Annotated in this window: 55 protein-coding genes, 1 tRNA gene and 1 pseudogene; 27 read left to right on the top strand and 30 right to left on the bottom strand. The window is 59.2% G+C overall.

Features of this window, described 5'->3' with window-relative positions; all coding sequences use genetic code 11:
- Positions 1–295 precede the first annotated feature (295 nt).
- The gene (locus P0O24_RS07180; protein ID WP_316969065.1) at positions 296–484 is read left to right on the top strand and encodes a DUF1328 family protein; all 189 of its coding nucleotides are present in this window, start codon (positions 296–298) and stop codon (positions 482–484) included.
- On the opposite strand, the gene P0O24_RS07175 is transcribed toward P0O24_RS07180, so the two are convergent.
- A complete protein-coding gene (locus P0O24_RS07175; protein WP_316969064.1) occupies positions 465–782 on the bottom strand; it encodes a hypothetical protein in 318 nt (105 codons plus the stop codon). The two genes, P0O24_RS07180 and P0O24_RS07175, sit on opposite strands and share 20 nt — an antisense overlap.
- A gap of 120 nt (positions 783–902) precedes the next feature.
- Here P0O24_RS07175 and P0O24_RS07170 point away from each other — a divergent pair, with 120 nt between their 5' ends.
- The 4 genes from P0O24_RS07170 to glgP all read left to right on the top strand — a co-directional run bounded on the left by P0O24_RS07170 (position 903) and on the right by glgP (position 4,891).
- Entirely contained in the window at positions 903–1,841 is a 939-nt protein-coding gene (locus P0O24_RS07170; RefSeq protein ID WP_316969063.1) for a 1-phosphofructokinase family hexose kinase, read from the top strand.
- A gap of 57 nt (positions 1,842–1,898) precedes the next feature.
- Complete coding sequence (locus P0O24_RS07165) at positions 1,899–2,930, top strand: DUF21 domain-containing protein (RefSeq protein WP_316969062.1); 1,032 nt, start codon at positions 1,899–1,901, stop codon at positions 2,928–2,930.
- A gap of 105 nt (positions 2,931–3,035) precedes the next feature.
- Entirely contained in the window at positions 3,036–3,179 is a 144-nt protein-coding gene (locus tag P0O24_RS07160) for a hypothetical protein (protein WP_316969061.1), read from the top strand.
- Positions 3,179–4,891 carry an alpha-glucan family phosphorylase gene (gene glgP, locus P0O24_RS07155; protein ID WP_316969060.1) on the top strand — a complete coding sequence of 571 codons (1,713 nt, stop codon included), beginning with the start codon at positions 3,179–3,181 and terminating at the stop codon, positions 4,889–4,891. Before P0O24_RS07160 ends, glgP begins: the two co-directional genes overlap by 1 nt.
- A gap of 29 nt (positions 4,892–4,920) precedes the next feature.
- On the opposite strand, the gene P0O24_RS07150 is transcribed toward glgP, so the two are convergent.
- The 4 genes from P0O24_RS07150 to P0O24_RS07135 form a co-directional block, all read right to left on the bottom strand.
- A complete protein-coding gene (locus P0O24_RS07150; protein ID WP_316969059.1) occupies positions 4,921–6,357 on the bottom strand; it encodes a dicarboxylate/amino acid:cation symporter in 1,437 nt (478 codons plus the stop codon).
- A 261-nt stretch (positions 6,358–6,618) separates the two neighbouring features.
- On the bottom strand, positions 6,619–6,984 hold the full coding sequence (locus P0O24_RS07145) for a hypothetical protein (RefSeq protein WP_316969058.1): 366 nt from the start codon (positions 6,982–6,984) through the stop codon (positions 6,619–6,621).
- Positions 6,932–7,120 carry a hypothetical protein gene (locus tag P0O24_RS07140; protein ID WP_316969057.1) on the bottom strand — a complete coding sequence of 63 codons (189 nt, stop codon included), beginning with the start codon at positions 7,118–7,120 and terminating at the stop codon, positions 6,932–6,934. The genes P0O24_RS07145 and P0O24_RS07140 overlap by 53 nt, the downstream gene beginning before the upstream one ends.
- A gap of 265 nt (positions 7,121–7,385) precedes the next feature.
- Positions 7,386–10,775: a S8 family serine peptidase gene (locus tag P0O24_RS07135; RefSeq protein WP_316969056.1), complete on the bottom strand. Its 3,390-nt coding sequence runs from the start codon at positions 10,773–10,775 to the stop codon at positions 7,386–7,388.
- Between the two features lie 110 nt (positions 10,776–10,885).
- Between P0O24_RS07135 and artA the strand changes: the two genes are divergently transcribed.
- The 4 genes from artA to P0O24_RS07115 are packed head-to-tail and all read left to right on the top strand — an operon-like array spanning position 10,886 to position 13,222.
- Positions 10,886–11,665: an archaeosortase A gene (gene artA / locus P0O24_RS07130; protein ID WP_316969055.1), complete on the top strand. Its 780-nt coding sequence runs from the start codon at positions 10,886–10,888 to the stop codon at positions 11,663–11,665.
- Positions 11,662–12,249, top strand: a complete 588-nt coding sequence (locus P0O24_RS07125) for a phosphatidylserine decarboxylase (protein WP_316969054.1) — start codon at positions 11,662–11,664, stop codon at positions 12,247–12,249. The genes artA and P0O24_RS07125 overlap by 4 nt, the downstream gene beginning before the upstream one ends.
- Positions 12,246–12,935, top strand: coding sequence for a CDP-diacylglycerol--serine O-phosphatidyltransferase (pssA, locus tag P0O24_RS07120; protein ID WP_316969053.1), 690 nt, complete (start codon positions 12,246–12,248; stop codon positions 12,933–12,935). Before P0O24_RS07125 ends, pssA begins: the two co-directional genes overlap by 4 nt.
- Complete coding sequence (locus P0O24_RS07115) at positions 12,893–13,222, top strand: dihydroneopterin aldolase family protein (RefSeq protein ID WP_316969052.1); 330 nt, start codon at positions 12,893–12,895, stop codon at positions 13,220–13,222. Before pssA ends, P0O24_RS07115 begins: the two co-directional genes overlap by 43 nt.
- Here P0O24_RS07115 and P0O24_RS07110 read toward each other — a convergent pair.
- Positions 13,195–14,556 (bottom strand): sodium:solute symporter family protein, encoded by a 1,362-nt coding sequence (locus P0O24_RS07110; RefSeq protein WP_316969051.1) that lies wholly within the window; start codon positions 14,554–14,556, stop codon positions 13,195–13,197. The two genes, P0O24_RS07115 and P0O24_RS07110, sit on opposite strands and share 28 nt — an antisense overlap.
- A 78-nt stretch (positions 14,557–14,634) precedes the next feature.
- On the opposite strand from P0O24_RS07110, the gene moaA reads away from it, so the two are divergent.
- Positions 14,635–15,543: a GTP 3',8-cyclase MoaA gene (gene moaA, locus P0O24_RS07105; protein ID WP_316969050.1), complete on the top strand. Its 909-nt coding sequence runs from the start codon at positions 14,635–14,637 to the stop codon at positions 15,541–15,543.
- On the opposite strand, the gene thiL is transcribed toward moaA, so the two are convergent.
- The gene (gene thiL / locus P0O24_RS07100) at positions 15,510–16,532 is read right to left on the bottom strand and encodes a thiamine-phosphate kinase (RefSeq protein WP_316969049.1); all 1,023 of its coding nucleotides are present in this window, start codon (positions 16,530–16,532) and stop codon (positions 15,510–15,512) included. The genes moaA and thiL overlap by 34 nt on opposite strands.
- A gap of 275 nt (positions 16,533–16,807) precedes the next feature.
- Positions 16,808–17,395 (bottom strand): pentapeptide repeat-containing protein, encoded by a 588-nt coding sequence (locus tag P0O24_RS12545; RefSeq protein ID WP_394356738.1) that lies wholly within the window; start codon positions 17,393–17,395, stop codon positions 16,808–16,810.
- A gap of 85 nt (positions 17,396–17,480) precedes the next feature.
- On the opposite strand from P0O24_RS12545, the gene P0O24_RS07090 reads away from it, so the two are divergent.
- From P0O24_RS07090 to P0O24_RS07055, 8 genes are all read left to right on the top strand, one after another.
- Complete coding sequence (locus tag P0O24_RS07090; RefSeq protein WP_316969047.1) at positions 17,481–17,825, top strand: rhodanese-like domain-containing protein; 345 nt, start codon at positions 17,481–17,483, stop codon at positions 17,823–17,825.
- 31 nt (positions 17,826–17,856) lie between these two features.
- On the top strand, positions 17,857–18,744 hold the full coding sequence (locus tag P0O24_RS07085; RefSeq protein WP_316969046.1) for a RimK family alpha-L-glutamate ligase: 888 nt from the start codon (positions 17,857–17,859) through the stop codon (positions 18,742–18,744).
- A 67-nt stretch (positions 18,745–18,811) separates the two neighbouring features.
- Positions 18,812–20,077 (top strand): adenylosuccinate synthase, encoded by a 1,266-nt coding sequence (locus P0O24_RS07080; RefSeq protein WP_394356741.1) that lies wholly within the window; start codon positions 18,812–18,814, stop codon positions 20,075–20,077.
- Positions 20,078–20,379: 302 nt separating this feature from the next.
- Positions 20,380–21,483, top strand: a complete 1,104-nt coding sequence (locus P0O24_RS07075) for a hypothetical protein (RefSeq protein ID WP_316969044.1) — start codon at positions 20,380–20,382, stop codon at positions 21,481–21,483.
- Positions 21,458–22,384, top strand: a complete 927-nt coding sequence (locus P0O24_RS07070) for a hypothetical protein (protein WP_316969043.1) — start codon at positions 21,458–21,460, stop codon at positions 22,382–22,384. The genes P0O24_RS07075 and P0O24_RS07070 overlap by 26 nt, the downstream gene beginning before the upstream one ends.
- Before the next feature lie 1,048 nt (positions 22,385–23,432).
- The gene (locus tag P0O24_RS07065) at positions 23,433–23,684 is read left to right on the top strand and encodes a type II toxin-antitoxin system HicB family antitoxin (RefSeq protein ID WP_316969042.1); all 252 of its coding nucleotides are present in this window, start codon (positions 23,433–23,435) and stop codon (positions 23,682–23,684) included.
- Positions 23,653–23,895 carry a type II toxin-antitoxin system HicA family toxin gene (locus tag P0O24_RS07060; RefSeq protein ID WP_316969041.1) on the top strand — a complete coding sequence of 81 codons (243 nt, stop codon included), beginning with the start codon at positions 23,653–23,655 and terminating at the stop codon, positions 23,893–23,895. Before P0O24_RS07065 ends, P0O24_RS07060 begins: the two co-directional genes overlap by 32 nt.
- A gap of 127 nt (positions 23,896–24,022) precedes the next feature.
- Positions 24,023–24,367, top strand: coding sequence for a hypothetical protein (locus tag P0O24_RS07055; protein ID WP_316969040.1), 345 nt, complete (start codon positions 24,023–24,025; stop codon positions 24,365–24,367).
- A gap of 175 nt (positions 24,368–24,542) precedes the next feature.
- Here the strand turns inward: P0O24_RS07055 and P0O24_RS12540 are convergent.
- Positions 24,543–24,880, bottom strand: a pseudogene (locus tag P0O24_RS12540) (type II toxin-antitoxin system PemK/MazF family toxin).
- The gene (locus tag P0O24_RS07050; RefSeq protein WP_316969039.1) at positions 24,865–25,059 is read right to left on the bottom strand and encodes a DUF2281 domain-containing protein; all 195 of its coding nucleotides are present in this window, start codon (positions 25,057–25,059) and stop codon (positions 24,865–24,867) included. Before P0O24_RS07050 ends, P0O24_RS12540 begins: the two are co-directional and overlap by 16 nt.
- A gap of 549 nt (positions 25,060–25,608) precedes the next feature.
- On the opposite strand from P0O24_RS07050, the gene P0O24_RS07045 reads away from it, so the two are divergent.
- Complete coding sequence (locus P0O24_RS07045) at positions 25,609–26,892, top strand: HEAT repeat domain-containing protein (RefSeq protein WP_316969038.1); 1,284 nt, start codon at positions 25,609–25,611, stop codon at positions 26,890–26,892.
- Between the two features lie 329 nt (positions 26,893–27,221).
- On the opposite strand, the gene P0O24_RS07040 is transcribed toward P0O24_RS07045, so the two are convergent.
- The 4 genes from P0O24_RS07040 to P0O24_RS07025 all read right to left on the bottom strand — a co-directional run bounded on the left by P0O24_RS07040 (position 27,222) and on the right by P0O24_RS07025 (position 30,645).
- Entirely contained in the window at positions 27,222–27,371 is a 150-nt protein-coding gene (locus P0O24_RS07040) for a hypothetical protein (protein ID WP_316969037.1), read from the bottom strand.
- An 84-nt stretch (positions 27,372–27,455) separates the two neighbouring features.
- Positions 27,456–27,650 (bottom strand): hypothetical protein, encoded by a 195-nt coding sequence (locus tag P0O24_RS07035; RefSeq protein ID WP_316969036.1) that lies wholly within the window; start codon positions 27,648–27,650, stop codon positions 27,456–27,458.
- 343 nt (positions 27,651–27,993) lie between these two features.
- On the bottom strand, positions 27,994–28,260 hold the full coding sequence (locus P0O24_RS07030) for a hypothetical protein (protein ID WP_316969035.1): 267 nt from the start codon (positions 28,258–28,260) through the stop codon (positions 27,994–27,996).
- A 162-nt stretch (positions 28,261–28,422) separates the two neighbouring features.
- Entirely contained in the window at positions 28,423–30,645 is a 2,223-nt protein-coding gene (locus P0O24_RS07025) for a DUF362 domain-containing protein (protein ID WP_316969034.1), read from the bottom strand.
- A 281-nt stretch (positions 30,646–30,926) separates the two neighbouring features.
- Here P0O24_RS07025 and P0O24_RS07020 point away from each other — a divergent pair, with 281 nt between their 5' ends.
- Complete coding sequence (locus tag P0O24_RS07020) at positions 30,927–31,082, top strand: hypothetical protein (protein ID WP_316969033.1); 156 nt, start codon at positions 30,927–30,929, stop codon at positions 31,080–31,082.
- 434 nt (positions 31,083–31,516) lie between these two features.
- Here P0O24_RS07020 and hisF read toward each other — a convergent pair whose 3' ends face one another.
- The 7 genes from hisF to P0O24_RS06985 all read right to left on the bottom strand — a co-directional run bounded on the left by hisF (position 31,517) and on the right by P0O24_RS06985 (position 35,862).
- Complete coding sequence (hisF, locus tag P0O24_RS07015) at positions 31,517–32,338, bottom strand: imidazole glycerol phosphate synthase subunit HisF (protein ID WP_316969032.1); 822 nt, start codon at positions 32,336–32,338, stop codon at positions 31,517–31,519.
- Positions 32,339–32,439: 101 nt separating this feature from the next.
- Positions 32,440–32,580, bottom strand: a complete 141-nt coding sequence (locus P0O24_RS07010; RefSeq protein ID WP_316969031.1) for a hypothetical protein — start codon at positions 32,578–32,580, stop codon at positions 32,440–32,442.
- 121 nt (positions 32,581–32,701) lie between these two features.
- Positions 32,702–32,787: transfer RNA gene (locus P0O24_RS07005), tRNA-Leu, on the bottom strand.
- Positions 32,788–32,851: 64 nt separating this feature from the next.
- Positions 32,852–33,775, bottom strand: coding sequence for an ornithine carbamoyltransferase (argF, locus tag P0O24_RS07000; protein ID WP_316969030.1), 924 nt, complete (start codon positions 33,773–33,775; stop codon positions 32,852–32,854).
- Positions 33,772–34,164 carry a molybdopterin dinucleotide binding domain-containing protein gene (locus tag P0O24_RS06995; RefSeq protein ID WP_316969029.1) on the bottom strand — a complete coding sequence of 131 codons (393 nt, stop codon included), beginning with the start codon at positions 34,162–34,164 and terminating at the stop codon, positions 33,772–33,774. The genes argF and P0O24_RS06995 overlap by 4 nt, the downstream gene beginning before the upstream one ends.
- Positions 34,165–35,385, bottom strand: coding sequence for a formylmethanofuran dehydrogenase subunit B (locus tag P0O24_RS06990; RefSeq protein WP_316969028.1), 1,221 nt, complete (start codon positions 35,383–35,385; stop codon positions 34,165–34,167).
- Between the two features lie 9 nt (positions 35,386–35,394).
- Positions 35,395–35,862, bottom strand: coding sequence for a (Fe-S)-binding protein (locus tag P0O24_RS06985; protein WP_316969027.1), 468 nt, complete (start codon positions 35,860–35,862; stop codon positions 35,395–35,397).
- A 143-nt stretch (positions 35,863–36,005) separates the two neighbouring features.
- Here P0O24_RS06985 and P0O24_RS06980 point away from each other — a divergent pair, with 143 nt between their 5' ends.
- The 3 genes from P0O24_RS06980 to yciH all read left to right on the top strand — a co-directional run bounded on the left by P0O24_RS06980 (position 36,006) and on the right by yciH (position 40,890).
- Positions 36,006–37,754, top strand: a complete 1,749-nt coding sequence (locus tag P0O24_RS06980) for a BatA and WFA domain-containing protein (RefSeq protein ID WP_316969026.1) — start codon at positions 36,006–36,008, stop codon at positions 37,752–37,754.
- Positions 37,754–40,141, top strand: coding sequence for a VWA domain-containing protein (locus P0O24_RS06975; protein WP_316969025.1), 2,388 nt, complete (start codon positions 37,754–37,756; stop codon positions 40,139–40,141). Before P0O24_RS06980 ends, P0O24_RS06975 begins: the two co-directional genes overlap by 1 nt.
- 431 nt (positions 40,142–40,572) lie before the next feature.
- The gene (yciH, locus tag P0O24_RS06970) at positions 40,573–40,890 is read left to right on the top strand and encodes a stress response translation initiation inhibitor YciH (protein ID WP_394356740.1); all 318 of its coding nucleotides are present in this window, start codon (positions 40,573–40,575) and stop codon (positions 40,888–40,890) included.
- A 108-nt stretch (positions 40,891–40,998) separates the two neighbouring features.
- Here yciH and P0O24_RS06965 read toward each other — a convergent pair whose 3' ends face one another.
- The 4 genes from P0O24_RS06965 to P0O24_RS06950 all read right to left on the bottom strand — a co-directional run bounded on the left by P0O24_RS06965 (position 40,999) and on the right by P0O24_RS06950 (position 42,320).
- A complete protein-coding gene (locus P0O24_RS06965; RefSeq protein ID WP_316969023.1) occupies positions 40,999–41,391 on the bottom strand; it encodes a helix-turn-helix transcriptional regulator in 393 nt (130 codons plus the stop codon).
- Positions 41,392–41,407: 16 nt separating this feature from the next.
- The gene (locus P0O24_RS06960) at positions 41,408–41,632 is read right to left on the bottom strand and encodes an LSM domain-containing protein (protein WP_394356737.1); all 225 of its coding nucleotides are present in this window, start codon (positions 41,630–41,632) and stop codon (positions 41,408–41,410) included.
- 127 nt (positions 41,633–41,759) lie between these two features.
- Complete coding sequence (locus P0O24_RS06955) at positions 41,760–41,990, bottom strand: NifU family protein (RefSeq protein ID WP_316969021.1); 231 nt, start codon at positions 41,988–41,990, stop codon at positions 41,760–41,762.
- A gap of 6 nt (positions 41,991–41,996) precedes the next feature.
- Complete coding sequence (locus P0O24_RS06950; protein WP_316969020.1) at positions 41,997–42,320, bottom strand: MJ1244 family protein; 324 nt, start codon at positions 42,318–42,320, stop codon at positions 41,997–41,999.
- Between the two features lie 113 nt (positions 42,321–42,433).
- On the opposite strand from P0O24_RS06950, the gene cobZ reads away from it, so the two are divergent.
- Genes cobZ through P0O24_RS06930 form a run of 4 tightly spaced genes read left to right on the top strand, consistent with a single transcriptional unit; the run spans position 42,434 to position 44,636 of the window.
- Positions 42,434–42,901, top strand: a complete 468-nt coding sequence (gene cobZ / locus P0O24_RS06945) for an alpha-ribazole phosphatase CobZ (protein WP_394356739.1) — start codon at positions 42,434–42,436, stop codon at positions 42,899–42,901.
- Positions 42,865–43,680 carry an adenosylcobinamide-GDP ribazoletransferase gene (gene cobS, locus P0O24_RS06940; protein WP_316969066.1) on the top strand — a complete coding sequence of 272 codons (816 nt, stop codon included), beginning with the start codon at positions 42,865–42,867 and terminating at the stop codon, positions 43,678–43,680. Before cobZ ends, cobS begins: the two co-directional genes overlap by 37 nt.
- Positions 43,650–44,270, top strand: a complete 621-nt coding sequence (locus P0O24_RS06935) for an NTP transferase domain-containing protein (RefSeq protein ID WP_316969018.1) — start codon at positions 43,650–43,652, stop codon at positions 44,268–44,270. The genes cobS and P0O24_RS06935 overlap by 31 nt, the downstream gene beginning before the upstream one ends.
- A gap of 15 nt (positions 44,271–44,285) precedes the next feature.
- Positions 44,286–44,636, top strand: coding sequence for a hypothetical protein (locus P0O24_RS06930; protein WP_316969017.1), 351 nt, complete (start codon positions 44,286–44,288; stop codon positions 44,634–44,636).
- A 115-nt stretch (positions 44,637–44,751) separates the two neighbouring features.
- Here P0O24_RS06930 and acsC read toward each other — a convergent pair whose 3' ends face one another.
- The 5 genes from acsC to P0O24_RS06905 all read right to left on the bottom strand — a co-directional run bounded on the left by acsC (position 44,752) and on the right by P0O24_RS06905 (position 48,832).
- A complete protein-coding gene (acsC, locus tag P0O24_RS06925) occupies positions 44,752–46,176 on the bottom strand; it encodes an acetyl-CoA decarbonylase/synthase complex subunit gamma (RefSeq protein WP_394356736.1) in 1,425 nt (474 codons plus the stop codon).
- 5 nt (positions 46,177–46,181) lie between these two features.
- Complete coding sequence (gene cdhD / locus P0O24_RS06920) at positions 46,182–47,534, bottom strand: CO dehydrogenase/acetyl-CoA synthase subunit delta (protein WP_316969015.1); 1,353 nt, start codon at positions 47,532–47,534, stop codon at positions 46,182–46,184.
- Between the two features lie 12 nt (positions 47,535–47,546).
- Positions 47,547–48,308 (bottom strand): ATP-binding protein, encoded by a 762-nt coding sequence (locus tag P0O24_RS06915; RefSeq protein WP_316969014.1) that lies wholly within the window; start codon positions 48,306–48,308, stop codon positions 47,547–47,549.
- Positions 48,309–48,320: 12 nt separating this feature from the next.
- Complete coding sequence (locus tag P0O24_RS06910; RefSeq protein ID WP_316969013.1) at positions 48,321–48,527, bottom strand: hypothetical protein; 207 nt, start codon at positions 48,525–48,527, stop codon at positions 48,321–48,323.
- Between the two features lie 116 nt (positions 48,528–48,643).
- Complete coding sequence (locus P0O24_RS06905) at positions 48,644–48,832, bottom strand: hypothetical protein (protein ID WP_316969012.1); 189 nt, start codon at positions 48,830–48,832, stop codon at positions 48,644–48,646.
- Positions 48,833–48,865 lie beyond the last annotated feature (33 nt).

Below are 48,865 nucleotides of genomic sequence, written 5' to 3'. Positions count from 1 at the left end.
GGAGATGAAACGTATCATTGCGGAGTCCTTTTGTAGTTTCGCTAAATGCAAAAGTTATGCAGGTTATTGGATAGAGAAATTTTTATTGAATAATATGCATTATAAAGATTTATGCGAATGACTATAATCTTTGGCATCATCGGAGGTCCTCCGCTTCGTCGAGGAGCGATAATGCCATCTGGTCGCAGCAGGGCTGATTCGATGGCTTAGGAAGCGGTTGATGCCATCACATTAAATCTGAATGCGCATATCTATTTATACGATAAAAACCACCTAAATTTAGTGAGTCTGATCGATGAACAACATCGGTAGGTGTAAAGAGATGGCAGACCTGCTCTATTTGGCTATAGTGTTCTTTGTAATAGCTCTTGTACTTGGAGTGTTGGGGGTACGTGGCGCCGGCATATCGATGAACATCGCAAAATGGCTGATAATCGTATTCCTCATCCTGGCGGTGTTATCCCTCATATTCGGGGGAATTTGAATCCGAGGTTCTGCATAACCCCCCATCCCAAAGGCATCGTGGATGAACTCGAGAGGCAAGCGCCCCTATGCCGGAGATCCCTGTCAGACCTCTCCACCCCCTCCGCCAGATCGGCGGCCTCGCCGCGGCCGATTTCTGCCAGAGTCTGGGATAGCCTCCTCCTCTTAGGCCAGTATTTGATGATCACCTCCGAGAATCTCATCCACTCCGACTCCTTGAGGTCCCTCACCCTCTCATGGGCGTCCACGGTTATTCTGATCGTCCTCGTCGCCACGGATCTATCCGTGTATATATGCATTTGATCCCACCGGCTCCGTGCGGCCCCCCACATCCCGGACCCCTCGATACCATCGCCACGTATTCAATCGCCCCCGATACCATCACCCTTAGATAGCCCCCGGCTTATCTCTCCATCAACATGAAAGAAATCGTATCCCTATCCATCAACCCGACGGTCGACAAGAGCTCCACCGTCGAGCAAGTGGTTGCAGAACGCAAGCTCCGCTGCACCGCCCCCGTCTTCGAGCCGGGGGGAGGCGGGGTGAACGTCTCCCGGGCGATAAAGAAGCTCGGCGGGGAGTCGACCCTCATCTACGCCGCCGGGGGGCTCTCCGGCGGCATGCTCCGGGGCCTCCTGGAGGACGAGGGGCTCGCCCCCCGGCTTGTCCCCATCGAAGGGATGACCCGGGAGAGCTTCGCCGTCCTGGAGGAGTCCACGGGCCGGCAGTTCCGCTTCGGGATGCCGGGGCCGATGCTGAAGGAGGAGGAGTGGGAGGGCGCCCTGGAGGAGGTCGCCGCCGCAGCACCCCAATCCGGCTTCATCGTCGCCAGCGGAAGCCTTCCTCCGGGGGTCCAGGCCGACTTCTATGCCCGGGTCGCGCGGGCCGGGAAGGAGGCGGGAGCGAAGGTGATCGTCGACACCTCCGGCGAGCCGTTGAAGAAGGCCCTGGAGGAAGGGGTCTACCTTTTAAAGCCGAACCTGCGGGAGTTTCGCGAGCTTCTGGATAGAGATCTCAGTGAGGAGGCCCAGATCGAGGCTGCGGCCCGGGAGGTGGTGGCCAGCGGCGGCTGCGAGCTTCTGGTCATCTCCCTCGGCTCGGCGGGGGCGCTCTTCGTCAGCCGGGACGCCGTCGCCCACATGAGGCCGCCGACGGTCAAGATCGTCAGCAAGGTGGGGGCAGGAGACAGCATGGTGGCGGGGGTCACCCTCAGCCTCGCAAGAGGCTGGCCTTCCAGGAACGCGGTACTCTTCGGCATCGCCTCAGGGGCCGCCGCCGTCATGACCCCAGGCTCGGAGCTCTGCAGAAGGGAGGACGCAGAACGGCTCTACGAGAAGCTCCGGGCCGACCAGAGCTGATCTCTCGCCACCCCGGCGAAAACCCAGAAGCGAGGAGAGCAGAGGTATTTACGGCTCATGGATGATCTTTTCATATGGATGGGGATCGCCGTCTGCATCAGCCAGTCGGCGGTCTTCTCAGGCCTCAATCTCGCCTTCTTCACCGTAAGCAAGATGGAGCTACAGATCGAGGTGGCGAAGAACAACAGGAACGCCATCCGGATCCTAGCCCTCCGGGAGGACTCAAACTTCCTCCTGGCGACGATCCTCTGGGGGAACGTGGCGGTCAACACCCTTCTGGCTCTCCTCTCCGGATCGGTCCTCGCCGGAGTCCTGGCCTTCTTCTTCTCGACGGTGATCATCACCATCTTCGGCGAGATCATACCCCAGGCCTACTTCTCGCGGCGTGCCCTGTGGATCGCGGCCTTCTTAAGCCCGCTTCTCCGTTTTTATCAGGTCCTACTCTATCCGGCGGCGAAACCGACTGGGCTTCTTCTGGACAGGTGGGTCGGCCCCGAGGCGATCACCTTCTACAGGGAAAGAGACATCCGGGAGCTCATAAAGCTCCATATGCAATCGTCGATGACGGAGATCGAGAAGGTGGAGGGTCAGGGTGCGCTGAACTTTTTGTCCCTCGACGACGTCCCTCTGGCCGATGAGGGAGAGCCCATCGACCCCGGCTCCATCGTGGAGCTCAGCTTTTCGGGCAACAGGCCCGTCTTCCCCGTGATAGAACCCGACGCCTCCGATGAGTTTCTCAGGAAGATAAACTTCTCGGGGAGGAAGTGGATCGTCATCGTCGACCCGGAGGGGGAGCCCAGGCTCGTCATGGACTCCGACGAGTTCATCCGGGACATCTTCTTAAACTTCGATCGGTTCAACCCCCATCTGCACTGCCACCGCCCCATAATAGAGAGGCGAGCCGACGCCAAGATCGGCGACATAATCTCCAGGCTCCGAGTCAGCCCCCACCACCTCCAGGACGACGTCATCGACGACGACGTCATCCTCCTCTGGGCCGAAGAAGAGAAGCGGGTCATCACCGGGGCCGACATCCTGGGCAGGCTCCTCCGGGGGATCGTCAGAAACCCGAAGACCGACGCTCCATGACCCGGTAGAGGGCGGGCCCCCAGCATCTCCGGACGATCCCCGGCTCGAAGGCCCCATATCTCCTCATCCCGACCCGTTCTCTATTTATCTTATTTGAGATGATAAATGATGAGAGAAGAGGAAAGGATCCTAGGAGAGGGGCGGAAGACGAAGGGGAGAAAGGAAGAGAGACGGAGGGATCCAAGGGGGATGACGACCGTGGAAGAACTGGCTGAGAGATATTTAGTCGGATATGACGGGTGGTTTTGATGGTACGGGATACTAACGACAATTCGTCGGTGGCCTACTTCTCCATGGAGATAGGCCTCGATGAAGGGATAAACACCTACAGCGGAGGCCTTGGGGTGCTGGCCGGTGACACCATAAGCTCCGCCGCCGACTTCAAGGTGCCGATGGCAGCAGTCACCCTCCTCTACCGGAAGGGGCACTTCCGTCAGGAGATCGGGGCCGACGGATGGCAACGGGAGGAGGCTGCGGACTGGCCGGTGGAAGAGCACCTCGAGGAGATGGACGAGAGGACCGCCGTCGAGGTTGAGGGGAGGCGAGTCCACCTGCGGGCCTGGAAGAGAGACGTGACGGGGATCGACGGCTTTGTCGTTCCCGTCTACTTCATCGACTCCGACCTTCCCGAGAACTCACATTGGGACAGGACCCTCACCCATTACCTCTACGGCGGGGACGACCACTACCGCCTCTCCCAGGAGGTGATCCTGGGGATCGGCGGCGTCAGGATCCTCCGGGAGCTCGGCTACGACGAGATCAAGAGCTTCCACATGAACGAGGGGCACGCAGCCCTCCTGACCCTGGAGATCCTCGACGAGACTGCGAGGGCGGCGGGGCGGCGAGAGATCACCGAAGAGGATAGGAAAGCGGTCCAGGAGAAGTGCGTCTTCACCACCCACACCCCCGTCCCCGCAGGCCACGATAAGTTCTCCATCGACCTCGCCCGAAAGGTCATCGGGGATAGGGACGACTTCTTCGGCCTCGAAGGGATCCTCTACCAGGGGGAGGTCCTCAACATGACATACTTGGGTCTGAAGATGAGCCGCTACATCAACGGCGTCGCCAAAAAACACGGCGAGGTCTCAAGGCTGATCTTCGCCGGATACTGCATCGACGCCATCACCAACGGGGTTCACGTCGGAAGGTGGGTCTCTGCCCCCTTCGCCGAGCTCTTCGACAGGCACATCCCCATGTGGCGGCGGGACAACTTCAGCCTCCGATACGCCCTCTCCATCCCCCACGGGGAGGTCTCGTCCGCCCATATGGAGGCGAAGAGGAGGCTTTTGGGATACGTCCGGGAGGAGGCGGGCGTCGAGATGGAGGAGGAGGTCCTCACCATCGGCTTTGCGCGGAGGGCGACCCCTTACAAGAGGGGAGACCTCATCTTCCGGGATGCCGACCGACTGGCGAGGATCTCCCAGGAGGCGGGGGAGGTCCAGCTGATATTTGCGGGGAAGGCCCACCCCCGGGATTTGGGCGGCAAAGAGCTGATAAGAAGGATCTTCCAGGCGAAAGAATCCCTCCGGGACGATATCAAGATCGCCTACCTCGAAGATTACAGCATGACCCTGGGGGGGATGATCACCTCCGGGGTCGACCTCTGGCTGAACACCCCCGAGCCGCCGATGGAGGCCTCGGGGACGAGCGGGATGAAGGCTGCCCTTAACGGCGTTCCCAGCTTCTCAGTCCTCGACGGCTGGTGGGTCGAGGGGCATATCGAGGGGCTCACCGGCTGGTCCATCGGCGACCCCGTTCGGGGGAGGGGAGAAGGGCGGGACAACTCCAGGGACGCCGCCTCCCTCTACAAGAAGCTGGAGGGGGTGATAATCCCTCTATTCTACCAGGACAAAGAGAGGTTTACGGACGTGATGATCCACTCCATCGCCATCAACGGCTCCTTCTTCAATACCCAGAGGATGATGCAGGAGTACGTCCTCAACGCCTACTACCTCAGGTGAACCGGGCAAACCCCCCGATCCATCCCCCGTCAGATCCGGGATTCTTCGGTCCGGTCAGCGAGGGGGAAGCTCTCCCCCTTACCCTCATCTCCCGCCAACCCCTCCAGACCCTCCTCGACGGCCATCAGGGTGTCCAGCCTCCCTCTCGCGAGCTTATCCATGACGGCGGAGGCGACGAGGTCACCGGCGACGTTCACCGAGGTCCTGCTCATGTCGAGGATCCTGTCTACGCCGATGATCAGCGCCACTCCGGCGGCCGGAACGCCGACGCTCTCCAGGATCGTCGCCAGGATGATGATCCCCACTCCGGGGGTGGAGGGGGTCCCTATCGACGCCCCTACGGCGATGATCATCACCAGAAGGAGCTGGGGGAGGGTCAGATCCACCCCGAAGACCTGGGCGAGAAATACCGTCGCCACCCCCTGATATAGGGCGGTCCCGTTCATGTTTATCGTCGCCCCCAGGGGTATGATGAACTGGCCGATGGCCGGCCTTATCGCGAGCTTCTCCTCGGCGACCTTGATCGATACCGGCATGGTGGCGGCGGAGCTGGAGGTGGAGAAGGCGATGAGGAGGGCGTCCTTGGAGTCCGCCATGAACCGGAAGGGGCTCCTGCGGAGGATTACTAATATTATGATTAAATATAAAACGAAGAGGAGGAGTAGGCCGATGAGGACCGTCGCCACATAGACCCCCATCCCCAGGAGGGTCTCGATCCCCATCTGGGCCGTGAACTTCGCCATGAGGCCGAAGACGGCGAGGGGGGCCAGGTGCATCGACCACTTGACGACGGTCATGCATATCTCCTGCAGCGACCCCAGAAGCTCCATGAAGGGGCCGGAGTTCCGCGGCGAGAGGGTGAGGACCGCTATCCCCACGATGATGGCGAAGAGGACGACCTGGAGCATCTGGCCGGAGGCCATGGCGTCGAGGGGGTTGGAGGGGAAGAGCCCTCCGATGATCCCCGGGATCTCGAAGAGCTCGGGAATATCGGCGATCTCCTGAGAGCCCTCGGGGGCCACCGCCATCGATACCACATCCTCTCCCTGGATGTACTGACCCGGGTTGATGAGGAGGGCGACGGTGATCCCTATGGCGATGGCGACGGCGGTGGTGACGATGAAGTAGAAGCCGGCGAGAACCCCCAGCCTCTTGACCATCTCCATCTCCTGATTGGCGGCGATGCCCAGGATGATGGAGGCGAAGACCAGGGGGACGACGATCATCTGCAACAGCCCGAGGAATATGTATCCGGGGAGGGATAGCCACTCGCTGATGGTGGCGGAGAGCCCGGGGTCGACGATCCCCGCCGTCGGCCCCATGACGATCCCGAGGCCCGTCCCCAGGATCATCCCGAGGAGGACCTTCAGCCACATCCTCCCCTTTATGAGGGACTGCAGCTCCAAGCTCAGCTTCTTTATCTGGGGCGGATGCCGAATCCTGGTGGATCTTCTTCTCCCGTCCATGATATACAATGGATAGGATAATTATGATATTTGTTCTTTGCCACCGACGAGAAAAGAGGAGGAGAGAAATTGGAGGATCGATGGGAGTTTCAGGAGGCGACCACAGGGGAGGCTGAGGGGCTCGTATCCCCGGGCGGGTGCCGGGGTCACCGGCGCCAAGGGACCCGTCCGCCGTTTATGGCAGGAGAAGAGCCGTCGGATGGGGCGGGCTGGAGTCGAGGTCCAGGAGGCGAAGGGTCCGGCGGGCCCGACCTTCCTGCCTCAGCCGAACATCCTCTGGGCGCTGGCGTTCATCCCCGCCCTCTCCTGGCCCTCGACCCAGGTGGAGGCGAGGATGGCGAGCCCCAGGAGAAACTCGCAGAGGTAGACCTTCAATTTATCTGGGTCTCTTATATTTCGGGCCCGCTCCTGGAAGAGCGCCATCGCCTCCCTCTGATCCTTAGCCCGGGGCCAGATATCCTCCATATCCTCCCGGGCCTTCAAGACCAGCAGCTCCCTCTCCACCTCGTTCAGCCCCGTGGCGTCGGGGATCCACCGAAAGGCCAAGGCCAGCCCCTCCGGGGTGACGTCATGCTTAAAGTTCGTGTACAGGGGATCCGCCTTCAGGTTCATCTTCAAGTTCTGCAACCTTAGTCCCTCCCGTCATCTCGGATATATTTATACAAACGATCTTTCTGTCCTTGGCCTGAAGCTCCTCGCACCTCCAGACCACCAACGTCTCACCCTTATATTCAAGACCTTCTCTTTTATAAGGATTATCCATGATCTACAAAATTTATTCATCATGTACAGGGTCGGGTCCCCGGCTCCATCTCCTCCCCCACCCCCTGTACCTCGGGCGACGGGCAGGGGGCGGTCCAGCCCCTCCCCGGCCCTCCAAGAGGACGGCCGGTGGAGCAGAAGAAGAAAAAGTATGCGGCCCCAGGGAGAGAGTACGCGATTCCTGCTGAGCTGGTACGCGATTTCCCCATCGATGCGGGTCCGGGGCCGCAGGACCCGCTTCGATCCTCGGCTCTGCCCCCCCCAACTCACCTCGCCGACGCCGAGATGACGTAGGTCCTCTTTTCCGTGGTGAACTCATCGGGCCTGTATCCTTCCGTCGAGAAGGCCCTGGACCTCGTCTCGATCACCTCGCCGTTTCGGCTGAGGGCGAGGTCATCCAGGTGGAGGCGGGACGGGGTCTTCTTCATGATGAACTTGATGGGGTTGAAGGTGAGGGAGACGGATGCGATCCCCGCCTCCAGGGAGACGTTCGCCTCCGTCCTGTCGATCTCAAAGCCGTCGTCGTCGACGAGCCTCCCTGCGACCTGGTAGGCGCCCGGAGACTCCACGGCGACCTCGACGGTGATGACGAAGGCCTCGGGCTTATCCTCCGACTCCCTGGAACCGTCGGCGAACTCCCCGGTGAACCGGGCCGTCATGGGCTGGAAGTCCTGGGGGCAGTTCTGGATCGTTATATTCCCCTCATAACGGTCGATGATCACCCCTTCGCCGCTGTAGAGGAAGAGGTTCTCAAGGCTGAGGGGACCGCACCCGCCCTTCCTCCAGATCTCCGTCCCATCGAAGCAGACGTTTATAGATCCGGATGATTCGAGCTCTTCTCCGCCGCCGAGCCACCCTATGAGAGACCGGTTCCCGTCCAGGAGGGAGCCCTCGACCCGGTACTCGCCGGGGGAGATGACGTCGACGCCGACCTGGACACAGAGCCTCTCGTAGAGGCCGTCGCCGTCTTCGTCGATGAGGTCTGTCTTCGACCCCCCCGTCAGTGATGCCCCCGCCACGGTGAGGGTGACGGGTATCCTGAACCGGTCCTCGTCGGACCGGATCTGGATGTATCCCTCGACCCCGGTGCTGGAGGCGTTCTCGGGGACTGTGACGGTGGCGTTGACGATCCCCTCGGTCCCGGAGTCGAGCCGCTCCGGCCCCGCCGCCGATATCCAGGTCCAGGAGTCCTGCACGTAGAAGGTAGCCTCCAGGTCGAAGGTCTCTCTCGCCTTGGTGGTGACGTGATACCCATATACTATCGCCCTCCAGACGCCGGGGGCGGGGTGGTTTGACCCCACCATCTCCTCGTCGCCACGGCTGTAGGAGACGTCCACTGCCCTCCCGTTCTGGTTGAAGAGGAGGAGGGCGAGATCGCTGTCGGAGTCGGCCCAGGTGAGCCTCAGCCCGAGCCTGGTGACGTTCGCCGGCACCTCTATCGGCACCGTCCAGATCACCTTGTCTCCTATGGAGTCGGCCCAGACCTCCGTATCCACCTTCTCCGTCATCCCCACGTAGGTTACGTTGGCGAGGTGGGGGCCTGCGTTTCGGAGGCTGAAGGTCGCATCCCTCGTCTCACCGGGAACTGCAGGGCCGATAGACCACCTCTTCGGCGAGGTGGCGAGGAGCGTCCTCTCCGCCTCCAGGACGTAATCTGCCACCCCCGTTATGTTCCTCGGGTGGACCGCCATGAGCCACCTCCCCGGAGAGGGCGCCTCCACCGAGACGGTCTCGCCTCCCCCGTCCTCGGCTGCAGGATAATACTCGCTGGTGGGGGAGAGGAGGAAGAGGTCCAGTTCCGCCTCCCCCTCCCACCGGAGGGTGCACTTCAGCTCGTCAGAGCTGACGGGAACGTCGACATAGTAGTAGTTCCACTCGCCCTTGTCTATGGACCCGGCCACAGATCCCCGGCCGTCTCTTATCTGCACCCCCTCTGCCACCTCTACGGTGACCGGGATGGAGAATATGACGGTGCCGTTCTCGGATATATCGATGGAACCATCGTATCTGCCCGCCTCGACCCCATCGGGGACGCTGACGGTGGCGCCGAAGACCCTCTGGCCGTTGGCAGGGATCCGCTTCGGGAGGGGCTGGACCATCGTCCAGTCGGCCGCGGGACCCGATACGGTGGTGGAGACGTCCGAGAGCTCTCTATCGGTGAAGAAGAGGAGCTTGGAGTTCCAGTCTACGTCTCCGGGGACGAGGGCGTACATCTTCTTCTGGAACCTGTCTGCTCCGGTGTCGAGGCTCCCATAGACGGTCTCGTCGCCGGCGATCCAGAAGTCTCCGTAGACCCACCTCCCCGCCGTCCACCGATCCGGAAGGGCGCCGCAGAGGAGATCTTCGCCCAGAGCATCAAAGGACCCCCCGGCGTCGGCCAGCCCCGCCCCCTGGTAGTAGGCCTCGTACTCCTCGTCCTGGGTGTTGTTGAGCTTCCTTGCGCCCCCCGTCAGGGCCGCCTTCACCCCGGCGGGGGTGAGGGAGGGGTCGGCCTGGATCAGGAGGGCTGCGACCCCCGCAACCACGGGGGTCGATAGGCTCGTCCCAGAGGCCGCCGCATAATAGCTCCCGATCTTCCCCTGGATATCGAGGTTTTGTGGGACCGTCGTCACGACGTTCACCCCCGACGCCACCAGCGTCGGCTTGTACCTCCCGTCCCGGAGGGGGCCCGACCCGCTGAAGGCGGCGATCCGGTCGTCGCAGTCTGTCGCCCCCACGGTGATCACCTTCACCCCGTCGCCGGGGGATTCGACGCACCCAAGACAGACGGAGGAGGCGACGAGCATCAGGAGGAGGAGCCTATCGTCTAGGTTTCCTGCAGCGACGCAGACGACGGTCCCGGCGTCGACGGCATTGTCTGCGGCCATGGATATCGGTGGGTTGCTCTCCCCGAGGTTGAGGCCGCCGAGGCTCATGCTGAGGACGTCGGCTCCATTATCTACCGCCCAGTCGATCCCGGCGATGATGTCGGAGATCTGGCCCGACCCCTTGCTGTCGATGACCCGGACGTTGAGGAGGCTCGCCCCGGGTGCCACCCCCATGTACTGGCCGCCGGAGGCGGTCCCCGACCCTGCGATGATCCCTGCTACCGCCGTACCGTGGCCCAACAGGTCGTCGGTCGTCCTCTCGGAGTCGACGAAGTTCACCTCGCCGACGACCTTGCCCGCCAGGTCGGGGTGGTTCTCGTCGATCCCCGAATCGAGGACCGCCACCACCACGCCCGTCCCGTCTATCCCCCGATCCCAGAGGGCCCTGGCGTTCACCCTATCGGTGGCAGAGAAGGCCCCATCCCCCCCCGTCAGGCTCGGGGGCTGGGAGACGACCACCGACCCGTCGGGGTAGATCCCCGATACGTGGGGGTCGGCTGCCAGCTCTCGAAGGACAGAAGAGTTGGCCGACCCTGCAACCCCGTTTATGAGGCTGTAAGAATACTTCACCTCGAAGCCATCCACCCCGCCCCTCGCCCCGCCGTTGAAGACGACGATCACCGGGATCTTCTCCTCGCCGACGACCTCGCCGTCGAAGAGGAGATCGAGGGCCGATATGACTGTTCCGTCAGGATACGAACTCGCCTCCGGCTCAGCCGAGGCGGACGCCGCCACCAGGGCGAGCAAAAGGCAGACCGCCATCATCGGTCTCCATCTCTCTACGTCCATGACTATTTCCACTCCCCGTGGGCGCCGCTGGCCATTCAAAGGTGCCGGGACATCCCAGGTTTCCCGGTTGGTAGATAATGCTAAATAAACCTGTGGATTTTCTATCCCCGATGATTCTCGGCTGGCTGATCACCAACGTCCTCTGGATCGGACTCTCCCTTCTCATCATCTCCGCCATATCGGGGAAGAGGAGGCTATCGGGGGCGGGCTGGGTCCTCTTCGGGGTCCACTGGCTGAAACAGCCCGCCGATTACCTGGCCATCGGCGACCACTTCAACGTGGGGCTGACGGTGGCGGTCGCCCTCTTATCCTTCTACCTCGGGTGGCTCATACTGGCTAGAGGGTGCCGTTCCCGCTCCTGCGACTGGGCCAGCTCCGCCGTGGCGATAGGGGGTCTAGCCTACTTTCCCTTCGCCGAGGTCCCCCTCCTGAAGGAGGTGCTCATCGGAGGGACCGCCGACCTCACCCTCCTCCTCCTCCACTGCCTGGACGTCCCGGCGGTGGCCGGAGGCGGAAGCGTCATCACCCTCTACGACCGTTCTGTGGAGATCATCCTCGCCTGTACCGCCATCGAGAGCATGGCCCTCTTCGCCGGGGTCGTCCTCTCGGTCCAGGCGCCTCTGAAGAGGAAGGCAGGGGCCCTCATAGCCTCCGTACCGGTGATATATGGTCTCAACCTCCTCCGAAACGCCTTCGTCGTCGTAGCCTACGGCGAAGGGTGGTTCGGCGACAACAGCTTTTACCTCGCCCACCACGTCATCGCCAAGGCCGGCTCCGCAGTCGCCCTCTTCGCCATAGCTTACATCGTATTCCTCCTCCTCCCGGAGCTCCTCGACATGATCGACGGCCTCGCCTCCGAGATGAGACGCGGCGGGGAGGGGCCTGCTTGAAGCTTGCGAGAAGCTCCGGCCCCTGGGTGGGAGGGCCCCTCCTCGCCGCCCTCCTCCTGACCCTGACGGGGATCTGGCAGCTCCCGGGGGCGGCCTTAGCCCTATCGATCTTCATGGTCTTCTTTCATCGGGACCCCGAACGGTCACCCCAGGGCGAGGGGATGGTCTCTCCCGCCGACGGCCTGGTGGTGGAGGCGTCCGACGAGAAGGTGGCCATATTCATGAACCCTTTCAATGTCCACGTCAACAGGTCCCCCCTGGGGGGGAGGGTGGCCAGGATCGAGCATTCGGACGGGGGTCACCGGCCCGCCTTCTTTCGGTCGTCGTCGAAGAATGAGAGGAACCTGATCGTCTTCGACACCCCTGAGGGGACGGTCCAGTTGACCCAGATCACCGGGGTCCTCGTGAGGAGGATCGTCTGCTACGTCACCCCCGGCGAGTTCGTCGATAGAGGAGAGAGGATAGGGATGATCAGGTTTGGGAGCCGTGTGGAGTTTTCCATCCCTCCCAGCTACAGCCTCAAGGTCGGGGAAGGAGACAAGGTGCGAGCCGGAGAGACGGTGGTTGCGGTGAAGGAGAGATGACCGGCATCATAGGGCTCGTCCGGCTCCCCGATGCGGCATCCATATTGAACGCCTCCCTCGGCTACGCCTCTATCCTCGCTGCGGCGGAGGGGAGGCTCACCACGTCGGCGGCGCTGATTCTCCTGGCCATCGCCGCCGACGGCCTCGACGGCTTCCTCGCCCGGAGGCTGGGAGACGGACCCCTGGGAGTCCAGATCGACTCCCTGGCGGACGCCGTATCCTTCGGGGCGGCTCCTGCCTATCTGGCTTGGTCGGCCTTCGGTTCCGATTTCGGGTCTGTCTTTTCGATCTTGGGCCCGTTTTACCTTGCCTGCGGGATCCTTCGCCTCGCCCGGTTCAACGTGACGGGAAAGAAGAACGGCGAGTTTCAGGGTATGCCCATTCCGGGGGCCGGAGCCTTCGTTGCGGCCAGCATCTTTCTGGACGGCCCCCTGCTCACGGCCTTTCTGATGGTCTCGATGTCTCTTTTGATGATCAGCACGATCCCGTACCCCAAGCTCAGAGATCCGAGGTTCGTGCCCCCGGTTCTGGCGGTGGGAGCAGCTTCTGCTGCGGCCTGGCACCAGGGAGATCTTCGCCTATCGGCGGGGGTCGTATTTTTAGCTCTGATCGGCTATCTCATATCACCGGTGGTGATAGAGGTATGCCGACGGAGAGGGAAGCGGCCGCCTTCGAGGCGGGGATAAAGCTGGGGGCGCTGTACCACCAGTTCGTGGGATCGCCCGTCTCCGCCGAGACGGCGGAGAGCCTGGAGGTGGCGATGGAGGAGTCGATATCCCTCCAGCCTCACGTCAGGTCCGTCTCGGTGAAGATCGACCGAGAGATGCTGACAAAGAACGTCTACGGCTACGGCGAGCTCTCGGGGAAGATGATACGGGCCCTGGTGGAGATCGACCTCGATGGGGCGGTCGTCAGGGCGAAGCTCGAGTACGACCCCAAGATCGACTATCCCCTGATGTCCCTCCTGGACTGAGGGGAGAGCCAGCTGACAAAAAATAGGATGAAGGCGCTCGCCGCCATCCCCAGTAGAGGCATCTTCGCCCCGAACAACAGGGCGGTGCCGCCGCCTCCAATGAGGGCGGCCAGGGCTCCGTCGGAGGTGAGGCGGAGCTTCTCCCTCCAGAAACCCGCCACCAGGGGGACGATGAGACCTCCGGCGAAGACTGTGTAGGCGGATAGGAGGGTCGCTATGATCTCCGGGAGGCGGAGCGCCGAGAGGAGGGCGACGGCTCCGATGAGGACCGTCCCGCCCCGGGAGACGATCATCATCGTCCTATCGCTCGACTCCGGCCTCGCCCTCCTGAATAGGTCGAGGGAGAAGATCGAGGTCGCCGTCAGGAGGGTGGTGTCCGCCGAGGAGATGAGCGCCGAGAGGAGGGCGGCGGCGGCGATGCCCATCGCCAGGGGCGAGAGGGTCTCTGCCATGAGGACGGGGAGCGCCTCCTCGGGTCCGATCTCCGGAAATAGGGTCCTTGCAGTGATCCCGATCCCCGTTATGATGAAGGCGAGGGGGACGAGGAGGAGGGCGGCGGCGAGGGCCGACCGCCTCGCTGTCTTTGGGTCCTTCGCCGAGAAGAGCCTGGAGTATATGTCGGGGCCTGCGATGTAGGTGGAGCCGACCAAAAGGACCAGGATCGCCACATCGACCCCACCTCTGCCGTCGGAGGTGGGGAAGGACTGGCCCGCCAGGATCTCGGGCCCCGCCAGATGAAGAGCCCTCCAGCCGACGACCAGAAGCCCCAATAAAAGTATCAAGATCTGGACTGTGTCGGTCTTGACGATGGACCTCTGGCCCCCCAGGGCGGTGTAGCCGACGAAGACGACGGCGGAAGCGACCATGAAGATCTCCTGCCAGGGGCCGAATAGAACTCCCAGAAGCTTTCCGGCCGCCACGATCTGGGCCGCTATTATCCCCACCCAGGAGACGAGGACGAGGGCCGAGGCCGCCGACCGCACCCGGGGATCGTACCTCTCCCCCAGAAGCTCAGGGAGGGTGTAGCAGGCCGCACCCCTCACCTTCTCCGCGAAGAAGACGGATAGGACCAGGAGGCCCAGGGAACCCGAGAGGAGCCACCAGGCTCCCGTCAGCCCCTCGCTATAGCCGAGCCCCGCCATCCCCAGGGTCGACGACGCCCCCAGGATCGTGGCGACGAGGGTGGCGGTGAGGACGACGGGGCCCAGGGCCCTTCCGGCGAGATAGAAGCCCTCGGGGGTCCACGACCGCCTCGCTGCGGCCGCCCCCACCCAGATCATGAGAAGGAGGTATCCTCCCACCGTCAGGGCCACTGTCCAGACATCGTCAACCATCACGGCCCTTTAAGGTTTACGATAGGATAAGCCTTCCTATCCAAACTCTAAATACCAAAAGCATCCATGGGGTGCGAGATGACTCTGGCAGATCCCTTCGGCCGGAAGGTGACGGGGCTTAGGATAGCGATAACAGCTCGGTGCAACCTGAGATGCCTCTACTGCCACCACGAAGGAGAGGACCCGGCGCCCTCCGGGAGGCGGGAGATCTCAGCAGACGAGATAGTGAAGGTGATCTGTGCCGGAGCCAGCCTCGGGATCAGAAGGGTGAAGCTCACAGGAGGCGAGCCTCTTATGCGCCGAGACCTCGAAACGATCCTGGCGAGGCTCCCCGAAGGGTTGGAGGTCTCCCTCACCACCAACGGCACCCACCTCGCCGGAAGGGCAGTGGCTCTAGCCGGAGCGGGGCTCGATAGGGTGAACGTCAGCCTCGACTCCCTCCGCCCTCAGGCCTACAGAAGGATCACCGGCGGGACCGAAGAAGACCTCAAAAGGGCGGTGGCGGGGATAGACGGTGCCCTCGAGGCGGGGCTTCTCCCCGTCAAGGTTAATATGGTGGTCCTGAAGGAGAACGAGGGGGAGGTCTGGGATCTGATCGACTTCGCCCGGGACCGGGGGGCGATCCTCCAGCTGATCGAGCTTCTGGAGAGACCGGGGCTGGGGATCGGAGGCGACATAGCCGGCATCGAGGCGGCCCTCGAGGAGGGGGCTGACGAGATCGTGACGAGAGATATGCACCGGAGGAGGAAGTACTTCCTCTCGGGTGGGGAGGTGGAGGTCGTCCGCCCCATGGACAACACCGAGTTCTGCGCCCACTGCAACCGGCTCCGGGTAACCTCCGACGGGAAGCTCAAACCATGCCTCCTTCGAAACGACAACCTCGTCGATCTGGCGGGTGCCGACGGCGAGGAGATGAAACGGCGGATCGAGGAGGCCGTAGGCCTCCGGAGCCCCTACTTCTGCGGCGGGGATGAAAAGGAACGGTGAAGACGGGCAGGTTTGGGGGTTTTCATATGCTGGTAGCCCCGGGGCTCCATCCTCCTCCTCACCCCATCCGCCTCGATGAATATCTCCCTCTCCTCCAGCACCCTTCCGATGACGGCGAAGTCGCAAGCCTGCCTCGCCCTATCGATCAGATCCGGCCTCACTGTGAAGACGAGCTCGAAGTCGCCGCCGGTGTATAGGGCAAGGGCGAGGGCGTCGTCTCTCCCCTCCGCCACCTCCGATACGAGGGGGTCGACGGGGATCTGGTCCTCCCAGACGAGAAAGCCAACGCCTCCGGCCTCCGCGAGGTCGAATAGGGATAGGGCTAGGCCGTCGCTGTTGTCCATCATCGAGGTGGCAGCCCCGGATAAGGCGAGGGCTCGACCCTCCTCCATCCGGGGGGAGGGCAATAGGAGCCTTTTTGTGAGGGCGCGAAGGTCGGGATCTCCGATCTCCATCTCCCCCCTCCCTTCCGCCTCCAGGGCGACCCGGAGCCCCGCCCCCGCCGATCCCAGGGTCCCGGTGGTGCAGAGAAGGTCTCCGGGCCTCGCCCCCCTCCGGCGGAGGACAAGGTCCTTCTCGACCCAGCCGAGGGCCGTCCCCGAGAGGGCAAGCTCATCGAACGAGTCGAGATCGCCGCCCAAAACCCTCGTGCTGTAACGTCGGGCGCAGTCGTTCATCCCCCTGAATATCTCCTCTGCGAATGCGACCTCGGCATCTTGCGGGATTGCGGCGGCTATGAGCAGGCCCAGGGGGGCGGCGCCCATCGCCGCGACGTCGCTCAAATTGACGGCGACGGCCATCCACCCGATCTGCCAACCTGTCGCGATCCCCGGAAAGTCGGACTTCCGGTGGAGGATGTCCGTCGTCCATACGAGCCATCCATCGCCATCCTCCACCATGGCGCAGTCGTCCCTCTCCCCTATCCCCAGGATTTCCGTGATCTTCCTCACCAGCTCCCGCTCCCCCAGATCCGAGCACCTATCCGTCATTTCAAGTCGCCCATATTCTCTCTCATATCATAAATCTTGTTATTCATAGAGTTGTTTCCATTACGTCGAGGTCCAACTCCGATATTTTAAAGGGGACAGTATTATACATGGAATAAATGTTTATATTGGATATGCCGTTATAAGCTCCAGGGAGGAATTAGGCAATGTATAAAAGCCTCTTTATGGTATTAACAGTGCTCCTGCTCTCCGCAGGGATGGCACTGGCAGAAGATGTGGTAGAAGAGGAGACCGCCGATGTAGTGACGGTAACCTTTTCAGGGATAGCTGTAGAGCTTTTCGTCGGCGAGATCCCCGGCGCCCCCACGGTATGGGCGGTCGAGGTGACCTCCGTTGAGGAGGAGGCCGAGGTCTGCAGCGAGATCGTCAACGTCACCGTCTTCCAGGCGACCCCTCCACCATGGGGAACCTTCGACGAGAACGTCGAAGCCGGCGATGAGGTAGAGGTCTACGGCGCCTACATAGAGGACGAGACCGGATGCACCGTCACCCTCCAGGGATCCGAGGACTACTACTTTCAGGCTGTCGTCGTGGAGGCTGACGAGGTAGTCGACGAGACCGAGGTCGACGAGACTGAGGTTGACGAGACCGAGGTCGACGAGACTGAGGTTGACGAGACCGAGGTCGACGAGACTGAGGTTGACGAGACTGAGGTTGACGAGACCGAGGTCGACGAGACTGAGGTTGACGAGACCGAGGTCGACGAGACTGAGGTTGACGAGACCGAGGTCGACGAGACTGAGGTTGACGAGACCGAGGTTGACGAGACCGAGGTTGACGAGACCGAGGTTGACGAGACCGAGGTTGACGAGACCTCGTGCTAGGATTATTGAGACCTTTTTCAAGTACAGATAGGGGAGGCGTGGCGGCGACTTTCGCCGCCGGACCCATCCCTTTTATCTCAAAACCCCAGATCTTCTCATGAGGTGCATGACGAAAGGGAAGATCACCGAGATCGACCCCCAGGGGTCGAGCCGCATGATCCGAACGAGAGGAGGCGACCCCGATCTCATCATCCTGGACGTCCGGACGGCGGCGGAACATGAGATGGTCAGGATCGAGGGGTCGGTGAACATCGACCTTCGATCGCCGACCTTCGAGGCGGAGCTTGAAAAGCTCGATCGAAAGAAGACCTACCTTGTCTACTGCCTGGTGGGGATCAGGTCGAGAGAGGCGGCGAAGGCGATGGAGCGGCTCGGCTTCGAGAAGGTCATCAGCATGGCAGGCGGGATCAGAGAGTGGCATCGTCGGGGGCTTCCCGTCGTCGGCCGATAGACCGATATATCCGGGACGCAGCCCCCCACCCATGCGATTTGGCATCGTAGTCACCGATCCATCGGACTGGACCGCGAGGGCGATCGCCTCCGGCCTGGAGAGGTGCGGGGCGGAGGCGGTCTATCTGAACTTCTCGGAGCTTTCGGCCCCGGTGGGGGCCGGCCTTCGGCTGGAAGCTGACGGCTCCGACCTCTTCGGCCTCGACGGCCTGGTGGTGAGGGACCTGGGGAGGTCGGGGGCCGTCGACGTTGCCTTCCGGTTTGAAGCGCTATGCGTACTCCAGGAGCTGGGCCTTCCGATTGTCAACCCGCCTCAGGCGATTTCGAGGGCCGCAAACAAGTTCGCCACATCCATCGCCCTCCACCAGTCAGGGGTACCCCATCCCAGGACTCTGGTGACCACGAGCCTTTCGGCCGCCACCGAGTTCGTCGCCCGCCACCGACGGGCGGTCTCAAAACCGTTATTCGGCTACAAGGGAAGAGGCCTTGCCCTTCTGACACCCGAGGACCCGAGCCATCTTCGAGAAGTCCTTGCCAAAAGCGGCGTCGTCTACCTCCAGGAGTTTCTAGAATCATCGGCCCCATCGCCTCGGGACATCAGGACCTTCGTCGTTGGAGGACGGGTGGCGGGAGCGATCTACAGGGTCGCGCCGCCGGGGTCGTGGATCAGCAACCTCGCACGAGGAGGGGCGCCGGTGAGGTGCCCCCTCACCCCCGAGATCGAGGACCTCGCCCTCCGGGCCGCCGCCGCCGTCGGGACGGTCTACAGCGGCGTCGACCTCCTGGAGACCTCCGGAGGCCTTTCGGTCCTGGAGGTGAACGGGACCCCCTCGGGGTGGGGGGTCTTCCAGGCCTGGGGAATCGACGTCGGCGAGATGATCGCCTCTGCCGTCCTCCGCATCGCCGAAGGCTCTCTTTAGGCGTCATCGAGCCGGGGCGGCCGCTTCAGGGTAACGGTTATCTATCATGCGACGGCTCGTCGAGATCATGTTCACCATACTCACGGGCTCTCAGTTCGGGGACGAGGGGAAGGGGAAGGTCGTCGATCTCCTCGCTGAGGATTACGACGTAGTCGTCCGGTTCCAGGGGGGGGACAACGCCGGCCATACCGTCATCGTGGGGGAGCGGACCTACAAGCTCCACCTCACCCCCAGCGGCGTCCTCTTCGGAGCGAGGCTCCTCATCGGCCCCGGGGTCGTCTTGAACCCCAGGGTCCTCTGGTCCGAGATCGAGGCGCTCCGGGCCGAAGGGATCCAGCCCAACATCGGGATCGACGCGAAAACGTCGATCATCATGCCCTACCACATCGCCCTCGACGAGCTGCGGGAGATGGGCAGGAAGGAGAAGATCGGGACGACGAAGAGGGGGATCGGCTACGCCTACATCGACAAGTTCAGCCGCGACGAGGTCCAGATGAAGGACCTGAACGACCCCGCCCTCCTGGAGGCGAAGCTCGCCGAGATCGGACCCGCCAGGGAGAAGGCGATATCCGACCTCGGAGGCGACCCGTCCGTCGTCAGAGACCCCGCCCTAATAGGCGAGTATCTCAAAATCGGCCAGGCCCTCAAAGAGAACGTCGCCGACGTCTCCTACGAGATAAACGTAGCCCTCGACGCGGGAAAGAAGGTCCTGGCGGAGGGGGCACAAGGCGCCTTCCTCGACGTCATTCACGGGACCCAGAAGTTCGTCACCTCGTCTTTCACCACCGCCGGGAGCGCCTGCGCCAATTTGGGCGTCGGGCCCGCGAGGGTCGACAACGTCGTCGGGATCGTCAAGGCGTACATGACCCGGGTGGGGGAGGGGCCGATGCCCACCGAACTGAACGACGAGGCCGGAGCTCACCTCTCAAAAGTAGGAAAGGAGTTCGGCACCACCACCGGCCGGCCCCGCAGGTGCGGGTGGTTCGACGCCGTCCTCGCCAAGAAGTCGATGTACCTCAACGGCTACACCGAGCTCGCCCTGACCAAGCTCGACGTCCTCGGGGGGCTCGACCCCATAAAGATCTGCACTGGCTACGATCTGGACGGCGAAACCCTCAACTACCCGCCGGAGAGCACCGTCGAGTTCGCAAGGTGTCGCCCCATATACGAGGAGGTCAAAGGCTGGACCGAGGATATCACAGGGGCGAAGTCGTACGAGGCGCTGCCGGGAGCCGTCCGGGATTACGTCGAGAGGATCGAGGCGCTCCTGGGGGTCAAGATCACCATCGTATCGGTGGGGCCGGGAAGGGAGCAGACGGTGAGGAGAGGGTGAAAGGGGCGGCGGGAGTCGCCCTCTATTTTTGGTCACAATATTATTCTTTTCTAAATATATTCCCTGCGGCGCGGAGGCGGGGGGGGCAAGGGCTTCACCGATGTATTTGATAGAAGAGAATGTTTCTATGATTATAACCTCCAGAAACGTGACGGGGAACGATTATTATTACCAGAAAAATCTTGATGAATGTAATTTTAGCGGATATCCAAAAAGAACTAAATACTACTTCACAGCATTGTTCGCTTATACCAATTAGGCATAAATATCCGGTCGACTGTTAGAATTATAAAAGTGAAACTATGGCAACCAAAAAGATTGTTTCCTCAAGAACCGCACTTCACGAATTGATGGAAAAAACCATCAATAAGAATCTTCGATCCATGGAAGAGCGGGAGGAATATGCAGAATATGCTGTTAAAACTAATATAATAGAATCTAACTGTGGGCTAGAAGAAATTCCAAAAAATTTTTTGGGATATTCAATCGAAATTAGATCTACTGTAGATAAGTATCTTTACGTGATTATAGTTAAATCAAATAATAAAAACTTTACACTATATTTGGATACTATGAACAAACGATTCTGGAAAATCCATAACATTGAGAAAAGTGAAACCGTAGATGCATTTCTTAATCAATTCTCAAATCAATTACATAAAATTGATACACTTTGGATGCCACACCAAATGATCGGAAATTTAGAGAAAGACTATATAAATGTTGGATTCTCAATTAAATATAAACAAGAAGTTATGGAAGAAGAAGATCTATCCGATGAGGAAGTTTCTCAATTATCCATGAGGTTGTGGTCGAAAGGCTCTGGACCATCAAAAGGGATAATACAATTATTAGAGGCAAATGGATATCCGACCACCAAAACATCAACAAGATTATTAAATATATGCAATGGCGAAATAAAATTTCTTGATGAAGCGTATTACGATGGAAAAATAACAGTGATAAAGGGAACAGATATACAAGAACATATTCATTTTGTAAATAATGTTATACTAGCGTATTCTGATATAATGAATAGAATTGAGAGATATAGAATTAGTTTCATGTCGTCAGCCAATGAATTTGAAATTAAAGGAGCTCCATTCGAATTATTATTTTCAAAAGATCAAGATATAGAAAAACTTGCAGAAAAATTGACGGATTCGACAAAACCTTTTAGGACATGGGGTATTATTCATGATTTTGAAAAAGATTTCTTAAGGATTGCAGGAGTAGATACGCATACAGGAGACAAATTTGACATGGATTTAATGCCTGAATATGCGAGGATATACCTCCCAAAAAATGCCTGTGGGAATCTGATTTTCCGGCTTTACACAAATATTCAACATTCACTAGATTCGAAGGTGAGAATTTTTGATGAATCAGGAACTACCATTTTCTGATCACCGTGAAATGATGAATGCGGTTCTCGGTTTAGCTTATAACCTGAGATCTTATCCCAATCATTTACATAAAGCGGGATATAGAATTTCACGTATCGAACCGAGATTTAAACTAAACGTATCACAAACGTTAAATCCAGATATAATATTTATGTCAAATGATCATGTTCTAATTGCTGAATGCAAAAGCGCAGCAATTAAAAGTGGTAAAAATATTAAAAATTATGGAAATATAACGGAGCGACACTTATCTGAAAAAGGAATAGACATTATAGCAGAAAATCCATTATTCGATGTAGCCATATTTGGAAACAGTAATATTAAAACTTTAACATATATATTAAAAAAGAATGGCGTGTCATATCCCCAGGTGGAAATTGACAAAATAATCCAGAAAAAATTTGGCAACGCATTTAAAGATACCGATCTAGAGAGCTTGTTTAGTAAAGCCGTTATTATAAAAGGAAAACCACCCAATATTATAAAATTTGACAATAATAGCACTCCAGAAGATATCGCTCCTTATGTCATCCAAGATTTGATGCAGAGGGTAGAATTAAAGAGAACTGTATTTAAAACGAGAGATTTGGCAAAAGAAATATTCGAAGCTGCATGGGACGATTTAGATGAGACATTCAAAGATGAACTACGTAAAAAAATAGATAAATTTTTACGGACTTATTGTAAAACCACCACGAACAAAATAGGTAAGAAGAGTAGAAGGCGGAAAGTTAAAAAAATGCCAAAATTAGATAAGTATTTATCCAAGAATGATGATATTTGGACGATCAATGTTAAAGATCACTGGAAAAGTAAAGATGCATTTCGAAAGGATTGTATAGAATTGATGAAATATATTAAAAGGTCACCGGCGCGAAAGGGCTGGATTGATTCCAGGTAGCTTCTGCTCGGCGATATTCAACTATAGATCGATCGGGCCAGATTAGGGAATGTAAGCGGTCTCGCGCCGCCGATGATATATATTATATTTTATTTTTACCTTTCGATAATATGAATGTCCGCCCGTGTCGCCCACAGAATGGCGGCTGGAATCGCCGACCTCACCGATCTGTGCCGCCCCTCCTACCGCCCGATGGAGACGCGCGCTGCATTTTCGAAGAGCGCGACCGCCGCCGCTCCCCACCCCCTCTCGTCTTCGCCCGACCGATCCGGGATGGTCGCACCGGGCGGGAAGACCCGGCGGGCCTCTCCGGCGGAAGTCGGGATCGGATCCGTGCGGTTAGCGAGTTCGGGTTTGAAGCTGAAAAAGAGGTCGATGGGAAGCCGGCGCCGTGGTGGCGGGCTGTCCGATCCCCAGCGGCCCCGGTCTGCGGGTCGCCATCCGGCCGTCGGGTCGGTCGGGCCCGGCCGGTGGGGCCGGGGGTGGTCGGCGCCGACCGGCCAGGCGGGGCGGTCTAGCGCCGCCGGGAGTATATTTTTAATTTTATTTTAAAAACCGAAGCTCTTGAAGACGTTCCATCGCCCCCCCTCCGCAGCAGCCCGCCCGTCTCCTCGCCCGCACAGCCGCTCGATGATTCGCCCGCCAGACTGCGGCCCGGACCACCCTACCCCCGCCGCCTGTCGCCCGCGCCCCACCCGGCGCCCCCGAGCCTCCTCCTTTTGGCCCATCATGAGTGCCTGCGCCGCCCGGCGCTTCCGCGCCGGGCGGGAGGGCAGCCGGGATGGATGAGAGTCGAGGGGGCAGCTGGGTGATTTCGCCATCCTTTGGACACGGCCTGCCGGGATGGTCTGCGCCACCAGGAATATATTTTTAATTATATTTTATAGACCGATGCTCTTGATGACCTTCCTGCGACCCTCCGCCCCCGCGCCTCCGCCAAGCGAGACGGGGGCCGGATCGATCGCGGCAGGCGAGTGAGAGCATACGGTCGGCTCGTCGAATCCTGGAAAAGGGTATAAATTGGCTGAGGACGAAAGATATCTCAGCTATGTTCTCCGAGTACATCCAGGCAGCCCTCTCCCGGGCTGAATACGAGCCGATCGAGGAGGGCGACTTTTGCGCCACGATCTCGGGCCTCCGGGGCGTCATCGCCACCGGAGAGACGATCGAGGAGTGCCGCAAGGATCTCATCGAGGTCCTCGAAGGATGGATCGCCCTGAGGCTCCGGCTCGGGATGGCCATACCGCCGATCGCCGGCAAGACCATCGATGTCTCAGCGGAGCCCGAGGCCGTTGTCTAAACTATCTCCCGTCTCTCATCGAGAGCTGATCCGTCGCCTTCAAAAGCTGGGGTTCGAGGGACCATATAGCGGAACAAAGCATCCGTACATGGCCAAAGGAGACCTTCTAGTCACGATACCGAACCCTCACGGCAGCACGATCGGCGTGAAGCTCCTGTCTATAATCCTGCGGGAGGCCGGGATCGAAAGAGACGAGTGGCTCTCGGTTTAGGTAGAGACGGATCGACATCTAGAAGACATACCTTCTGCTCCAGATCGAGTATATCGGCAGATCGACGGTTTTGTCTGCGAGCTTCGCGGATTCACGAGACCTGAGCAGGCGGGTTCGGAGGTGAAAGATGAGCAAAACGGATTGGTCGAAGCAGGAGAAGACTATCGGACGCATCGCCTTCGAGGCCGCTTACTTCCGGGAGTGCATGGCTGCTCGTGATGTGGTCCGCAAGATGGCGGCTGAAATCGACGATCCGCCAGGATTATGGCGGCTTTCGGATTTTCTGACGGAGAAACGCAAGGAGATAGATGAGAAGTACGACTATCGTTATTCTGTCCTCGCGCTCGTCTTCGCCCGGTTGATCAGGGAGGGATGGATCAAGCAAGAAGACCTGGTGGGCCTCTATGACGAGAAGCTGGAGCAGATCCAGGAATTTGCAGAGACTGGAATTAAACCTGGGGATGAAGCCTAAGGGAACGAGCCGCCATGAATGACATGCAGTCTGATCCCCGGCGGCCTCCGGTCGGCGGTCGGCATTCAGCGGGCTTCCTGGTCTATCGACCCCGGCCGGAGGGTCCGGAGGGCGGTCGGCGCCGAGGTCGAGCGGGGTGGCCTTCCGCCGCAGGGTGTATATTTTTTATCGTATTTTAAATATTTAATATATTTGTTATCGTCTCGACGACCTCGCCAACCCTCTCAGCTTTGAGGTGCCCTGCGCGGTACAAAATTATCTTGCTGTCGGCGGTGAAGAGCCGATTGGGCCTGACGTTGCTATCCTTCTTGAGGGACCCCTCTTCGAAGTCGGCATCATTTATCCCAACGGCATACCTGTCCTTGAAATGTCGGCTGGTTGTCTGACAGAGGATCCTGTCGTCCCCCTCGAGCTCGCCACCACCAGGGCAGGACGCCTCTTGGCCTCGGCCAGGTTCGAGAATGGGAATGGGAACGGGACCACGACCACATCCCCCTTCACAAATCGTCCCAGGCTTCGTCCTCCTCAGGGGCGAGCCACTCCTCGGCGAGGACCGGCTCGCTCAATATGGCCCCTTCGATCCACCTTTCGGCGGATCTCTCCTTCAAAAAGCGGACGAAATCTAGAACCTCCTTGAGATAAGGCTCGGGAAAGACCTCGATCTCCAGGAGTATCAGCTCTTTCGTCTTCATGCCAGCGGACTTATAAATCTCCTTAAGTAAAAGACTTTCTCCGATCTTTCGGCTTCCAGCCGCCCGGAGCTAGGCCTCTCACGCTCCTGGCACGGATTGTCAGCGGAGCAGATTGGCATCGTGGAGGAGGCAGCCTGCTGACCCGCACCGCCTGAAGGGTGGGGCCAGGGGGAGGTGCCCTTCCGACGATGGGAATATATTTTATATTTTATTTTATAAACCCAATGTCCTTGGTAGCCTCTCCACCGCCACCTTCCCGTCGCCATCCGTCTCCGCGAGGGAACCGCAGCTCAATGAGTCCTCACGCCAGATCGCGGCTGAGAAACCGACACGCCGGATCGGTCGCCGCCGGCGGAAGGAAATTGGGCGGGAGAGGCCAATAGCCTTGTTTAAATATCTAGACTCATCAAGTGGACCGTCTCCAACTCTATTACGGCTTAGACTGCAGGATACCTGGAAATATAGATCGATCCTCTAGGTGAGAACCGACATATTTTTTACCGATATAGACAATTATAGTTTCAAGTTAATTTCCAAAGGTACGAGGAGATGACCCCTAAAGCGATTTTGTTCCTTCTGCCTCTTGCGATCTCAGCGATGCCGGTTTTAGCGGAGGATGTAGGAGATCTCATGAGCCTTAATCAGAGGATACAAACCCCCTCAATTGCCGATCCCACCAGAAGCCAAGGCGCCCTCCTGTCAGATACTTGGCGTCCAGCGGATCAGATCCGGTTTGAATATGAAAATGATGATATCCGAGCAAGTCCAGTAGATTCGCTCCGTCAGTTTAGCCTTGAGAGAGAGGGCGATCCCCTCATCGAGTCCCTCCAAGACGATAGACCGGAGGTCAGAGCAAGGGCCGCCGATGCCCTCATAAAGTCCCTCCAAGACGATAGACCGGAGGTCAGAGCAAGGGCCGCTGGTGCCCTCGGCGTCATAGCCGATGAAAGGGCGGTCGATCCCCTCATAAAGTCCCTCCAAGACGATAGACCGGAGGTCAGAGCAAGGGCCGCCGATGCCCTCGGCGTCATAGCCGATGAAAGGGCGGTCGATCCCCTCATAAAGTCCCTCCAAGACGAAAGACCGGAGGTCAGAGCTAGTGCCGCTGGTGCCCTAGGTATGATAGGCGATGAAAGGGCTGTCATTCCTCTAATTGGGGCTCTGAACGATGACGATGAGTACGTGCGGCTAAAAGCTGCTTCTTCTCTCCGCAATCTTGATGCATACCCCGTCTATCCGCCAGAGCCAGTTGTAGAGGAGCCAGTTGTAGAGGAGCAAGACCCTACAATGAAGGAAATGATTGCGAGACTCCCATATGGACTGATCGCATTCAAGCGCCCTCTAAAAATGAAACAAGGAGTTGAGTATGTTGTTGAAGTGCGAATATCAGGTGAGGCAAATATAAGTCAGACGACTTTGGCTGAAAGTCTCGAAGGCCCCGGAGAAACCCTAATGAAAGAGATGAGGGTTGGAGACAGAATGAGGGTTGCTCTGGAAGGTGATGAGGAAGATTTCAGAATCGTTCCTATGTTTGATAGCAGTTTAGATTATGTTGTTGTAGGGGGACCCTACAAGGCTTGGAAATGGAAGGTCACTCCACTAAAGAGCGGCAGCCATACATTATTTTTAAATGTTTATGTCGCAATAGAAAGACCGGGGGCTGGAGATACATGGGATAGAGCTAACGTAATGAGCGAAATGATTGAGGTAAAGGTAAGTTATCCCTATATGATCAAAAATCTGGTAAAAACTGATATTCAATTGCAATGGATTATCGGCGCAATCATTATTCCTATTTTTTTATATCTATGGAAGAATAGACATCGAAAATAGTAAAGCTGAGAAAGACCGATAGGGGGCTGTCAGTTCTTATATTCAAGGGATGCGTTTTGGCCTATAGATCCGAGAATGAAATCGACCCGATCGCTCACCTCTTTGAGATCATCCAGCGCTCCAGCCTCTCCTGGGGCAGGCCAATCCTTGGATAGGACCAGTTCACCCCCCATGCATCTCTTCTTTCTAGCCGAGGACGGGAACGACGCCGGAGGGGACGACGCCGGATCGGCGCTGAGGTCGAGGTGAGGTTGGGAGGACCGCCGAGGGCGTTAGGAGCGGTCTTCCCCCGCTAAAAATACATTTTAAATTTTATATTAAAAATCCAATTACTTCGACGACATCTCCACCGCCTCTATGCCGCCGCACGACCTGCGGCCCTGGTGGCCGGCCCTCCTCAGGGGCGGCGGGAATGAAAGGCCGCCGGAGTGAAGAGCGAGATCCCCCCATTCGCCCCCTCCCCCGGGCGGTTTCAGCATATACCAGGGAAGATCGTCATTCCGGGGATAAGGCTTCGGATCACCATCTCCTTTCCGTCCACGGGTTTAGATCCCGGAATGGACCTAGACGATATTGCAGATGAAGAGGGTTCTATTGATCCCCGTATCGATTCCCCGGGTCAGGTTGATCCCCTTGTCAATCCCACGGGTCATGTTGATGGACCTGCCGATCTTATGGGTCAATTTGACCCCTCGGTCGGCCCCTGGGGCCAGAGAGGGGGTAAAATGGGTCGAGGAGTTTATCGTCCATATCTTCATATGATTCATACTCACCACGGAGCCCGATGTAAACTCCATCGGTGAGTTGAATCTCCATAGGTCGCCCTCGGCGGTGGATGGGGATAAGGTGGCGACCCCCACGATCAATATAAATATACAAGCCAGCTTCATAGGATCACGCCACCGCGATGATCCTTTCAGATTTAAAATCTTTCGGCTCAGTCTCAGGAGGAGAGGCCCCCCCCGGCGGAAAGCTCCTTGATCATCCCGCTTTGCCCTCTCCGGACCGTCCCCCACCCTCTCCTATCGGCCCCTGCCCCCTGCCCTGGTCCGGGGGTCCGGATGCCGCTGGCTGAACCGTCACAGAATGATCCCCCCAGCTCTACCTCCTCACCTCCCTCTCCACCTCGTCGCAGAACCCCTTGATATCTTCGTCGGAGAGCTTGCCCTCGGGGATTACAAAGACCCTGTACCCGGCGGCGGTGAGCTTCCTCTCCGTGAAGGGGTCGGCGTTTCTGGTGTCTAGGACGATTATCTTCTCTTTTTTAAATAATATGTCTGCAACGTACCCCACCCGAAGGGAGGTCGAGAGCCGGAATTTGAGCCCCCGAGCCTCCAGATCAGAGACGACGCTATCGAGCTTGCGCAAGAATACCACATCCTGAGACGGTGCAGGGGTGGTATACGCTATTACTCTATATCCGGCATTCCATCGACCACATCGTCCCTTAGTCCTTCCAGGCCCCTCCACAGTCCGATGACGGACCGTTCCTTGGAGGTCCTCGACCCTGCACCTGGGGGGCGGAGCGGATCAACGGTGCGACCCGCCCCCGAGGGGGAGGTGGCCCCTTCCTCCGCCGGTACCGGCGGTGGATCGGGAGAGGTCCACCCCGGCGATGGAGGCTACCCCCAGGACCGCCCCTGCGTTGATGGCGGTGGAGATGGTCATGAAGATGGGGAGCCCCTCCGTGAGGTCGTAGCTCCATAGACCCCCCACATGCCCCAAAAGCTCCATGTAGCATCCTAGGGCCACGCTCACCACCACGAGGGCGGCGTTCCAGTCGATGGAGCACCTGCTGGAGGCGAAGATCCCCAGGAGGGCCATGGCGGCGTAGAGGGCCAGAAGATCCCTTCCCGCCAGCTGAAAGTAGCCCTCCAGATAGAAGAATATGGAGAAGACGGTGACGGCAGCTGCGAAGGGGAGCGGTCGCCACCGCTTGAGGCGATCGAAGAGGTGAAGCCTTTCAAACCAGAGCCTGCAGAGGTCCGATATACCGTAGATCGCCACCATCAGAAGCGCCCACGCCGATACGACGAAGAGGGTGGGGCCGACGCTGCCCGCATAGTCCACGATCCCCGCCGATGTGATGACCTCCTCAGCGACGAACATCAGCGCCGCCGAAGAGAGGATGAGAGCCAGAAGGTTTTTCGTCTTCATCCTGACCGCGGCGAGGATCGATACGGCTATGGCGAAGAGGAAATTGAGATCGAATAAGAACGACTTGGTGAGGTACCCATCCATATAGAAGCCGATGACCGCCGCCTCCGCCAACAGGAGGAGGACGAAGAAGTTGGTCCTCCTCCGTGATCTGTCCGCCTCCGTATCCCCCTGCCCCCTCAATACGAGGTAGACGAAGTCGTTCAATAGCTTCAGCAGGCCCGGTGTGAGGTACTTGAAGACGGGAAGCCTCGCCATGTCGTATAGGAAGAAGTCGGCACCGACGTTGAATAGGGTAGACCACCCCGGAAACCTCAGCAAAAGCTCGATCCCCGCATTGTAGAAGTCCTTAACCTTCGCCTCAGGCCGGTCCCAGTTTCCATCCTTGCCGCTGGCGTGTTTATAGGGGAGGGAGTCGAAGTCGAACTTCCTGGAGGCGTCACCGAGCCCTCGTTCGGCAGCGAGCGACAGATGCACCACCTCCGACGGATCGTACCCCATAATCTGAGATGCAATGGAGTCTGCACAGACGACGTCGTTTGATGCGACGATCGTCTGAAAGTCGATGGGCTTTGAGCTCAGGGGGCCTATCGCCTCGTTTCCTATGGATCCATCGATGATCACCAGGTTCGGGGTGAAGGCCCGGTTCACCTCGTAGATCACCTCCTCGATCTTCATCCTGTGATACTTGGCCTTGTCCACCTCCGGGAAGGTGCCGTACATGTTCTTCATTCCCAGGGTGACGCCGGTGAGGAGGTGGGTCTTCATCGTCGGCACCGAGATGATGACGTCGGCGTAGACGACCTCTTTTGAGACCTTGTCGGTTCCTATGACGCTATCCTCTCCAAAGTTGAAGTCCGCGATCTCGGTCTCGGAGAGGTTCGCTAGCTTCACCCCCTTCTTCTCCGCCCAATCGACCCAGCCGGAGGCGGCGGCCACAGACCAGAACTTGTTCCAGATCATGTCGGCGTCGGCGATGGCGGGCACCCCGCCCGCCCCCTTCACCATATCGACGATCTCTTCGACGACCTCGGTGCTGGTGAACGTCCCCTTCACCTCCGGGACCCCGCCGCAGATGTTCACCTTAATCAGCACCCTATCGCCGCTTTTGACGAACCTCTCAATCCCGCCGAGTTCTGCAACGGCCTGCCTGACGGACCTTCGAGGGTCGGTCCCTCTTTTTACGGCGTACTCCGATGGCCCCCGGTCGGCGCGGCTCCTGACGTCGGTGTAGGAGTATACCTCTCCCGAGACCAGCCTCCGTTTCGAGACGAGGAGGGCGGCGGCATAACCGGCGAAGAGCCAGAACGGGTAAAGGACGAAGAGGAGGAGGACGGCGGCGGCGGGAACCATCTCCTTTGTGATTCCTGTGGTGTTGGAGTGGAGCATGAAATCCGAGCCCCTCGTCTCGGAGAAGAAGGGAAAGACGGAACGGAATACGTCGGCGTAGAGGAGGGAGCTGAATAGGACAAATACCAAAACGATGGCGATGCCTACCACTATCTTCGCATGTCTATTCCAACCGAGCCTCCGTCCCCCGAAGTAGATGAAGAGGCCGGACAAAACCAGCAGAGGTGGATCGATCAGAAAGCTCATGGAAGCTGACCTCCAGGTCCGAAGAAACTCTTGAATATTACAAGGCAGCTTTAAATATAAGCCTGCCGATAGACATATTTTTCATCCCCCTAGAACGTTAATATATATAAATTTCATATAAATATTTTCGCACCCTCCCCCTCGCCGCCGTTCCGTTGCCGCGACCCAACTTCAGATCGGCAAAATTCGCTCACCCCGCACCCCTTCAGGAGAATACCGGGGAGCCTTCTGCCGGATATCGCCGCCCTCCCGGAGAGGGAGCCAGATAGAGATTCCGCGAGATGGCCGCCGCCTATACGATCCCGCCGGTCCCGGCCATCGACGTTGAGGGGTCGCAGGACGGGCCTTGGAGGAAAACCAGGAGATCTCCTGCTTCAAAACTCGCGGGAGATGTCGTGGTAAACAATAAAGTATATATAGAAAATACTGGTATATAGAGTATATAGGAGCTGATGAAGATGATATTAGAAAATATATTAATAGCGCTCCTCTCTGCAGGGATAGTCTTCTCCATCACCGTGGAGATCTTAAAGGATATCAGAGAGCTGTTAGAAAGTTAGATGAAGACCGGGGGTGTGCTCCGGATCGGATCCGGGCCGCCGGGTAGATGAGCCCGTTCTCCGGGGAGATGCTACCGCCTTTTGCCCTTTTCATGCCTTCCCCTTCTCAAATGCCCCCCTCAGAAAGCCGTGGAGGATCTTCGAGGGCTGTACTGGCCGCGGTACTGCCATCACGAAATATAGCAGGCACGGGACCATTTCGACGGGCCTACCGGGAGGCGTTGAGGACGGGGACGGAGAGGGGGACGTCTGCGATCCTCAGCCGCATGCAGGAATGTCGGACTCCTCCGACGGCCCGCCCCTTCGACCTTTCAGTCGAGGTTCACCCTGATCCCATGGGACCGGAGGTACTCCTTCGCCTCCCCTACGGTGAACTCCCCCCGGTGGAAGATCCCCGCCGCCAGGGCTGCGTCCGCCCCCGCCTCCTGGAAGGCCTGGAGCATGTGCTGGGGGCTCGCGGCCCCTCCGCTGGCGATTACCGGGATATTCACGGCCTGGGCGACGGCCCGGGTGAGGGGGATGTCGTAGCCGTCGTTCGTCCCGTCCCGGTCCATGCTGGTGAGGAGGATCTCGCCCGCCCCCAGATCCTCGACCCGGCGGGCCCAAGCGACGGCGTCGAGGTCGATGGCCTTCCTGCCGCCGTAGATCACCACCTCAAACCAGGCACGCGTACCGTCCTCCAGGGAGAAGACCTCCGCCCCCTCCCTCGGGACGGGGTTTCTTTTGGCGTCGATGGCGACGGTGATCCTATCGGAGCCGACGGCCTTCGCCGCCCTCCTGACGAGGTCGGGGTCTTTGATCGCAGCGGTGTTGATCCCCACCTTGTCGGCCCCGGCGTCGAGGATCTCGACGACCCCCTCCACCGTCCCGATGCCGCCGCCTACGGCGAAGGGTATGGAGACCTCCCGAGCGGTCCGGCGGACGACGTCCACCATCGTCTTCCTCCCCTCGGAGGAGGCGGTGATGTCCAGGAATACCAGCTCGTCCGCCCCCTCCCGGTCGTAGCGGACGGCGAGCTCTACGGGGTCGCCCTGCTTCTTGAGGTCGACGAACTTGACGCCCTTGACGACGGAAGGCACTGAGTCCACCACCTTCACGTCAAGACAGGGTATGATCCTCTTAGTATCGGTCATGGCTGGCAGAAGACGCCACCGGGTAAAAATCTTCCCCGAAGGATGGGGGGAGCGGGGTCAAAGATGGTGAGATGGGAAAGCGGGGGGGGCCCCCTTCATGCCTAAAGGCAGCCGATGGTGGCGGTGCAGGTCAACAGTTCGCATCCCAGGATGTCGGGCTCGCCGGCGAAGTGGGTGAAGTCCCAGCCCGGAGGCTGGCGGATGCCGCTTCCCGTAGCAGCACTCCTCCTCGGCCCCCCCATGGACGACGGAGGCGATGGTTAGGGGCTCGACGGCCCCAACCGTCTCCGGCCGACGAAATCGGGGATACCGTAAAAGGTGAGAGAAGGGTTGGCCAGAAGGCTCCAATCATTAAAGGTAAATTGGTGCGGGGGATGGGATTCGAACCCACGAACCTCTGCAGGACAGGGTCCTAAGCCCTGCGCCTTTGACCGCTTGGCAACCCCCGCTATCAGAATATCATCTTGACGCTGACTGAAAAGACCTGGACAGTCCACCAGATGGTCCCCGATTCTAGACCAGGAACCTCTCCAGCACCGCCTTGGCCGAATGGAGCCGGTTCTCGCTCTGGTCGAGGATGGCGGACTTTGGCCCGTCCATAACCTCGTCGGTGATCTCCTGGCCCCGGTGGGCGGGGAGGCAGTGCATGACGATGGCTCCGTCGCTGGCGTGGCTGAGGAGGTCGGCGTTGACCTGGTAGCGTCGGAAGGCCTCCACCCTCCTGACCGCATCGTCCTCGTCGCCCATGGAGACCCAGGTGTCGGTACTGACGACGTCGGCGCCGGATACGGCCTTGACGGGGTCGGTGACGACGACGGTCCCACCTCCAAGACGATCAGCATGATCTAATATCTTACGGTTTGGCCCGTAGCCCGGGGGAGAGGCGACGACGATCTCCATCCCCATCATGGCGGCGGCGATGATCGTCGAGTTGCAGACGTTGTTTCCGTCGCCGATCCAGGCGACCTTCAGCCCTGAGAGCCGCCCAAACCTCTCCCGGACCGTCATCAGGTCCGCCAGGATCTGGCAGGGGTGCTCCTGGTCGGAGAGGACGTTTATGACCGGGACGGCGGCGTGGCGGCCCAGCTCCTCGAGGGTCTTGTGGTCGTAGACCCGGGCCGCGATCCCGTGGACGAACCGAGATAGGACCCGGGCGGTGTCGGGGAGCGTCTCACCCCGGCCGAGCTGGAGGTCGTTTTTCCCGAGATAGAGGGTGTGCCCCCCGAGGTCGGTCATCGCCACCTCCAGGGAGACCCTCGTCCTGGTGGAGGGCTTCTCGAAGATGGCGGCGAGGCTTTTACCCGCCAGGATCGACCTGGCGGAAGGGTCGCCCCTCCTGGCCTTCAGGTCGTCGGCCCGGTCCAGGATCGCTCCGATCTCCTGGGGGGATAGGTCGGATATCGATAAAAGGTTCATCTGGTCACTTCCAAAGGTCATCCTCCCCTGATCATCTCTCCGATCTCGGCGATGGAGGTCAGTCCCTCGTCGGATGAAGAGACCTTCGCCGTGAACCTCTTCATCTCCAAAACCCCCCTCTCGCCGGTATCGCCGGAGAGGAGCTGGCTCGACCAGGGGCTCTTGGGCATGAAGGCGACGCCGGGATGGGGGTCCTCAGAGATCTTCGCCGCCACCACCACCGCCCCATAATCGGTCTCCATCCGGACGGGGATGCCGGCCTCGACACCAAGGCCCGACGCGTCCCCCCCGTCCAGGAAGACGACGGCGCTCTCGTCTCGATACCCGTCACTATAGATCCCCAGCGCCTCCTGCACCTCCTGGAAGATCCCCCTGAAGGTGACCACCGTCAACTCTCTTCCTTCTGCCATCTAAACCGCCTCCATGATCATCCTGACGACCTCGGCGTCGGAGACGTAACCCGACTCCGCGAAGGCGTCATACTCCACCTTCACCCCGTCGGTCCGGAGGGCAGACCCACCGGCCTCGATGCCTGCTACGGCGACGGGGACCGTCACCTCGGCGAGGTCTGTGGTGAGGTTTCTGGAGGAGTTCACCGCCACCATGGGGACCCTGGCCAGCTTCCTCGCCAGGGGCCCGGGGAGGGCGGCGGCGGGGTCTGAGGAGACGATCATGGCTCCGTCGCAGACGTCCAAGAACCTGGCGATCCCGAACTTTGGACCGGAGCCGACGCCCTCCTTGAAGGAGACGGAGTTGACGTGGCCGGTCTCGTCGAAGAGGGTCTGGTTGAACCCTCTCGTGTTGTACTCTCCCAGGGTCGGGATGATGGAGAACCGGCTGACCTCGTTCAACCTCCCCACCAGGGAGACGAACCAGTCGATATCGCCCTTGACGGCTTCGGCGTGGCCGAGGCCGGTGAATATCGCGCCGAACTTCGCCTTCCGCAGCTTCGTCGCCAGGTTCAGCATCCTCTTTTTGTCCTCCACCTTCGGTATCTTGCCGCCGAGGGCGGACGAGAGCGCTTCTGCGAAGTCGGCGTCTCCCCCCGGCGGGACTTTGAAGAACCCGTCGGCGGCGATCTGAGCCGTCGGCGACTTGCGGACGTCTACGACGATCGCCTCCCGATCCTCCTCGTACCCCCTCTGCCTCTTCTCGCCCCGGGGAAAGTAGGAGAACCGGGACAGGTGGCGGGGGTGGCTGCTGGAGGGATCGTCCCCCCAAAAGATGGAGACGTCGGCATAGTTTCGTACGTCGTCGAGGGTGCACGAAGGAACCTCCCCCGCCAGGATCTTCTCCATTATCGCCCCCTGAGAGTAGGAGGAGGGATCGTCGATGGCGGAGCCGAGCTTCTTTGCCAGCTCGACCCCTGCCCTCTGGGCCTCCAGGGAGGAGGAACCGAGGCCGAATATGAGGAGGTTTTCAGCCCCAGCCAGAAGCTCCGCCGCCGAACCGACCGCCTCTTCGAGGGGGACCTCGCCGCCTCCGACGGCCGGGCGGAGCCTTTCGACGGTGAGGGAGTCGTAGTGGGCCCGCCCCTTCCGGCAGAGGTTCATCGTCTTTTTGACCACCCCATCGAGATGATCCACCACGATATCGTCGCAGAGCAATGAACAGCCTGTACAGAACGCCATAATTATCACCTAGATGAACTCGATCGCCTTGCTGGGACAGGTCGCGATGCAGGCGTTGCAGAGGACCTTCTCGGGACCAAACCGCCTGCATTCGTCGACGTTGACGCACTTGACGACGCCGTCTTCCACCACCAGGATCGCTTTGCCGCTGACGGGGCCCCGGCCGATGGCTGTTCCCTTGGGATCGTTGGCGACGTTGACGGGGCAGGCGACGACACAGTTGCCGCATCCGTAGCACTTCTCTTTGTGGATCACCATCCCCGTCTCGGTGGCGTCGGCGCTCAATATGGGGGCGAGAAGCTCCCTGAGCCCCTCCAACTTCTTTTCGTACTTCGCCTCCTCCACCAAAGGCGTGCAGTCCTCGATCGCCTTTCTCTTTCCCAGAAGCTCGACGGCGAAGGCCATGCAGGTGGGAAGGCCGCACTTCTTGCAGTTGGTCTTTGGGAGGAGCTGATAGACTTCCATGACGCTGATCATTATCGTCCACCTCGATCTCCAGGATCAGAGGAAAACATGTATTCGTCAATCGTATTAAGAATGTTGGCAGGCCGATTCCCCCATATTTCGCGCAAACCAATTTTTGCGCAAACCTTTTCTCGGTCGTCGGCGTAAGGTCCCTGATGCCCTTCAGCTTCCCTCTCGCCCTCCTGGGCCTCCTGAGCGCCATCCCCCTGATCATCCTCTACATGATCAGGCCCAAGCCGAAAGACCAGCCCTTCCCTTCGACGGCCTTCATAAAAGAGGGGGATGCAAAGCCGACAGCCTCCCTCAACCGGCTGATAAATGACCCCCTCTTCTGGATACAGCTTCTGGTGATCGTACTTCTCGTCCTGGCGGCCGCAGGCCCCTTCACTGTGGCGAGGGGGACCCAGGAAGGTCACCTGGTGGTGGTGATAGACCTCTCCGCCAGCATGGAGGCGAGCTTCGATGAGGCAAAGGAGATATTCCTGCAGTACACCGCCGGCCAGGATCGGATCAGCATCGTCCTGGCGGAGACGATCCCCATCGTCGCCCTCCGGGAGGGGAACGGCCAGCAGGCGAGGTCGACCCTCGAATCCCTCTCCCCCAGGGCGGTCTCAACAGACCTCTCCGCCGCCATGATGATGGCCAAGAGCCTCCTGGGTGCCGACGGCGGCTCGATCCTGGTGATATCCGACTTCTTGAGCTGGACCGGCGACGACCCCCAGGTGACGAAAGGGCTGATCGTCAGCGAAGGGACGGATGTCGTCTTCGTCGACTCCGGGGGAGAAGGGGAGAACGTGGGGATCATCGGCGGCTGGATCGTAAGCTACGGCGAAGTCCTCAACTATACATGCCTCGTGAGAAACTACGGAGGAACGAGGACGGTCCCCATCAGGATCGAGGGGCCGGCGGGCACCTCCACCACCATCAGGACGATAGACGCCGGCGGCGACAGCTACATCACCTTCGACGCCTTCCCCGGCGTCACCACCGTCACCCTGGAGATCGATGACGCCATATCTTTCGACGATCGGGCCAACGTCTACGCCCCGGAGATCGATGACCGGAGAGTCCTCTACCTGGGTGAGGAGGGGCCGGTCAGTTCAGCCCTCAGGTCGATCCCCGCCATCGCCGTCAGGGGCTCCGGGGATTACGGAGGCTTCGATCTGGTGGTGACAGAAGGAGGCGGCTCCGACGGCAGGCTGAACCGGTACGTCTACGACGGCGGCAACGTCGTCTACGTCGGCTCCAACGGGTCCGAAAGCCCCGATTACCTCCCCGTCAGGATCGTGGGGGTCGTCAACGAGTCCGCACCCCTCTGGACGAGAGACCCGGTCTTCGCCGAAGATGTTCACCTCGGCGAGGTGGGGGTCTACAGCTACCTTCAGGCCGCCCCCCGCCAGGGGTCGGTGACCATCGCCGAGGCGAACGGCGTCCCCGTCATATCGTACTGGAGGCTAGGGAGCGGCACCGTCGTCTACCTGGGGCTATCCTCCGAGATGTCGGACTTCTACCAGAGGCCGGAGTACCCGATATTCTGGTATGAGATGACGAACTGGCTCACCAACGTCCCCGACGTCTCAGACTCCAACCGGAGGACCGGCGATATCATAAGGCTGGGGGAGACGACGACCGTCGAGGCCCCCGACGGGAGGATCACCACAGACCTCCTCCTCCTGAACATGGTGGGGGTCTATCGGTTCCAGGGGAGGGCCGTCGTCGCCAACATGTACGATCCCGTCGAGTCGAACCTCATGGCGATGAGGACCTTGAACCTGGGGACCTTCACCCAGAAGGAGAGCTCTGAGATGCTCATCGAGAGGGACCTATCTACCTGGCTCCTCCTGGCGGCCTTCTGCCTCATCGTCCTGGAGCTATTGATCCTCCGAAGGAGGCGAGAGGTTTGATGGAGGGCGTCTACTTTTCAGAGCCCCGCCTCCTCTGGCTGGTGCCCCTGATATTGATCGGTGGGGCGGCCAGCCTGCGGTGGGAGAAGAACAGGCTCCTCGTCCTCAGCAGGACGGCTATATTCGTCCTTTTGGTGGTAGCCCTCGCCAACCCATACGTCACGGTGACGGAGACGACGGAGGCGAGGCGGCCGATCATAACCGTCGTCTCGGACCTCACCGCATCGATGGAGATCTTCGATAGGAACGCCGCCGCCAGGGTCCATGCGGACCTCCCCGACTCTCAGATCAGAACCTTCTCGGGGATGTCGACGCCCCTGGGAGATAAGATCCTCCAGTACGCCCAGCCGGGGGGAGCCCTCCTCCTGGTCACCGACGGCTACAGCAACCAGGGCAGGGACGTAGAGGAGGCCCTCGCCCTGGCAAGGTCTGCCAACACCACCGTCTTCGCCCTGGAGATGGTGCCGACGAGGAACGACTACAGCGTCGAGATCTCAGGGACGAACACCGCCGTCCTGGGAGGAGACTACCCCTTCACCGTCGTGGTGAGAAGCTCCGGCGGCGAGTTCCAGGGGCAGCTTACCGTCAGGGCCGACAACTCCGTCATATACCAGGGGAGGATCTCCGGGGAGGGGAGGTCCGCCTCCGTCAAGATCTCCCACAGGTTCCCTTCGACGGGAACCCACCACCTGGAGGCGGCGATAAGCTTCCCGCAAGACGCCACCGGAGAGAACGACCGGTACCAGAAGGCCGTATACGTCGTCCCCAAGCCCGAGGTCCTCCTGGTGGCCGAAGGGTCCTCGCCCCTCTCCCAGGTCTTAACGGACCATTACAGGCTCACCGTCGAGCCCGCCTTCAGAAGAGACCTGCTGGGGGAGGGGGGCAAGAGGTTCAAGGCGGTGATCCTGGACGACCAGAAGTATCACCCGGAGCTCGTCGGCCTCCGGGATTACGTCAGGGAAGGCGGAGGTCTTGTGGTGGTGGGAGGCAGAGACTCCTACGAATTCGGCGACTATAGGAACAGCAGCCTTGAAGATATCCTCCCGGTCAGGTCCGTTCCCAGCATCTTCGAGGGGGGGAAGACGACGGTGATCGTCATGGACATATCCGGAAGCACCCGAGGCGAGATGGTGGTGGGGGGCGCCACCTTCCTCGACTACGAGAAGTCCCTGGCCATCGAGCTGCTCAAGTCCCCGGAGTTCAGGGACGACCGGGTCGCCCTCGTCGTCTTCGGCACCGAGGCCTTCGTAGTCTTCACCCCCATCCTCATCCCTGGAAGGGAGATGATGATCTCGGATCGGATATCGAGCCTCTCACCCCAGGCCGGGGCCCAGGAGGAGAGCCAGATGGATATCGGCCTCGCCCTCGCCTGGGATATCCTCAACTCCACCGGCGGCGACGGAGAGGTCATCGTCATATCCGACGGCCGGATCCGGGAGTACCCCGAGGTCTTCGAGGAGTCGGCGAGGATGATCAGGGATATGGAGGCTACGGTTCACCTGGTGGAGGTGAAGTCCTTCGAGTCCTCCCCCGGAAGCTTCAGGGACCTCGCCTCCCGAAGCGGAGCCGGGTACCATTCCGCCGTATACCCCGGCTCCGTCACCATCAGGGCCGAAGATAGGCCTGCAGAGGAGAGGCCGCCGGAAGTTGATGAGGAAGAGGTCTCGGCCGGAGGGTATTCCCTATCGATATTGAATCAGAACCACTACATCACCGCAGACCTCACCATCGCCGCCAACGCCACCGGCTTCAACGACGTCACCCCCAAATCAGGGAGCCAGAAGCTAGTGGCGATGCTCGACGGAAAGCCGATCGTCACCACCTGGAGGTACGGCCTCGGGAGGGTTGCGGCGGTCACCACCGACGACGGCTCTGCCTGGGCTCCGGAGCTTTACTCCGCCGAGAACTCGAAGCTCCCGTCCAGGACGGTGAACTGGGCCATCGGCGACCCGAGGCCCGAGGCCGGGAGGATCGATGCCGAGGACGGGTGGGAGCGGTCGCCTCTCGAGATAATGATAACGAGCCCGAGCCCTCCGAACCTGGGATCGGCGCAGGTGGATAAGGTGGGGGAGAACAGGTACCGCGCCGTCATCACTCCGGATAGCCGGGGGATATACACCGTCGGCGATTACGGCATAGCCGTCAACTACCCCCTGGAGCTGAGGGACGTCGGCTCAAACCCCGAGTTCTCAAGGCAGATCATGGCATCCGGAGGGATGCTCTTCTCCGAGGATGAGGTGGGAAGAAGGCTCGTCGAGGAGGCGAGAAAGAAAAGCGAGATCACCACCCAGAATAGAGTCAGCCGTCGGTGGTATCTCCTATTTGCGGCCCTTGCGATCTTCCTCGCGGAGGTGACGGTGAGAAGGCTCAGAGAGGTGAAGAGGTGACGGCCGCCGAAGACCCTCGGCCCCCTCTGACCGCACCCGGGCCGAGCCGTCCCCATCCAGACAGGACCGCCCCCATCCTTGCAGGATCGGGGGGACCCTTCGGCCAGAAGTAGTAACCCGGATTTTTTTGGTCGATCTTCGGAGGCGGCGGGGAGGAATGGAGTCGATGCACGTCGTAATTTTTCAGGCGCCAACGGCCACCAATAGCTATTTAGCTTATCGACATGTAGTCTGGAGGTAGTAGGGCTCATTTGTGGGACCAAAAGCGACGGCGAGAGGTCTTCAGATTCGAAAGACGCCGCCGGCGACCTCGCCGATGGAGACGCCGCGCCCAAATAAGCAAGATCCCCCTCCAAGGGGTGGGGGAGGACGTCTCAGTAGGCCGCTCCGACGAATGGGTTCATATATTCTGTGGAGGTAACTACCAGAAGATGAGTTCCGAGATGTGCCCAGTATGTGGCCTTCCCAAAGACCTTTGCATATGCCAGGAGGTAGCCAAGGAGCAGCAGAGGATCACGGTGAAGATCAACAGACGAAGATACGGAAAAGAGGTTACAGTGATCCAGGGGATAGATCCTCACGAGATCGATCTCAACGAACTAGCTACATATCTCAAATCGGAGCTTGCCTGCGGGGGGACCGTCAAGGGCTACGGCGTTATCGAGCTGCAAGGCAATCATACCGGGCGTATAAAGAAGATCTTGGTTAAGAAGGGCTTCGGAGAAGGTCAGATCCAGATAAGTTCCTGAGAAACCAGATCCAAAAACGCCCTCAACCCCTCCGCCCCTTTTTGGGAGGCCTCCAGCAGCCATGTGGTGAGGGATGGCCGCCGAAATTTTTAATAAAATCGGCCGACTTCACTGTTGGAGCAGAGAGGTTGTCGCCTTTTTGGTCGATCCATCGATGGTGAGGTCGGCCCCCTCCTCCAGGACTATGGCGAAGATCCACTCGCTCAGCTCCGGGCAGTGTTCGGGGACGCATTCGTTTATGCAACCTCCACAGGGCTCGAATATCTCACCGACAAGAAGAGAGGCGAAGCGACCGCCAGCGGGCTTCGTCCCCGCGTACCACAACCGAAATGTTCTCACCCCATCGGCCGATTCGGGCTCCCTTCTTATCAGATCCTCCCTCAAAAGCTTCGATACTATGCGAGAGCATTTACGAGAATCGATATCCAAACATTTCCACAGGTCGCTCTGCAGAACCCCTTCCTCACACGACTTGATGTACTCCAGCGCTTCCTCATACATCTGGACACCTGGAGAGTCACTCCACCGGACTTATGAGGATTATGTTGTTTCCCCTGAGTATCACCGAACCGAGGGAACGCGCCCTCTCACCATGGACGATCTCCACAGTCTCCAGGAGATGGAGGTTGAGATAATCGTCGACGCTGTTTAGGGTTCCCTCCAGAACGTGGTGTTCTGACCCCTTCATCTCCACCCTGATCTTCGATCCGATCAACGTTTGAACTTTCTTACTTGGAAACACAACTATTTCCTCTCTATAGTTTATCTCGATTTGAAACCGTCGGCGACGAGCCGCCCTTCGAGCAAATTGAGCAGAACCATATCAATGCGACGGCCTTTTAAAATGGAGGCGATAGAAAGTGCGCGCACTATACCGCCACAACTTCCCTTATGCCGTCTACGTTCTTCTTCAGCTCTCGTTCTACGAAATTCTTGAGGGTCATCTGGGAAAAGGGGCAACCAGCGCAGCTTCCCGTCAGCCTGACTGATACGACGCCATCATCGTTTATGTCCACCAGCTCGATATCGCCACCATCCATCCTGAGGGCGTTTCTGATGACCTCCAGCACAGATTCCACTTCGGATCTAAAATTAGGCATCGATGCTCAATCTCCTCTGACCTTCATTACCGTTACCTTTTGGCCCATGATCGTATACCTTATCCCTTTTAAAGCTTGTTCCAGCCCTTTAATTATCGGCTCGCAGTCCCCATCTATGACAGTGTTGACGAGAACCCCCGGCTCTGCGTGATGTCTTACGGCCTCGATGGTCATCTCCGGGTCCTCTTTAAGACGGAAGTCTCTCCATTCCCTGGGAGCCATCCCCTTGTACTCATAGAGATAAAAACCCGTTATACCGAGCTCTGTGAGGGTGTTTATCACCCGGCCCAAATGCTCGTGATCTACAAATATCTTGACCAATGTCTTCATAAGATCCCGTGATAATATTCCGACACGAGACTTTAAATAACTTCGCCCACCGGCAGATCCGGTGCTACCAGATACGCTTTTATCCATTCGGATATCTTAGTCCGGCGATGAATATGGGCTCTGGCAAAGACATCCGAGACGTGCTCTTTGAGGCGGGGATATCCATCGACGACGTGGTCTATGCCGCCCTGGAGCTTTACGTACCGCATCCTGGGGTGGAGAATCGAGAGAGGGCCGATGAGGTCTTCAGAAGAGAGCTCGATATCGCCCTCTCTGACCCAAACCTCGCTCTTCTGATCTACGCGGGGGTTCTCCTGGAGGAGGAAGGGAAGAGGGCAAGCCTCCCCAACATGAAGAGCTCCGATTACGAGAGGGACCTGACTTACCTCATAGCCGACGAGGTGATCGGCATGACCATAGCCAAGTACGTCGGAGGCTACAAGGGGACCTTCGATTACGTCCGGTACGACAAGGCCAAGCCCGGGATCCTGGGAGAGCTCGGCCCCTTCATGGACGACGTCATCGCAGGGCTCATCGGCGGAGTCTGCGCAAACATGTACACCCGGGCGGTGTTCGACTGAGAGACCTCCTCCTCGCCCTCAAGTCTGGCTTCGGCTTTCTCACGACGATACCCGTCGGGATATCCATGGAGGGGATCGACGCCCTGATGAGGCACATCTATCTATTCCCCCTGGTGGGAGGGGCCCTGGGGCTGATCTACGCCTCCGTGGCCCTGGCATTGACGGCCTTCGTCCCGGCAGGGATCGCTGCAGCCCTCGTTTTAGTGGTGATCGTCAAGCTCTGCGGCATAAACCACGCCGACGGCCTCGCCGACTTCGGAGACGGAGTCTCTGCCCACACCACCGTCGAGAAGAAGATCAGCGCCATGAAGGACGTCTACATAGGTACCGGTGGCGTCGTCTTCGTGGTGCTCGCAATCCTCGCAGTCTACGCCTCCCTGACGGCGATACCCGCTGGAGCCCTTCCCATCGCCCTCATCGTGGCGGAGGTGGCGGCGAAGCAGTCGATGATAGCCTTCGCCGCCTTCTCGGCGCCCCTCCAGAAAGGCTTCGGTCAGATCGCCATCGAGAACACCGATAGATCCGACTTTCTCATCGGCCTTTTGATAGCTGCCGCCATCTGCGGGGCCCTCGCCGGCCTTCCCGGCATAGCCGTCCTCCTTGCAGCCCAGATATCGGCCCTCTACTTGGTCGTCGTCTCCAGGAGAAACTTCGGGGGAGCCACAGGGGACGGCTTCGGTGCCACCAACGAGGTGGCGAGGGCCGTCGCCCTCGTATCCGCCGCGATACTGACCGCCAACGGACTGGGATGGGAGGTTCTCCTCTGGACGCCGTGGTGATGGCAGGGGGGCTTGGGACGAGGCTCCAGATGGGGGAGAAGCCGATGGTCCGCCTCCTGGACCGGCCCCTGATCAGCTGGGTGGTCTCGGCCCTGAGGGAGAGCTCCATCGAGAGGATCTTTGTGGCGGCGACCGCGAGCGTCCCCGAGACGATGCAATGGGCTGGAGATAAGGGGATCGAGGTGGTGGAGACGCCGGGGGCGGGGTACGTCCCAGACATGATCTATGCCGTCGAGGAGGCGGGGATCGATGAGCCCGTCCTGATCGTGATGGCTGACCTGCCCCTTTTGAGAGGAGATATCGTAGACGAGATCATCGAGGTCTACGAGAATGTCCTGGAGCCAGCACTATCGGTCCACGCGCCCCTGGAGATATACCAACGGATCGGAGGAAAGCCCGACGCCCTCTTCAACTACCGGGGGCGGTTCATAGTCCCCTCTGGGGTGAACGTCCTCCTGGGATCGAAGATCAGGTTAGAGCAGGAGGACTATCATCTGATCCTTGACAGGGCAGAGCTGGCGGTGAACGTCAACTCCCCGGAGGACCTGGCGATATGCGAGTCGATCCTCCGGGGAGATTTGAAGATCTGATTTTGGGGTGAAGAGATGGATTACATCATGATAGACAACGAGAAATACTCGGTTGAAGACCTGGAGACCCTCACCGGAGAGGCAAAACCCGAAGCTGCGAAAGGGTACGTCCTCCTTTTGGCAAGGGTGCTCAAAGACCCATTCAGCCTGCCCAGAATGCTCAAGGAGATATGCTCACTCAAGCTGAACGACGAGGAGAGGCGAGACCTTCGGATGGCCCTCATCAGGGTCCAGATTGAGAGTGAATTGAGGATGAACGAGGATATCCAGAGGTACCAGCAGAGACGGTACGTATCCCAGGTGATCGAGATCCTCCTCTTCAAAGAGCTGCTTCTAGCTTCAGGCGAGCCTGAAGAGATGGAGTAAGAAGCTCGCCGGGAAGACTCCGAGAAGGAGTCTGGTCGAAAAGAATACGGTCAAAACGGACGGATAAAAATAGATAGAAGAGGTGTGCCCCTCAGGGGGGCACCCTTCCTCGCTTTTACTTCTTTGGTGGCCACTGCTTTTCCATCCAGCCGGGGATCCGGCCGGAGTCCTCGGGACCTACCAGGGCCTTGACCTTAAACTGGTAGAGGTCTTCCAGCTCTCCGCTGAACTTCGCGGCCATTCCTGGAAGGATGAAAGACTTGTGGCTGGTCTTCTCGAAGTCCACTCCGGCCTCAGCGAAGGCGTCCTTAATCTTGCTGGGAGTAATTTGGCCGCCAGCGACGGATGCCTGGACGCCGATGCCGTCGGTGTTCACCGCCAGCAGGTAGGAGTCGATGTTGTTGGACGCGAGGTCAGACTCCACCGTGTAGTAGGTCAGGGCGAAGTTGGTGGTGAGGAAGATCGGAGAGTCCTCGGTCGGGTTGCCCACCTTGTTGAGCCCTGGCTTGACCTGGACGGGGGTCCTGGGGTCGGTGTAGATGTTGAACCTCAGGTGCATGTCGGGCATGACGCTGTGAGGCTCCATCGAGTGCCGGATCATGATGTCCGCGCCTCGGATGACGAAGGTTGCGGCGAGGACGGACTCCCAGTAGGCGCCTCGAACCGGATCTTCGGAGGTCATCCAGGCATTGATCGGCAGAGCCATGACCGGATAGTTGAAATCCTTCTGGCCCTCCTCAGTGGCGGCTCTCCGCAGCTTGATGAAGTTCTGGAGAGATTCCTGGAGCTTCTCACCGTTGGGCGCAGTGCCCGGGTCCAAGACGAGATCCTCAAGTCCCATCTCCTTGAAGGTTAAGGCCATGCTCTTGAGACCATCGAGATCGAAGGGGACGGAGAGGGTCACGGGAACCTTGTAGTCATAGGCCAGCTGGGCGACTTCCTTCCAGTTGTCCTTGGTGGCGGCGTAGATGAGGGGCCTCTTCGCGGCGGAGACCTCGAGGCCCGCCTTCAGGACTTTGGGGTCGAAGGAGCAGAGGATCAGAGGCTTCTCCGTGTTCTCCATCACCTTCTTGACGCATTTCGCAAACTTGTCGGCGTCGCCTGTGACGGATCTCACGGCCACCATCTCGACCTCTTCCCAGTTGCCGATGTAGAACTTCCGCCATGTGTCGATCAGCTTCACCCTCTCGACGAGGTCCGCCTCGTTCATGGCGTCGGTGACATCGTAGGCGAATGGGGGCTTGTTGAAGAAGGTCATCTGGTGGCGGTACATCACGTCCTCGCCTCCGACCTTCAGCTGCCGGTCGCCGGTCCCAACGTATACGAGAGCCACCTCGGGAGCGATGACCTCCTTGAGAGAAGCCAGCTTCTTGCCGTACTTCTTCTGGTTCTTCTCTTCAAAGAGGGGCTTGCACTCCTCTATAGCTCTCTCTCTTGCGATGAGACCTGCTGCAAAGGCCATGCAGGTCTGCTCACCGCACTCGCCGCAGTTGGTCTGGGGCAGGAACTTGTAAAGATTGAGCGGGCTAGATTCCTTCAAGGCTATCACACCTCCATTGAGATCCAGTTGGTGGTGTCAGGAGTCTCCGCCTTTACCAGGCCCATGAGAGATTGGGTGATCTCCTGGAGGTAAGCGACGGCTATCGGGTTCATCATCATGAAGATGTCGACGCCGGCCATGGCGAGAGAGAACCCAGTGAGGATCTCCCAGATGGGGCCCCTCAGCATCCTGTCTCCCCAAGAGGAGTCGTCTTTGTTGGGGGAGTTGACCATCCAGGCCTCTCGAACGCCCCAGGCGTTGGTGGTACCCGAGGACATGGGGAAGCTCAGCTCCAGGTCGCCCTTCAGGCCGCCGAGCCTGATCCTCTCCATGTTCGAGTAGGCGAAGTCCATGCCGTAGGCGAGGGCCGCGGTCGTCGGGTCCATGACGATGGAGTCTCTCGGGACGCCGGCTACCTTCATCAGCTTCCTGTCCAGCTCCTTCTGAGCGTTGATCTCGAGCTGAGTCCAGGCGAGACATACGTTGTTGTTCTCGGCGCAGGACTTTCCGATGGCTTCCCAGTCCAGGTTCAGGCTTGCGCTGGCGATGAGGGCGCGCTCGCCCTGGGCTACCTCACTGGCCTTGGTCAGAACCTCTACGTCCTTCTCAGGGTTGCCGCTGCCGCCGATGACGATCGGAACGTCAACAGCCTGGAGGACGTCCTCCACCACCTTGACGGCTTCCTTGGCGGAGGTGTCCTTGATCAGGGGGTCTGTGCTGATGAGGTGAGTGGTCACCAGGTCTGCGCCGAACTCCTTGACCGCCTTCTTGGCCCAGTCTGCGGGGTCGTTCATGACATCTTCGTAGTGCATCTTGACGGCTTTGGCCATGCCTATCGGCATGTCGAAGACGTCGATGGTGACGACGGGCCTGTTTGGCATCGCAGCATCGAAGAAGAAGGGCATCGCCTTCTCGCCGCCGATCTTGATGACGTGGCCTCTCGATCCGCCGTCGGCCTTGGTTGCTCCGAGCTGGACCTCCTCGATCTGGGTCTTCCAGGTCTTATCGGTGCCGACAGAGAACTTGGCGCTCGCCAGGGTGTCGGGTATCTTGAAGGCCGGAACAGTGGCTGCAGCCTTGGCCAGCTCTGCTGGGGCGGGCGATATCGCCTGAGCCACCGCCACGGGCTGAAGGAGGCTCTCGACGGGATAGCCGAAGGCCTTGGCCATGTTGACGAGCTGGACCGCCACCTTCGCCACCTCTTCGCCGAAGTAGTAGGCGAATAGAGGGCCTGCGCCGGCAGCTCCAGCGTCTATTTCCAGTTCTATATCTCCCTCGATGGTGACCCCTTCGAGGGACTTAACGTCCATCTCTGCTAACTGCTTATTTAAGTCGGATATGTTAATTTTCTCTCCCATGTTCATCTCCCCTCATAGACCGATCTCTTTGAGTATATGCTCCTCCACTTCCATCACGGCAGGAGAGTCGTCCGGAAGGCCGACGAGCGGGTCGCCGACCAGATCGAGCCGGGCTACATTCTCGTCGTAGGGTATCAAGCCGATAACCTTCAAACCAAGGCCGTTTGCGACCTTTTGGATCTGATCTTTGGACAGATCGCGGACCTTGTTTGCTATGACGTAGAGGTTGCCGTACTTAAGATCCAGCTCGTCGGCGAGCTGTCTGATAGTCTCCGCGGTCTTAAGGCCCCTCCTCGATTCGTCGGTGACGACGATCAGAGAGTCCACCTCAGAGATCGTCTTCCTGCTCAGATGTTCAAGCCCCGCCGGAGAGTCCACGATGACCAGGTCGTAATCGTCGATCGTCTCGTCCATGATCCCCTTCAGCAGAGAATTGAGATAACAGTAACATCCGGACCCTTCAGATCGGCCCATCACCAAAAGATCGTATCCGTCCTTCTCCAGAAGAGCTTCGAAGATCTTGGCCGCGAAGAGCTGCTTCTTGTCATAATCTGGCGGCAACGAGACTCTAGAATCTTGAATCTCCTCCCTTATGTCCCCCACGGTCATCTCCACATCGTCCCCCAGCGCGTCTGCAAGATTCGCGTCGGGGTCGGCGTCTATGGCCAGGATGTTGGTCTTTTCGTCTCTCTTCAATAGAGACCTGATGATCATGGCGGTGACCGCGGTCTTGCCGGTGCCGCCCTTTCCGGTTATCGCTATGATTTTCCCCACGGTTCCGGCCTTCTACTTGCCTTTTGCGCTCTTGGGCTTTATGACGACTTCCTTGATGGATATGTTGGCGCCCCTCAGCTCCAAGACCATGCCGCCGGATCCACCTGCGGGCGCTGCAAAGGCGGGAGCTGCTCCTCCTGCGGGTGCGGCCGCAGCAGCGGGGGCTGCTCCTTCAGGCTCCTTCTTCTTCAACTTGAGTGATAGCTTCTTTCCAGCCATAATAATATCTCCCTCTCAGTTTCTCCCTCATCCTTCAAAACCAACCGTCACGCCAGAGGCGTGACGATCGGGACAAATCCTCTCACTTAAGATATAGGAGGGAGAAGGCGGACGCTCTACTTTGCGAGCGTCACCTTCTCGATGGTAACCTTTGCGTCCTTGAGGACCAGCTTGATCCCTCCAGCCCCGCCCGCAGACATCGCAAAAGCGGGGGCTGCTCCCGCCGCCGGTGCCGCTGCTGCGGCGGGGGCGGCTGCTGCTTCAGGTTCCTTCTTCTTCAGCTTAAGTGACAGTTTCTTTGCCATTTCCTTCGACCTCCTACACCCTCAAACGCAGAG

Origin of the sequence: Candidatus Methanocrinis alkalitolerans (assembly GCF_029167205.1) — an archaeon.
GTDB classification, from domain to species: domain Archaea; phylum Halobacteriota; class Methanosarcinia; order Methanotrichales; family Methanotrichaceae; genus Methanocrinis; species Methanocrinis alkalitolerans.
Note: the sequence above shows the minus strand (reverse complement) of the source record. Positions and strands in the feature narration are given on the sequence as shown.

What these genes read in the sequence shown, in the direction of transcription:
- P0O24_RS07180 (WP_316969065.1), top strand. Translation starts at nt 296, where the DNA reads ATGAACAACATCGGTAGGTGTAAAGAGATGGCAGACCTGCTCTATTTG.
- P0O24_RS07175 (WP_316969064.1), bottom strand. Translation starts at nt 782, where the DNA reads ATGCATATATACACGGATAGATCCGTGGCGACGAGGACGATCAGAATA.
- P0O24_RS07170 (WP_316969063.1), top strand. Translation starts at nt 903, where the DNA reads ATGAAAGAAATCGTATCCCTATCCATCAACCCGACGGTCGACAAGAGC.
- P0O24_RS07165 (WP_316969062.1), top strand. Translation starts at nt 1,899, where the DNA reads ATGGATGATCTTTTCATATGGATGGGGATCGCCGTCTGCATCAGCCAG.
- P0O24_RS07160 (WP_316969061.1), top strand. Translation starts at nt 3,036, where the DNA reads ATGATGAGAGAAGAGGAAAGGATCCTAGGAGAGGGGCGGAAGACGAAG.
- glgP (WP_316969060.1), top strand. Translation starts at nt 3,179, where the DNA reads ATGGTACGGGATACTAACGACAATTCGTCGGTGGCCTACTTCTCCATG.
- P0O24_RS07150 (WP_316969059.1), bottom strand. Translation starts at nt 6,357, where the DNA reads ATGGACGGGAGAAGAAGATCCACCAGGATTCGGCATCCGCCCCAGATA.
- P0O24_RS07140 (WP_316969057.1), bottom strand. Translation starts at nt 7,120, where the DNA reads ATGGATAATCCTTATAAAAGAGAAGGTCTTGAATATAAGGGTGAGACG.
- P0O24_RS07135 (WP_316969056.1), bottom strand. Translation starts at nt 10,775, where the DNA reads ATGGACGTAGAGAGATGGAGACCGATGATGGCGGTCTGCCTTTTGCTC.
- artA (WP_316969055.1), top strand. Translation starts at nt 10,886, where the DNA reads ATGATTCTCGGCTGGCTGATCACCAACGTCCTCTGGATCGGACTCTCC.
- pssA (WP_316969053.1), top strand. Translation starts at nt 12,246, where the DNA reads ATGACCGGCATCATAGGGCTCGTCCGGCTCCCCGATGCGGCATCCATA.
- P0O24_RS07115 (WP_316969052.1), top strand. Translation starts at nt 12,893, where the DNA reads ATGCCGACGGAGAGGGAAGCGGCCGCCTTCGAGGCGGGGATAAAGCTG.
- P0O24_RS07110 (WP_316969051.1), bottom strand. Translation starts at nt 14,556, where the DNA reads ATGGTTGACGATGTCTGGACAGTGGCCCTGACGGTGGGAGGATACCTC.
- moaA (WP_316969050.1), top strand. Translation starts at nt 14,635, where the DNA reads ATGACTCTGGCAGATCCCTTCGGCCGGAAGGTGACGGGGCTTAGGATA.
- thiL (WP_316969049.1), bottom strand. Translation starts at nt 16,532, where the DNA reads ATGACGGATAGGTGCTCGGATCTGGGGGAGCGGGAGCTGGTGAGGAAG.
- P0O24_RS07090 (WP_316969047.1), top strand. Translation starts at nt 17,481, where the DNA reads ATGACGAAAGGGAAGATCACCGAGATCGACCCCCAGGGGTCGAGCCGC.
- P0O24_RS07085 (WP_316969046.1), top strand. Translation starts at nt 17,857, where the DNA reads ATGCGATTTGGCATCGTAGTCACCGATCCATCGGACTGGACCGCGAGG.
- P0O24_RS07080 (WP_394356741.1), top strand. Translation starts at nt 18,812, where the DNA reads ATGTTCACCATACTCACGGGCTCTCAGTTCGGGGACGAGGGGAAGGGG.
- P0O24_RS07075 (WP_316969044.1), top strand. Translation starts at nt 20,380, where the DNA reads ATGGCAACCAAAAAGATTGTTTCCTCAAGAACCGCACTTCACGAATTG.
- P0O24_RS07070 (WP_316969043.1), top strand. Translation starts at nt 21,458, where the DNA reads ATGAATCAGGAACTACCATTTTCTGATCACCGTGAAATGATGAATGCG.
- P0O24_RS07065 (WP_316969042.1), top strand. Translation starts at nt 23,433, where the DNA reads ATGTTCTCCGAGTACATCCAGGCAGCCCTCTCCCGGGCTGAATACGAG.
- P0O24_RS07060 (WP_316969041.1), top strand. Translation starts at nt 23,653, where the DNA reads ATGTCTCAGCGGAGCCCGAGGCCGTTGTCTAAACTATCTCCCGTCTCT.
- P0O24_RS07055 (WP_316969040.1), top strand. Translation starts at nt 24,023, where the DNA reads ATGAGCAAAACGGATTGGTCGAAGCAGGAGAAGACTATCGGACGCATC.
- P0O24_RS07050 (WP_316969039.1), bottom strand. Translation starts at nt 25,059, where the DNA reads ATGAAGACGAAAGAGCTGATACTCCTGGAGATCGAGGTCTTTCCCGAG.
- P0O24_RS07045 (WP_316969038.1), top strand. Translation starts at nt 25,609, where the DNA reads ATGACCCCTAAAGCGATTTTGTTCCTTCTGCCTCTTGCGATCTCAGCG.
- P0O24_RS07040 (WP_316969037.1), bottom strand. Translation starts at nt 27,371, where the DNA reads ATGCTGAAACCGCCCGGGGGAGGGGGCGAATGGGGGGATCTCGCTCTT.
- P0O24_RS07035 (WP_316969036.1), bottom strand. Translation starts at nt 27,650, where the DNA reads ATGAAGATATGGACGATAAACTCCTCGACCCATTTTACCCCCTCTCTG.
- P0O24_RS07025 (WP_316969034.1), bottom strand. Translation starts at nt 30,645, where the DNA reads ATGAGCTTTCTGATCGATCCACCTCTGCTGGTTTTGTCCGGCCTCTTC.
- P0O24_RS07020 (WP_316969033.1), top strand. Translation starts at nt 30,927, where the DNA reads ATGGCCGCCGCCTATACGATCCCGCCGGTCCCGGCCATCGACGTTGAG.
- hisF (WP_316969032.1), bottom strand. Translation starts at nt 32,338, where the DNA reads ATGACCGATACTAAGAGGATCATACCCTGTCTTGACGTGAAGGTGGTG.
- P0O24_RS07010 (WP_316969031.1), bottom strand. Translation starts at nt 32,580, where the DNA reads ATGGGGGGGCCGAGGAGGAGTGCTGCTACGGGAAGCGGCATCCGCCAG.
- argF (WP_316969030.1), bottom strand. Translation starts at nt 33,775, where the DNA reads ATGACCTTTGGAAGTGACCAGATGAACCTTTTATCGATATCCGACCTA.
- P0O24_RS06995 (WP_316969029.1), bottom strand. Translation starts at nt 34,164, where the DNA reads ATGGCAGAAGGAAGAGAGTTGACGGTGGTCACCTTCAGGGGGATCTTC.
- P0O24_RS06990 (WP_316969028.1), bottom strand. Translation starts at nt 35,385, where the DNA reads ATGGCGTTCTGTACAGGCTGTTCATTGCTCTGCGACGATATCGTGGTG.
- P0O24_RS06985 (WP_316969027.1), bottom strand. Translation starts at nt 35,862, where the DNA reads ATGATCAGCGTCATGGAAGTCTATCAGCTCCTCCCAAAGACCAACTGC.
- P0O24_RS06980 (WP_316969026.1), top strand. Translation starts at nt 36,006, where the DNA reads ATGCCCTTCAGCTTCCCTCTCGCCCTCCTGGGCCTCCTGAGCGCCATC.
- P0O24_RS06975 (WP_316969025.1), top strand. Translation starts at nt 37,754, where the DNA reads ATGGAGGGCGTCTACTTTTCAGAGCCCCGCCTCCTCTGGCTGGTGCCC.
- yciH (WP_394356740.1), top strand. Translation starts at nt 40,573, where the DNA reads ATGAGTTCCGAGATGTGCCCAGTATGTGGCCTTCCCAAAGACCTTTGC.
- P0O24_RS06965 (WP_316969023.1), bottom strand. Translation starts at nt 41,391, where the DNA reads ATGTATGAGGAAGCGCTGGAGTACATCAAGTCGTGTGAGGAAGGGGTT.
- P0O24_RS06955 (WP_316969021.1), bottom strand. Translation starts at nt 41,990, where the DNA reads ATGCCTAATTTTAGATCCGAAGTGGAATCTGTGCTGGAGGTCATCAGA.
- P0O24_RS06950 (WP_316969020.1), bottom strand. Translation starts at nt 42,320, where the DNA reads ATGAAGACATTGGTCAAGATATTTGTAGATCACGAGCATTTGGGCCGG.
- cobZ (WP_394356739.1), top strand. Translation starts at nt 42,434, where the DNA reads ATGGGCTCTGGCAAAGACATCCGAGACGTGCTCTTTGAGGCGGGGATA.
- P0O24_RS06935 (WP_316969018.1), top strand. Translation starts at nt 43,650, where the DNA reads ATGGGAGGTTCTCCTCTGGACGCCGTGGTGATGGCAGGGGGGCTTGGG.
- P0O24_RS06930 (WP_316969017.1), top strand. Translation starts at nt 44,286, where the DNA reads ATGGATTACATCATGATAGACAACGAGAAATACTCGGTTGAAGACCTG.
- cdhD (WP_316969015.1), bottom strand. Translation starts at nt 47,534, where the DNA reads ATGGGAGAGAAAATTAACATATCCGACTTAAATAAGCAGTTAGCAGAG.
- P0O24_RS06910 (WP_316969013.1), bottom strand. Translation starts at nt 48,527, where the DNA reads ATGGCTGGAAAGAAGCTATCACTCAAGTTGAAGAAGAAGGAGCCTGAA.
- P0O24_RS06905 (WP_316969012.1), bottom strand. Translation starts at nt 48,832, where the DNA reads ATGGCAAAGAAACTGTCACTTAAGCTGAAGAAGAAGGAACCTGAAGCA.